Source organism: Micromonospora sp. NPDC005163 (genome assembly GCF_053599835.1).
Map to the genome: position 1 here is coordinate 1 of NZ_JBSFYP010000012.1, position 57,133 is coordinate 57,133.

52 protein-coding genes and 4 pseudogenes (1 of these 56 cut by a window edge) are annotated in these 57,133 nt (G+C 70.4%); 24 read left to right on the top strand and 32 right to left on the bottom strand.

Annotated features, from left to right (window positions below; genetic code table 11):
• Nucleotides 1-89: 89 nt before the first annotated feature.
• From arsB to ACWD6N_RS11150, 4 genes are all read right to left on the bottom strand, one after another.
• Nucleotides 90-1,166 carry an ACR3 family arsenite efflux transporter gene (gene arsB, locus ACWD6N_RS11135; RefSeq protein WP_449939436.1) on the bottom strand — a complete coding sequence of 359 codons (1,077 nt, stop codon included), beginning with the start codon at nt 1,164-1,166 and terminating at the stop codon, nt 90-92.
• A gap of 175 nt (nt 1,167-1,341) precedes the next feature.
• The gene (locus ACWD6N_RS11140; protein WP_354966892.1) at nt 1,342-1,749 is read right to left on the bottom strand and encodes an arsenate reductase ArsC; all 408 of its coding nucleotides are present in this window, start codon (nt 1,747-1,749) and stop codon (nt 1,342-1,344) included.
• A gap of 237 nt (nt 1,750-1,986) precedes the next feature.
• Nucleotides 1,987-2,688: an arsenate reductase/protein-tyrosine-phosphatase family protein gene (locus ACWD6N_RS11145; RefSeq protein WP_449939439.1), complete on the bottom strand. Its 702-nt coding sequence runs from the start codon at nt 2,686-2,688 to the stop codon at nt 1,987-1,989.
• 206 nt (nt 2,689-2,894) lie between these two features.
• Nucleotides 2,895-3,224, bottom strand: a complete 330-nt coding sequence (locus ACWD6N_RS11150; RefSeq protein ID WP_354966890.1) for an ArsR/SmtB family transcription factor — start codon at nt 3,222-3,224, stop codon at nt 2,895-2,897.
• A gap of 62 nt (nt 3,225-3,286) precedes the next feature.
• Between ACWD6N_RS11150 and ACWD6N_RS11155 the strand changes: the two genes are divergently transcribed.
• Complete coding sequence (locus tag ACWD6N_RS11155; protein ID WP_449939442.1) at nt 3,287-4,399, top strand: flavin-containing monooxygenase; 1,113 nt, start codon at nt 3,287-3,289, stop codon at nt 4,397-4,399.
• Here the strand turns inward: ACWD6N_RS11155 and ACWD6N_RS11160 are convergent.
• On the bottom strand, nt 4,371-4,748 hold the full coding sequence (locus tag ACWD6N_RS11160) for an ArsR/SmtB family transcription factor (RefSeq protein ID WP_354966888.1): 378 nt from the start codon (nt 4,746-4,748) through the stop codon (nt 4,371-4,373). The genes ACWD6N_RS11155 and ACWD6N_RS11160 overlap by 29 nt on opposite strands.
• Before the next feature lie 508 nt (nt 4,749-5,256).
• Between ACWD6N_RS11160 and ACWD6N_RS11165 the strand changes: the two genes are divergently transcribed.
• The 5 genes from ACWD6N_RS11165 (at nt 5,257) to ACWD6N_RS11185 (ending at nt 10,106) form a co-directional block, all read left to right on the top strand.
• On the top strand, nt 5,257-6,507 hold the full coding sequence (locus ACWD6N_RS11165; RefSeq protein WP_449939445.1) for a M28 family metallopeptidase: 1,251 nt from the start codon (nt 5,257-5,259) through the stop codon (nt 6,505-6,507).
• A 10-nt stretch (nt 6,508-6,517) separates the two neighbouring features.
• Nucleotides 6,518-6,847 (top strand): ArsR/SmtB family transcription factor, encoded by a 330-nt coding sequence (locus ACWD6N_RS11170; RefSeq protein WP_387326298.1) that lies wholly within the window; start codon nt 6,518-6,520, stop codon nt 6,845-6,847.
• Entirely contained in the window at nt 6,847-7,344 is a 498-nt protein-coding gene (locus tag ACWD6N_RS11175; protein ID WP_449939448.1) for an N-acetyltransferase family protein, read from the top strand. Before ACWD6N_RS11170 ends, ACWD6N_RS11175 begins: the two co-directional genes overlap by 1 nt.
• 75 nt (nt 7,345-7,419) lie before the next feature.
• Entirely contained in the window at nt 7,420-8,838 is a 1,419-nt protein-coding gene (locus tag ACWD6N_RS11180) for an FAD-dependent oxidoreductase (protein WP_449939450.1), read from the top strand.
• Nucleotides 8,838-10,106, top strand: coding sequence for an MFS transporter (locus ACWD6N_RS11185; protein WP_449939453.1), 1,269 nt, complete (start codon nt 8,838-8,840; stop codon nt 10,104-10,106). The genes ACWD6N_RS11180 and ACWD6N_RS11185 overlap by 1 nt, the downstream gene beginning before the upstream one ends.
• Before the next feature lie 67 nt (nt 10,107-10,173).
• Here the strand turns inward: ACWD6N_RS11185 and ACWD6N_RS11190 are convergent, their stop codons facing one another.
• The 8 genes and pseudogenes from ACWD6N_RS11190 to ACWD6N_RS11225 form a co-directional block, all read right to left on the bottom strand.
• On the bottom strand, nt 10,174-10,371 hold the full coding sequence (locus ACWD6N_RS11190; protein WP_354966882.1) for a hypothetical protein: 198 nt from the start codon (nt 10,369-10,371) through the stop codon (nt 10,174-10,176).
• 395 nt (nt 10,372-10,766) lie between these two features.
• Nucleotides 10,767-11,099, bottom strand: coding sequence for a YnfA family protein (locus ACWD6N_RS11195; protein WP_354966881.1), 333 nt, complete (start codon nt 11,097-11,099; stop codon nt 10,767-10,769).
• A gap of 291 nt (nt 11,100-11,390) precedes the next feature.
• The gene (locus tag ACWD6N_RS11200) at nt 11,391-11,834 is read right to left on the bottom strand and encodes a MerR family transcriptional regulator (RefSeq protein WP_449941848.1); all 444 of its coding nucleotides are present in this window, start codon (nt 11,832-11,834) and stop codon (nt 11,391-11,393) included.
• 100 nt (nt 11,835-11,934) lie between these two features.
• Nucleotides 11,935-12,171 (bottom strand): hypothetical protein, encoded by a 237-nt coding sequence (locus tag ACWD6N_RS11205; protein WP_450004680.1) that lies wholly within the window; start codon nt 12,169-12,171, stop codon nt 11,935-11,937.
• Nucleotides 12,172-12,275: 104 nt separating this feature from the next.
• Nucleotides 12,276-12,356: pseudogene (locus ACWD6N_RS11210) on the bottom strand (transposase); the annotation flags it as partial.
• Between the two features lie 129 nt (nt 12,357-12,485).
• Entirely contained in the window at nt 12,486-13,541 is a 1,056-nt protein-coding gene (locus ACWD6N_RS11215; protein ID WP_450004681.1) for a CapA family protein, read from the bottom strand.
• Nucleotides 13,542-14,021: 480 nt separating this feature from the next.
• On the bottom strand, nt 14,022-16,499 hold the full coding sequence (locus tag ACWD6N_RS11220; RefSeq protein ID WP_449936970.1) for a M14 family metallopeptidase: 2,478 nt from the start codon (nt 16,497-16,499) through the stop codon (nt 14,022-14,024).
• A gap of 642 nt (nt 16,500-17,141) precedes the next feature.
• Nucleotides 17,142-17,429 (bottom strand): serine hydrolase, encoded by a 288-nt coding sequence (locus ACWD6N_RS11225; RefSeq protein ID WP_449937005.1) that lies wholly within the window; start codon nt 17,427-17,429, stop codon nt 17,142-17,144.
• 198 nt (nt 17,430-17,627) lie between these two features.
• Here ACWD6N_RS11225 and ACWD6N_RS11230 point away from each other — a divergent pair.
• The 3 genes and pseudogenes from ACWD6N_RS11230 to ACWD6N_RS11240 all read left to right on the top strand — a co-directional run.
• Nucleotides 17,628-17,810 (top strand): annotated as a pseudogene (locus tag ACWD6N_RS11230) (alpha/beta hydrolase); the annotation flags it as partial.
• 302 nt (nt 17,811-18,112) lie between these two features.
• Complete coding sequence (locus ACWD6N_RS11235; RefSeq protein ID WP_450004682.1) at nt 18,113-18,418, top strand: DUF302 domain-containing protein; 306 nt, start codon at nt 18,113-18,115, stop codon at nt 18,416-18,418.
• Between the two features lie 115 nt (nt 18,419-18,533).
• The gene (locus ACWD6N_RS11240; protein ID WP_449936973.1) at nt 18,534-19,508 is read left to right on the top strand and encodes an SLAC1 family transporter; all 975 of its coding nucleotides are present in this window, start codon (nt 18,534-18,536) and stop codon (nt 19,506-19,508) included.
• A 21-nt stretch (nt 19,509-19,529) separates the two neighbouring features.
• On the opposite strand, the gene ACWD6N_RS11245 is transcribed toward ACWD6N_RS11240, so the two are convergent.
• Nucleotides 19,530-20,003: a hypothetical protein gene (locus ACWD6N_RS11245; protein ID WP_387326335.1), complete on the bottom strand. Its 474-nt coding sequence runs from the start codon at nt 20,001-20,003 to the stop codon at nt 19,530-19,532.
• Between the two features lie 433 nt (nt 20,004-20,436).
• Entirely contained in the window at nt 20,437-21,147 is a 711-nt protein-coding gene (locus tag ACWD6N_RS11250; RefSeq protein ID WP_449936976.1) for a VOC family protein, read from the bottom strand.
• A 98-nt stretch (nt 21,148-21,245) separates the two neighbouring features.
• Between ACWD6N_RS11250 and ACWD6N_RS11255 the strand changes: the two genes are divergently transcribed.
• On the top strand, nt 21,246-21,389 hold the full coding sequence (locus ACWD6N_RS11255) for a hypothetical protein (protein ID WP_354966870.1): 144 nt from the start codon (nt 21,246-21,248) through the stop codon (nt 21,387-21,389).
• A gap of 46 nt (nt 21,390-21,435) precedes the next feature.
• On the opposite strand, the gene ACWD6N_RS11260 is transcribed toward ACWD6N_RS11255, so the two are convergent.
• Both ACWD6N_RS11260 and ACWD6N_RS11265 read right to left on the bottom strand, forming a co-directional pair.
• Nucleotides 21,436-21,705 carry a helix-turn-helix domain-containing protein gene (locus ACWD6N_RS11260; RefSeq protein WP_387326709.1) on the bottom strand — a complete coding sequence of 90 codons (270 nt, stop codon included), beginning with the start codon at nt 21,703-21,705 and terminating at the stop codon, nt 21,436-21,438.
• Between the two features lie 31 nt (nt 21,706-21,736).
• Nucleotides 21,737-22,918, bottom strand: coding sequence for a low temperature requirement protein A (locus ACWD6N_RS11265; protein WP_449936978.1), 1,182 nt, complete (start codon nt 22,916-22,918; stop codon nt 21,737-21,739).
• A gap of 579 nt (nt 22,919-23,497) precedes the next feature.
• Here ACWD6N_RS11265 and ACWD6N_RS11270 point away from each other — a divergent pair.
• Nucleotides 23,498-23,842 carry a DUF1801 domain-containing protein gene (locus tag ACWD6N_RS11270; RefSeq protein WP_387326347.1) on the top strand — a complete coding sequence of 115 codons (345 nt, stop codon included), beginning with the start codon at nt 23,498-23,500 and terminating at the stop codon, nt 23,840-23,842.
• Nucleotides 23,843-23,998: 156 nt separating this feature from the next.
• Here ACWD6N_RS11270 and ACWD6N_RS11275 read toward each other — a convergent pair whose 3' ends face one another.
• On the bottom strand, nt 23,999-25,240 hold the full coding sequence (locus ACWD6N_RS11275; protein ID WP_387326350.1) for an FAD-dependent oxidoreductase: 1,242 nt from the start codon (nt 25,238-25,240) through the stop codon (nt 23,999-24,001).
• A gap of 426 nt (nt 25,241-25,666) precedes the next feature.
• Between ACWD6N_RS11275 and ACWD6N_RS11280 the strand changes: the two genes are divergently transcribed.
• Nucleotides 25,667-26,098, top strand: a complete 432-nt coding sequence (locus ACWD6N_RS11280; RefSeq protein ID WP_387326353.1) for a YciI family protein — start codon at nt 25,667-25,669, stop codon at nt 26,096-26,098.
• Between the two features lie 100 nt (nt 26,099-26,198).
• Nucleotides 26,199-27,476 carry an RNA polymerase sigma factor gene (locus ACWD6N_RS11285; protein ID WP_387326356.1) on the top strand — a complete coding sequence of 426 codons (1,278 nt, stop codon included), beginning with the start codon at nt 26,199-26,201 and terminating at the stop codon, nt 27,474-27,476.
• A gap of 158 nt (nt 27,477-27,634) precedes the next feature.
• Here ACWD6N_RS11285 and ACWD6N_RS11290 read toward each other — a convergent pair whose 3' ends face one another.
• On the bottom strand, nt 27,635-28,003 hold the full coding sequence (locus ACWD6N_RS11290; protein WP_387326359.1) for a YciI family protein: 369 nt from the start codon (nt 28,001-28,003) through the stop codon (nt 27,635-27,637).
• 221 nt (nt 28,004-28,224) lie between these two features.
• On the opposite strand from ACWD6N_RS11290, the gene ACWD6N_RS11295 reads away from it, so the two are divergent.
• Both ACWD6N_RS11295 and ACWD6N_RS11300 read left to right on the top strand, forming a co-directional pair.
• Nucleotides 28,225-28,722 carry a YcxB family protein gene (locus ACWD6N_RS11295; protein WP_387326362.1) on the top strand — a complete coding sequence of 166 codons (498 nt, stop codon included), beginning with the start codon at nt 28,225-28,227 and terminating at the stop codon, nt 28,720-28,722.
• Nucleotides 28,723-28,867: 145 nt separating this feature from the next.
• Complete coding sequence (locus tag ACWD6N_RS11300) at nt 28,868-29,359, top strand: DUF2231 domain-containing protein (protein ID WP_354966861.1); 492 nt, start codon at nt 28,868-28,870, stop codon at nt 29,357-29,359.
• A gap of 65 nt (nt 29,360-29,424) precedes the next feature.
• Here the strand turns inward: ACWD6N_RS11300 and ACWD6N_RS11305 are convergent, their stop codons facing one another.
• Together ACWD6N_RS11305 and ACWD6N_RS11310 are read right to left on the bottom strand one after the other, a co-directional pair.
• Complete coding sequence (locus tag ACWD6N_RS11305; protein ID WP_387326365.1) at nt 29,425-30,612, bottom strand: zinc metalloprotease; 1,188 nt, start codon at nt 30,610-30,612, stop codon at nt 29,425-29,427.
• Nucleotides 30,609-34,121, bottom strand: a complete 3,513-nt coding sequence (locus ACWD6N_RS11310) for an ATP-binding protein (RefSeq protein ID WP_450004687.1) — start codon at nt 34,119-34,121, stop codon at nt 30,609-30,611. Before ACWD6N_RS11310 ends, ACWD6N_RS11305 begins: the two co-directional genes overlap by 4 nt.
• A gap of 99 nt (nt 34,122-34,220) precedes the next feature.
• On the opposite strand from ACWD6N_RS11310, the gene ACWD6N_RS11315 reads away from it, so the two are divergent.
• The 4 genes from ACWD6N_RS11315 to ACWD6N_RS11330 all read left to right on the top strand — a co-directional run bounded on the left by ACWD6N_RS11315 (nt 34,221) and on the right by ACWD6N_RS11330 (nt 41,276).
• Nucleotides 34,221-35,924 (top strand): AMP-binding protein, encoded by a 1,704-nt coding sequence (locus ACWD6N_RS11315; protein ID WP_387326368.1) that lies wholly within the window; start codon nt 34,221-34,223, stop codon nt 35,922-35,924.
• Entirely contained in the window at nt 35,921-36,415 is a 495-nt protein-coding gene (locus tag ACWD6N_RS11320) for a pyruvoyl-dependent arginine decarboxylase (protein WP_387326370.1), read from the top strand. Before ACWD6N_RS11315 ends, ACWD6N_RS11320 begins: the two co-directional genes overlap by 4 nt.
• A 95-nt stretch (nt 36,416-36,510) precedes the next feature.
• Nucleotides 36,511-38,013: a guanitoxin biosynthesis pre-guanitoxin forming N-methyltransferase GntF gene (gene gntF / locus ACWD6N_RS11325; RefSeq protein WP_449936986.1), complete on the top strand. Its 1,503-nt coding sequence runs from the start codon at nt 36,511-36,513 to the stop codon at nt 38,011-38,013.
• 305 nt (nt 38,014-38,318) lie between these two features.
• Nucleotides 38,319-41,276: a M4 family metallopeptidase gene (locus ACWD6N_RS11330; RefSeq protein ID WP_449936988.1), complete on the top strand. Its 2,958-nt coding sequence runs from the start codon at nt 38,319-38,321 to the stop codon at nt 41,274-41,276.
• Between the two features lie 88 nt (nt 41,277-41,364).
• Here the strand turns inward: ACWD6N_RS11330 and ACWD6N_RS11335 are convergent, their stop codons facing one another.
• The 3 genes from ACWD6N_RS11335 to ACWD6N_RS11345 all read right to left on the bottom strand — a co-directional run bounded on the left by ACWD6N_RS11335 (nt 41,365) and on the right by ACWD6N_RS11345 (nt 43,287).
• Complete coding sequence (locus ACWD6N_RS11335) at nt 41,365-42,381, bottom strand: helix-turn-helix transcriptional regulator (protein WP_387326377.1); 1,017 nt, start codon at nt 42,379-42,381, stop codon at nt 41,365-41,367.
• A 161-nt stretch (nt 42,382-42,542) separates the two neighbouring features.
• Entirely contained in the window at nt 42,543-42,923 is a 381-nt protein-coding gene (locus ACWD6N_RS11340; RefSeq protein ID WP_354966854.1) for a VOC family protein, read from the bottom strand.
• 31 nt (nt 42,924-42,954) lie between these two features.
• Complete coding sequence (locus ACWD6N_RS11345; protein ID WP_354966853.1) at nt 42,955-43,287, bottom strand: GNAT family N-acetyltransferase; 333 nt, start codon at nt 43,285-43,287, stop codon at nt 42,955-42,957.
• Between the two features lie 119 nt (nt 43,288-43,406).
• On the opposite strand from ACWD6N_RS11345, the pseudogene ACWD6N_RS11350 reads away from it, so the two are divergent.
• Nucleotides 43,407-43,817, top strand: a pseudogene (locus ACWD6N_RS11350) (copper homeostasis protein CutC); the annotation flags it as partial.
• A 295-nt stretch (nt 43,818-44,112) separates the two neighbouring features.
• Here the strand turns inward: ACWD6N_RS11350 and ACWD6N_RS11355 are convergent.
• From ACWD6N_RS11355 to ACWD6N_RS11390, 8 genes are read right to left on the bottom strand one after another with little or no spacing between them, the layout of a single operon-like run.
• A complete protein-coding gene (locus tag ACWD6N_RS11355; protein WP_354966852.1) occupies nt 44,113-45,753 on the bottom strand; it encodes a DUF4127 family protein in 1,641 nt (546 codons plus the stop codon).
• 2 nt (nt 45,754-45,755) lie between these two features.
• Complete coding sequence (locus ACWD6N_RS11360) at nt 45,756-46,463, bottom strand: N-acetylmannosamine-6-phosphate 2-epimerase (protein WP_387326382.1); 708 nt, start codon at nt 46,461-46,463, stop codon at nt 45,756-45,758.
• 47 nt (nt 46,464-46,510) lie between these two features.
• A complete protein-coding gene (locus ACWD6N_RS11365) occupies nt 46,511-47,407 on the bottom strand; it encodes an ROK family protein (protein ID WP_387326385.1) in 897 nt (298 codons plus the stop codon).
• Complete coding sequence (locus ACWD6N_RS11370) at nt 47,404-48,246, bottom strand: carbohydrate ABC transporter permease (RefSeq protein WP_354966849.1); 843 nt, start codon at nt 48,244-48,246, stop codon at nt 47,404-47,406. Before ACWD6N_RS11370 ends, ACWD6N_RS11365 begins: the two co-directional genes overlap by 4 nt.
• Complete coding sequence (locus tag ACWD6N_RS11375; RefSeq protein ID WP_387326388.1) at nt 48,236-49,183, bottom strand: carbohydrate ABC transporter permease; 948 nt, start codon at nt 49,181-49,183, stop codon at nt 48,236-48,238. Before ACWD6N_RS11375 ends, ACWD6N_RS11370 begins: the two co-directional genes overlap by 11 nt.
• A gap of 11 nt (nt 49,184-49,194) precedes the next feature.
• Nucleotides 49,195-50,478, bottom strand: a complete 1,284-nt coding sequence (locus tag ACWD6N_RS11380) for an ABC transporter substrate-binding protein (RefSeq protein WP_387326391.1) — start codon at nt 50,476-50,478, stop codon at nt 49,195-49,197.
• Nucleotides 50,479-50,503: 25 nt separating this feature from the next.
• Nucleotides 50,504-52,099: an FAD-dependent oxidoreductase gene (locus ACWD6N_RS11385; RefSeq protein WP_387326394.1), complete on the bottom strand. Its 1,596-nt coding sequence runs from the start codon at nt 52,097-52,099 to the stop codon at nt 50,504-50,506.
• A gap of 39 nt (nt 52,100-52,138) precedes the next feature.
• Nucleotides 52,139-53,185: a LacI family DNA-binding transcriptional regulator gene (locus ACWD6N_RS11390; RefSeq protein WP_387326397.1), complete on the bottom strand. Its 1,047-nt coding sequence runs from the start codon at nt 53,183-53,185 to the stop codon at nt 52,139-52,141.
• Nucleotides 53,186-53,558: 373 nt separating this feature from the next.
• Here ACWD6N_RS11390 and ACWD6N_RS11395 point away from each other — a divergent pair, with 373 nt between their 5' ends.
• The 4 genes and pseudogenes from ACWD6N_RS11395 to ACWD6N_RS11410 all read left to right on the top strand — a co-directional run.
• Nucleotides 53,559-54,917, top strand: coding sequence for a hypothetical protein (locus ACWD6N_RS11395; protein ID WP_450004683.1), 1,359 nt, complete (start codon nt 53,559-53,561; stop codon nt 54,915-54,917).
• A gap of 110 nt (nt 54,918-55,027) precedes the next feature.
• A pseudogene (locus tag ACWD6N_RS11400) lies at nt 55,028-55,714 on the top strand (helix-turn-helix domain-containing protein); the annotation flags it as partial.
• 622 nt (nt 55,715-56,336) lie between these two features.
• Nucleotides 56,337-56,585, top strand: coding sequence for a hypothetical protein (locus ACWD6N_RS11405; RefSeq protein WP_354966843.1), 249 nt, complete (start codon nt 56,337-56,339; stop codon nt 56,583-56,585).
• 478 nt (nt 56,586-57,063) lie between these two features.
• Nucleotides 57,064-57,133: the 5' end (the start) of a response regulator transcription factor gene (locus ACWD6N_RS11410; protein ID WP_354966842.1), read on the top strand. Its footprint extends 599 nt past the window's final position; the window shows 70 of its 669 coding nt (coding positions 1-70); it begins with the start codon at nt 57,064-57,066; the stop codon falls past the right edge of the window.

Consider the following 57,133-nt stretch of genomic DNA (forward strand, 5'->3'; position numbering starts at 1 on the left):
GACGTCACTCATGGCCACACTCTCGCAGGCCGGTCTGGCCGGAGCGAAACCACCTTACGAGCGCGCGGCGACCCCTTGGAATTGATCATCTAGGCATTGGTGACTCCGGTGGGGAAGAACCGGCGGCGGGCGGCAAGGCTGACGTAGACGAGAGCGACCAGGACCGGCACCTCGATCAGTGGCCCGACGACTCCGGCGAGGGCCTGGCCGCTGGTGACGCCGAACACGCCGATCGCCACGGCGATAGCGAGTTCAAAGTTGTTGCCGGCCGCGGTGAAGGCGAGCGTGGTGGTGCGTTCGTAGTTCAGGCCGATTACTCGACCGATAGCGAACGAGCCGAACCACATGATCGCGAAATACGCGAGGAGGGGGAGCGCGATGCGGGCGACGTCCCAGGGCTGGGCGGTGATCGCGTCGCCCTGCAGGGCGAAGAGCAACACGATGGTGAACAGCAGCCCGTACAGGGCGACCGGTCCGATCCGGGGCAGGAACTTCGCCTCGTACCAGTCGCGGCCCTTGGCGCGTTCGCCGAATGTGCGGGTGAGGTAGCCCGCGGCCAGCGGGATGCCGAGGAAGACCAGGACGCTGCCGGCGATGTCCCATCCGGAAACCGACAGTCCGGCCTGCTCCAGGCCGAGCCAGCCGGGCAGGACGGTGAGGTAGAACCAGCCGAGCAGGCCGAAGGCGAGGACCTGGAAGACGGAGTTGAGCGCGACCAGGACGGCGGCGGCCTCCCGGTCGCCGCAGGCGAGGTCGTTCCAGATAATGACCATGGCGATGCAGCGGGCGAGGCCGACGATGATCAGGCCGGTGCGGTACGCGGGCTGGTCGGGTAGGAGCAGCCAGGCCAGGGCGAACATGACTGCGGGGCCGATCAGCCAGTTGATGACCAGCGAGGAGATCAGTAGGCGCCGGTCGGAGGTGACGGTGTCGAGGCGGTCGTAGCGGACCTTGGCCAGGACCGGGTACATCATGACCAGCAGACCGAGGGCGATGGGTACGGAGATCCCGCCGATCTTGACGTGGTCGAGGGCATCGTCGAGACCGGGGATCAGCCGGCCGAGGAGCAGCCCGGCGGCCATGGCGGCGCCGATCCATACCGGCAGGAGCCGATCCAGCGTCGAGAGCCGGGGGGTGGTGCGCGCCGGTGTGGCCAATGTCGTCATGTGGTCGGTTCCTCTGTTGGTTCCGGGGTGGGTGCGTCCGGTCCACTGGGCCGTCTGCCCTCGGCGCCGGTGGCGCTTGGTAGGCGAGGGCGGCGAGGCCCTGGCCGAGTGCGTGGACCGCTGCCGGCCGCAGCCGGTGGTAGGTCCAGTGGCCGGGCGGGCGGTGCGGTCAGGGTCAGAGGACGGGGCGCAACTCGGTGAGGAGCTTCTCCACCCGGCTGCGGATCTCGTCGCGGATGGGGCGTACGGACTCGACGCCCTTGCCGGCGGGGTCGTCGAGTTTCCAGTCCTCGTAGCGCTTGCCGGGGAAGACCGGGCAGGTGTCGCCGCAGCCCATGGTCACGATGACGTCCGAGGACTCGGCCGTGGCGTACTCGAGGAGCTTCGGGGTCTGGGCGGTGATGTCGATTCCGACCTCCCGCATGGCCTGCACGGCGGCGGGGTTGACCGTCGCGGCGGGGGCGGAGCCGGCGGAGCGGACCTCGACGGTGTCGCCGGCGAGGTGGCGTAGCCAGCCGGCGGCCATCTGGGAGCGGCCGGCGTTGTGCACACAGACGAACAGAACGCTGGGCTTGGTGGACATCAGGAGCCTTCCTTGCAGCACGGGGCGCCGGGCCGGTTGATTAGTGCCTGGTCGGGAATCGCCGCCAGGGCGCGGGCGGGGTCGCTGTTGCGGTCGAGCCGCTGGTAACGGCTGGCGGAACGCGAGGTATTCACCAGGCTCCGATACGTTTCCGCCTCACCGTGCTGCGACTTGGTTCTTGCGGGGTGCGGTTGGGCGCCGGGTTGCGCTCGTTCATCGCGCACGTACGGGCTGGTGTCAGTCATCGCGGCTGGCCGAACTCGCGGCGGGGGCGACGATGGGGGCGACGCGTTCGACACGGGCGGCGAGGTCGGCGAACGCGGCCTCGAACGCGGCGTCGGTGTCGACACGGACCGGGTCGGGCACCGACCAGTGCAGCCGGGGCGCGGCGGGGCCGGTGAGTTCCTCATGGGCGTTGTCGCAGACCGCGATGACGAGGTCGCCGTCGCGCACGATGTCCGCTACGTGCGCCGTGCCGGTCGGGTTCAGCCGCAGCCCGTGCCGGTGGGCCACGGCGACAGCGCGCGGATGAACCCGCTCGGCGGGCTTCGTTCCGGCGGACGCCGCTGGGGTGTGGGTGCGGTCGGACCAGAGGGCGGCGGCGAGCTGCGAGCGGGCGGAGTTGTGGGTGCAGACGAACACCACCCGACCCGCCTCGGGCAACGGCGCCGGCATCAACATGGCTAGGGCCTCGGGCCGCAGCCGCAGATAGGTGCGACGGCGGTCTCCCTCGGAACGGCCGCGAACAACGAGCCCGGCTTCGGTGAGGACTTTGACGTGGTGGGCGACCAGATTCGTCGGCATCCCCAGCTCCTGGGCGATCTCACCAGGGGAGGCATCGCCCAGGGTGAGCGCGTCGACGACCGCCAGGCGCGCCGGATCCCCGAGCGCGGCATGGACGCGGGCCCGCTCCTGCAGGGAATCTAGCTCAGTAGTCATTGAGTCAATTAATACTGAGCTACTGTGGCGTTGTCAAATGACGACGAGGCAGTGGTCGATGGGGGCACGCTGAGAGCGCCGGGCCGGGTGGAGGTTGGGCCGGGGCAGGCTGACTCCTGGATCTGGCAGGGCCTGCTTCCGTGGGTGGTTCGCGCCGATGGGCGACCAGCTGGGGGAGTGGTGTCGTTGGCGTCTCCGCCTTCGGGTCAGCAGCAGGTCATGAGATAGGACTGCAGCTCGGCCAGCGCCGCGACGGCGCCGTTGCGGTCGGCGCGGTAGTACACGGTCTTCCCCTCGCGCCGTGAGGTCACGATCCGCCCCCGGCGCAGCAGCGTCAGCTGCTGCGACGCCGTCGCTTGGCTGATGCCCGTGCGTTCGGCGACCTCCCCGACCGACAGCTCGGCGCCTTGGGAGAACAGCATCATGATCCGCTGTCGCGTTGGGCTGCCCAGCGCCTTGAGGAACTCCTGCGTGTCCGGCGCCAGCCCGGTTGGTCCGGCGCCGGGCGCCACCGCTGCGGGCTCTGGCTGATCCATGGCCCCACCTTCTCGCATCATCATCATATTGTCATTCAACAAAACGACGATATGATGTTGGAGTGACCACCTCTTCAGAACCCGTCGTCATCGTCGGTGGCGGCCAGTCCGGTCTCGTCGCCGCTCGCGCAGCCCTCTCCGCTGGCCTGCGTCCCGTCGTCCTGGAGGCAGGCGCCGCGCCGGTGGGGTCCTGGCCCGACTACTACGACAGCCTCACCCTGTTCTCCCCGGCCCGATACAGCTCGCTGCCCGGCATGGCGTTCGACGGCGCAGACCCCGACCGCTACCCGGCCCGCGACGAGGTCGTCGCCTATCTGCGCCGCTATTCCGGGAGCATCGACGCCGAGATCCGCACCGGCACCCGGGTCACCGCTGTGCACCCACGCCCAGGCGGTGGCTACCTCGTCCAGACCGACAGCGGCGACGAGATCGCCGCGGCGGGCGTCGTCGCCGCGAGCGGCTCCTTCAGCAACCCGTACCTGCCGGTGCTGCCCGGCCGAGACACCTACGTCGGCGAGGTGCGACATGTCGCGCACTACCGAGGACCCGAGCCCTACGCCGGAAAGCGGGTCCTCGTCGTGGGCGCCGGGAACTCTGCCATCCAGGTCGCCTACGAGCTCGCGCCACATGCGAAGGTCACCCTCACCACCCGGGCGCCGATCCAGTTCATGCCCCAGCGCATCCGCGGCCGGGACCTGCACCACTGGATCCACGTCACCGGCGCGGACCTCCTGCCCCGGGCGGTGCTCACCCGACTCGTCCGCCACGCCGCAGTGCTCGACACCGGCGTCTACCGCGCCGCCATCGCCTCGGGCCTGCTCGCCCGCCGGGAGATGTTCACCGCCTTCACCGCCGACGGCGTCATCTGGCCTGACGGTACTGACGAGGCGGTCGACACGGTGATCTTCGCGACCGGCTACCGTCCGAACCTCGGATACCTCGCTGCACTCGGGACCCTGGAGCGCGACGGTCTGCCCCGGCATGCGGGCGGTGTCTCCACCACCCACCCCGGGCTGGTCTACCTCGGTTTGGAGTTCCAGCGGTCGTTCTCGTCCAACACTCTGCGCGGCGTTGGCCGCGACGCCATCCACGTCGTCACCGCCCTCACCCGCGCCCTGCACGGAGGGCTGCGGCGCCGGACGCGCCTTACGCAGCGGGGGTCGGTTCGACCGTGAGCAGCGCGGCGAGCTGGCGCAGGATGGCCGGGCGGGCCCGGTAGTAGACCCACGTCCCGCGTCGCTCGGCGTCGACAAGGCCGGCCTCGCGCAGCGTCTTGAGGTGATGCGAGATGGTCGGCCCGGTGAGGTCGAAGGCGGGAGTGAGGTCGCAGACGCACGCCTCCCCGCCCTCCGCCGAGGCGATCATCGACATCAGCTGCAGCCGCACCGGGTCGCCCAGGGCCTTGAAGGCCGGAGCAAGCACTGCTGCGGTTTCGGCCGGCACCCGCCGCTGAGCCAGTGGTGGGCAGCATGGCGTGTCAGCGGTCAGATCCACGAGAGCGAGGGGCGCGCCTTGCTTTGACATGCCTCTAGGTTGACATCCTTCTAATCAACGTGCAACTCTCTGCTTAGACGGACGTCAAGACAGACGTCGCGGGAAGGGACTGTCATGTTCTCCAGAGGTCGGCGCTCAGCGGTGGATCGAGCGGGAGCGCGGTTTTGTGACTCCTGCGCCACGGCGACCACCGCTGCGCAGCGCGCGCAGCGTAGCTACGACCACCTCCGCACCAGCTACTACACCCTGACCGGCTCACGGTAACCAGGAAGGGAAGGGACGTCATGATGAGCGAGAACACCCAGAGGGCAGCCGGCGGTTTCACCGGCGACCCGGCCGCCGCCTTGGCCGTGACCGGGTCGGGTTCCTGTTGCGGAAGCCCCGCGCAGGGGGTTGGCTCGATCCTCCCGCCCGCTGGCGAGACAGCGGCGACCGGCGGCCCGTGTTGCGGCACCCAACGGGCCGCCGAGGCGGCCGACTCATGCTGCGGCACCACGGCGAAGGCTGACGCCGTGCGCACTGGACAGGGGTGCTGCGGATGACCACGGCAGCCGGCCCGCCCGCGGCCATGGCGGCGCGGCTCGCGGCCGTGTCCGCCAGGCGGATGACCACGAGCGTCGCCGCCCTGGCCGGAGACGACTTCGCCGGACGGCGGGTCGGCACACCGGGCGGGGCCGCGGCCCGCGCCTGGCTCGCCGACCACCTCACCGCGCTCGGCGCGAGGGTCGACACCGACGATTTCCCGGTCCGAGCCGTGCCGGACATCTACGCGGCACCGACCGTCACATGGGGTGTCGGCGCCGGGTCGGCGGATCTGACCTTCGGTCGTGAGGTGTCGATCCACCCGGCTTCCGCCGACACCATCGAGGTCAGGCGCGGCCTGCTGGGCGTGGCTGGTAGCGATGACCCCACCGGCCGCTGGCTGGTGGTGCCAGCGGGGATGAGCCTGTTCGACGCCTACCGGGACACCCGAGGGGCCGCCGGTCTGCTCCTGAGCCGCGCCGTCGACGCCGACGGATGGCAGTACACAACCCTCGCGGGCCCGGACCCGGGACCCCTGCCGGTCCTGACGCTGGACCCGCGCACGCACCCTGTCGTCCTGGACGCCGCCGGTGAGGGCTGGATGAGCGCAAACACCCCGCTGCGCCGCGCCGACGCCACCGGTGTCAACATCTACGCCACCTTCGGCCCACCCTCGCCCCGCACGGTGGAGCTGCTGTTGACCGCTCACTATGACGGGGTGGGGGACCACCCCGGCCTGCGCCAGCCCGGCGCGTCCGACAACGCCAGCGGCGTCGCCGTGGTCCTGGAGGCCGCCCGGGTCCTGTCCGCCGTACTCCCCGACGACCTCGGACTGTCCGTCGCGCTGCTCGACGCCGAGGAAATCGGGGCGTTGGGATCCGCCCACCACAGTTTCCAACTGCGTGCCGGCGGCGGCAATCCGCTGGTCATCAACGTCGACGGCGCCGGCCGCCTCGACCAGGCCGCCGCGGTCGAGGCCGGCGGGCCCGCCCACCGACTGCTCGCCCTGCTCGACCAAGCCGGTCGACACACCGGCCTTGCCCTCACTGCCGGGCCGGTGGCGTCGGACAACCGCCGCTACGGCGCCGCCGGGCTCGCGGCCGTGGGCATCGGTGCGGGAATGGCCGGTTACCACAGCCCGACCGACACCCCGGATCGCGTCGACCCGCACACCCTGACGGCCATCGCCCGCCTGGTTGTCGCGACCGTGTCCCTCGCCGCGCCCGCACCCGCTACACTTTCATCGTCAATCGGCGATAAACGATGAAGGGGGTGGTGTGGTGGCCGAGCTGCTCGACCGAGCCACCGCGCAGACGTACGCGTCGTGGTTCCGGGCACTGGCCGACCCGACCCGGGTGCAGATCGTGGAGTACCTCGCCCGGCACGCCCGGCCGATGAGCGTGGGGGAGATCGTGGCCGCCGTCGGCCTGGCGCAGTCCACCGTCTCGCAGCACCTGAAGATCCTCACCGAGGTGCGGTTCGTCCTCGTCGAGCCGGCCGGCACCGCCCGCCACTACCGGATCAACGACGCCTGCGTCGACTGCTTCCCCTCCGCCGCGGACGTGGTCATGGGCCGACCCGCCCCCCACCCGAACGGAGCCTGCTGATGGCCGACATCTCGGTGCGCCCCCTGCGGGACGCCGACGCCGACCGGGTTTTGGCCATCTACCAGTCCGGACTCGACGCCGGCAACGCCAGCTTCGAGACGACCGCACCCACCTGGGCGGCCTTCAACGCGGCGAAGCTGCCCGAGCATCGCTTCGTGGCGACCGACGGAAACGACACGGTGATCGGTTGGATCGCTGTCGCACCCTTCTCGGGCCGCGCGGTCTACGCCGGTGTGGTCGAGCACTCCGTCTACGTCGACCCCGCCGCGCAGGGCCGCGGCGTCGCCCGACTGCTGCTGGACACTCTGATCGCCTCCACCGAAGCCGCCGGCATCTGGACCATCCAGTCCGGAGTCTTCCCCGAAAACGCCGCGAGCCTCACCCTGCACGAGCGGGCCGGCTTCCGGGTCATCGGTGTGCGCGAGCGGGTCGGTCGCCACCACGGCCGCTGGCGCGACGTCGTTCTGCTCGAGCGGCGCAGCCCCGCCGTCACCTGACCAACCCTCGCCCCTGCAAGCGGGGCCCGTCTACCTACTTGATTCGACAGTTATCAACACAGAGGAGTTTGACTGATGAGCGCCCTGAACGAGCTGCCCGTCGTGGTCATCGGCGCCGGCCCGGTAGGCCTGGCCGCCGCCGCGCACCTACACGAGCGGCGCATCGCCTTCACCGTCCTCGAAGCCGGGGACACCCCGGGTGCCGCCGTGCGGCAGTGGGGCCACGTGCGGGTCTTCTCCCCGTGGCGCTACAACATCGACCCGGCCGCCCGCCGGATCCTCGACGAGGCCGGCTGGCTCGCCCCCGACCCGGAAGCCCTGCCCACCGGAGCGGAGCTCGTCGGCGACTACCTCCAACCCCTCGCGGAGCTGCCACAGCTCAAGCCGCACCTGCGCTACGGCGCCCGGGTCGAGGCCATCAGCCGCCTGGGCCTGGACCGGCTGCGCACCGCCGGCCGTGAGTCCACGCCGTATCTGATCCGCCTCGCCGACGGCGAGGAACTACTCGCCCGCGCCGTCATCGACGCCTCCGGCACCTGGGGCACGCCGAACGTCCTCGGCGCGTCCGGCCTCCCCGCCCGCGGCGAGACCACTGGCGCTTCGTTCCTGGAGCACGCGCTGCCCGATGTTCTCGGCGCGGCCCGGGACCGCTTCGCCGGTCGGCACACCCTCGTGGTCGGGGCCGGCCACTCCGCCGCGAACACGCTGCTGTCCCTGGCCGAGCTGGCCGAATCCACGCCGGACACCGAGGTGACCTGGGCGATCCGGACGACCTCGCCGACGCGGACCTACGGCGGCGGGGACGCCGACGCGCTGCCCGCCCGCGGTGCCCTGGGCTCGCGGCTGCGCGCGCACGTCGACGCCGGCCGGATCCGGCTGCTCACCGGCTTCTCCGTGCACGCGCTCACCCCGACGAACGGGCGGGTCAGTGTGGTGGTGCGGCACGCCGACGGCGGCGAGGAGTCGGTCACCGTGGACTGGATCGTCGCGGCCACCGGCTTCCGATCGGACCACTCGATCGCCGCCGAGCTGCGCCTGGACCTCGACCCGGTGCTGGGCGCCACCCGCGCCCTCGCGCCGCTGATCGACCCGAACGAGCACTCCTGCGGCACGGTGCCACCGCACGGCGTGAACGAGCTTGCCCACCCGGAGACCGGCTACTACGCCGTCGGCATGAAGTCCTACGGCCGCGCGCCGACGTTCCTGATGGCCACCGGCTACGAGCAGGTCCGCTCCGTCGTCGCGGCCCTCGCCGGCGACTGGACCGCCGCCCGCGACGTCCAGCTCGACCTGCCCGAAACCGGGGTGTGCAACAGCAACCCCGCCGACTCCGCCACCGGCGACAGCTGCTGTGGGCCGGCGCCCGCCGCCGAGCCGGCAGCGCGCGGGCTGGCCACCGGCATTTCCGGGGGTCTGCTGTCCGCACCGTTGAACCTGGTCACCCTCGACGCCGCGCCCGCTGGCGGTCAGGCCGGCGGCTGCTGCGGCAGCTGATGCCCACCACCACGAGGGTGCCCGCCGACCCCACAGTCGGCGGGCACCACGGCCACGGCTGGCGAATCGTCGCCGCCCTCGCCATCACCTCCACCGTCGGCTACGGCACCCTCTACTACGCCTACCCGGTCCTGCTCCGTCCCATGGCCGCCACCCTCGGCGCCTCCACCATCGCCGTGACCGGCGCGCTCACCGTTTCCGTCCTCGCGGGCGCCGTCATGGCCATCCCGGTCGGCCGGTGGCTTGATCACCGCGGCGGGCGCGAGCTGATGACCATCGGGTCGATCGCCGCGACCGCCCTGCTCGTCGCCTGGTCCCAGGTGCAGACCATCGGCCAGCTTTACGCCGTCATGATCGGCATCGGAGTCACCGGCGCGATGGTTCTCTACGAGCCAGCCTTCGCCGTCATCATCGCCTGGTTCACCCCGGACCGACGCGCCACGGCCCTGCTGGCCGTCACCATCGTGGCCGGCTTCGCCAGCACCATCTTCATGCCGCTGACCGGCCTCCTGGCCGCACACCTCGGCTGGCGCGACGCGCTCCTCGTCCTCGCCGTCATCCACGGCCTGGTCACCGTGCCCCTGCACGCATTCACCATCCGCCGACCCCGGTCGACAGCGACGACGGCACCTGGCGACCCCGCACCGTCGGCCGACGCCCAGCGGCGCGCGATCGTCAAGGCGGCGATGCGCGACGCCCGGCTCTGGGTCCTGGCCGCAACCTTCATCGCCCAGGGCGCGGCCACCAGCACCATGACCGTCCACCTCGTCGGCTACCTGATCAGCCGCGGCCAACCCGCCACTTTCGCCGCCACCGCCACCGGTCTGCTCGGCGTCCTGTCGGTCACCGGCCGACTCGTCCTGACCGCCGCCCGCCGACACCTACACGTCACCACGATCGTGGCCGCCGTCTTCGCCACCCAGGCCGCCGCCGTCCTCACGATGCCCCTCCTCGCCGACACCCGCGCCGGCGCTGTCATCACCGTCGTCGGCTTCGGACTCGGCTTCGGCATCACCAGCCTCGCCACCCCAGCCCTACTCGCCGACCGCTACGGCACCACCGCCTACGCCACCATCGCCGGACGCCTCGCCGCCCCCGTCACCATCGCCAAAGCAACCGCACCCCTGGCAGCCGCCGTCCTCCTGCATACCGCTGGCGGATACACACTGCTGCTCACCGCCGTCGCCACCTGCTGCGCACTCGCCGCCATCGGCATGACCACCCGAGCGAGAACCCCTGCGCCACAACCCTTCACCGCCCAGACCTGAGGCGATCAACCCATACGCGCCCGGGCCGAACCGCTACACGGCCACACGGGCGTCGGGTCTAACAGCGTCACTCACACTTGTCCTCGGAGCCTCGCCCGTGCGGCTCGCAGCAATCGGGGCGGTGTCGGTACACCCGCAGATCACGTCCGCGACGGAGAGCTACCTCGGACGTGATCTCGTACAGGCACGCCTGCCACAGGACGTTCTCCCCGCCGCCGCGGACCACTTGGCCGTCACCCGGCCCGCCGCGCAGCAACACGTCCACCCAAGCGACGGTACGTCGTTCCTAGGCGCCTGGTGATACGACCGGTCCGGCTGCCCTGCGGCGTGCGGATGCAGCGGCGGGTCGCCGCGCCGGGCCCCACGGTTGACGGTCGAGCGTTGGTACGTCGGCAGGAGTCAGGTCGAGGCGAGGGCTTGCAGGTGAGCTGTATTCGCTACCTGCTGTATTCGTCCCGACCGACGGGATGCCCGACCATGGTCCCACTCCTGCTGGCTGACTAGAACGGGACGCCGCGTCTGGCCCGGGCCGTCCGGGCTATCGGCTGACGCGAACGTTGCTGGAGCTGCCGAAGCTCTGTTCGCCAGGTCGGCAATTCCGGCGCGGCCTGAAGCTGGTCCGTCGGCTGGCAAGCAGTTGGCAGCGGGTTCGTGGCGGTGTCAGCCGCGCGGCGCGTACATGATCACGGCGACGCCGATCAGGCAGATCACCGCGCCGGTGATGTCCCACCGGTCTGGGCGGAACTTGTCCACGACGACGCCCCAGGCCAGGGAGCCGGCGACGAAGATTCCGCCGTAGGCGGCCAGGATCCGGCCGAAGTTCGGGTCCGGCTGCAACGACGCCGCGAAACCGTACGCACCGAGAGCCACGATCCCGGCAGCGATCCACAGCAACCCGCGATGCTCCCGCCAGCCCTGCCAGATCAGCCAGGCCCCGCCAATCTCGGCCAGCGCAGCCAGGACGAACAAGACGAGGGAACGCGCGAGGGTCACGACGAGGAACCTACCGAGGTCTCCTCCGGCGACCGATGTGTAGACGGTTCGGCGCAGGCACAGCTCCCACCAGCACATCCGATGCGGTGCCGGCCCCGCCGGGCCGCCCACCACCAGGCGACGCCCGCCGCGACTGCCAAACCGACCGCGACGCCGGGCATCGCCCGGGTGGCGGCGGCCCAGCCGGCACCGCCGAGGAGCCCGGCCGCCAGCAGCAGCGGCAGCACGCAGCATGCCGCGCATGCGACGCTGGCCAGCCCGGTCAACCCGGACGGCAACAAACGACGTGGATCAACCCTCGACAAGACCAGCTCCCTTGGCTAGTTCCACGAACGGAAGCGGACAGCATGGGCTGTCCGCGCACGCGACCAGGTCGTCGCAGCCAGCGGCGACCGCCTCGCGCAGCGTGTCCCGGATCACCGACAGGTCGGCGATCTTCTGCTCCACCTCGACCAGCTTCGCCTGAGCGCGGGCCCGCAACCCGGCCTCGGGCCGTCGACCATGCCGGTGAACACCCGCGTCCAGCAGGTCGGCGACCTCATCCAGGGTGAATCCCAGCCGCTGCGCGGTCTTGATCACCCGCAGGACCGTGACCGTCTCCGGCGGGTAGAGCCGATGCCCACCCAACGTCCGATCCGGCTCGGCCACCAGACCTCGCCGCTCGTAGTAGCGCAGCGTCTGCTGGTTCACCCCCGCCGCCTCCGCTACCTGACCCGACCGCAACCCCGGCTTCACGCGCCGTCCTGGAGCCCGGCGCGTGTGGCGAGAGCGTCGAGTACGTCGACGTGACCCGCCGGCACCGCGACGTCCAAGGCGAGCTGCCCGCCGGTCGCGGTCAAGGTGAAGGTGAAGAACGAGCAGCACCCGGTTTCCCTTGTAACCAGGTCCCGGCTACCGTCGGCTCGGGCCGCAGCTCCAGCCGCACCCGCAACCGGTCAACCCGCTCCACTCCGACCACCGCTGAGGCGAACAGCTCATCGAACTCGGCCAGCCGCAACGGCCGCTCCACCGTCGGCAGCGTGCACGCCTGCGGCACCCACGGATCCTCACCCAGCGCCTTCATCTCGGTCATGACCCGACGGTAGACCTGTACCTAGGTACAAGATGCAAGCTGCTCGCGCGAGCTTCGGTTTCGGGCGGCCCGGCAAGGTCGACTGGCAGCGAGGAAATCCGAGCAAAGCTGCCACCGCGGTCCCGGGGCACGTCGATCTCGACCGGGCCGACAAACGTGAGCACCGTCTTGGACCGCGCACCGTTGTGGGGTGCGATCAGGTCCGCGTCGACACCGTCCGCCGGCTATCCCAGCCCGTTCTTCGCCACTGCGGGAGTATCCACGACAGCCATCGATCCTTAGACATCAGGTTTGCCCGGCCGTGCTTGGCCCGACTATGGGGTGGGGCTCGCGGCGAGTCCGGTGCAGGCGTGCAGGCCCGCGTACTCCCGGCGGATCCGGGCCGCGTCCTCCCCGCTGGCGAGTTGTGGTCGACCGGTGCCTCGGGAGATCGTCGCGGGTACCAGTTCCGTCTTCGAGATCGCCGAACCGTCGAGGGTCACCCGCAGCACCCCCGTGTCGTTGCTGTACGCGTCGTCACGCCACCACAGGAAGTTGCCGAGTCCGTACTGGACGAAGGTCTTGCCGAGCCACCCGTCGCCGAGCAGTAGGTGGGCGTGGGTGCCGACCACGATCGTGGCACCCGCCTCGGCCATCTCAGCAGCGAACGCGCGAGCCTCGGCGGGCGGACACGCGTCGCCCTCCGTCCCCCAATGGACGTAGACGACGACCACGCTGGCCTGGCGCCGGGCGGCGCGCACCGCCGCGACGGCGCGCGGCAGGTCCCGGGTCATCGCGATGCCGGCCCCGCTGTCGGTGGCTTTCCACTCCGACCACAGCTCGGAGACCTGGCTGAAGCCGAGGACAGCGATTCTGGTACCGCGTATCTCGCTGATCCACGGCGCGTACGCCGCCGCCGCGTCGGCGCCCGCCCCGACGGTCGGCATCCCAACGGCCCTGGCTGCGTCCACGGTGTCGGCCAGCCCCGTGCGCCCGTAGTCCAACGCGTGGTTGTTGGCGATCGACACGACGTCGATGCCGGCGGCCTTCACCGCGTCATACGCGGTTGCTGGCGCCTGGAAATGGAACTCCTTCGGCTCGGGAGCGCCGCGCGTGGTGACCGCAGTTTCCAGGTTGACCATCGTCAGGTCTGCGGCCGACAGGGTCGACGAGATCGAACCGAACGCGGTCGCCGGGTCGCCCAACAGGTTGGCCGTACGGCCGGCGAAGTGCACGTCGCCCGCGAAGGCCAAGGTGATCTCGGCGGGGTGCGACGGGGAGGCCGAAAGGGCGGCGCGGGTCGGCGCACCGGCCGGCGGGGTCCGGACGGCATCGCACGCCGCAACAGTCAAGGTCGCCGCCAGCGCGACGAAGGAACGTGCCCATTTCACTCAGCGCAGCGTACAGAAACCCGCTCGATCCTAGGCCGACTTGGCCAACATTGCCGTCGGCCTGACCTGCCTGGAAAGCGAGTCGGCGGCGCGCAACGCGTCCCACTGTTCCCCGACGGGCCAGTCGGCCACGCCGAGTCGCTCGGCCAGTGTGGGGACGTCGCCGTGCTAACGGTCGAGCCGGGTCGCCGTCACCGTACGGCCGGCGGCGCCTCGACGGCCAGCCGGATCTGCCGGGCGAGCGCGAGGCCGCCGTCGCGGTTGGACTGGTCGAGGGGGACGGAGGCCCAGACCAGAGCGGCGACACTGCCGTCCGCCGGCGGCGTGGACCGGGGGAGCGACGACGGCGGATACGCTACCGGGTCCCTGGAGGGAGGTCCGCCGGTACAGGTCTTCGAGGTGAACCTGTACCGGCGGACCAATCTCATCCAACCGGGTTTACATGACTGACCCGCGACCCCGCTCGGACCAGATGGGCGCTTACTTGCGGATCGTGATGGTCGCCTTACGGTAGTTGTTGCGCTTGTCGCTCTTCGTCGGGTCGTAGTTCTGCTCGATGTTGCCCGCCGCATCGACCGAGAACCAGTGGAACGTCGTCGTCTCGGTCACGTGGAACACCTCGCCCGGCTCTCGGAATTCGGTCGCTTCGTAGCGTGGCGACTGGAGTGTGGGCCGGCTGCCGTCCGTCGTGTAGTAAATGGTGGCCGGTTCGCTCGTCTCGAAGCGCACGTCGACGGGCTTGGAGTACTTTCCGCCGCCGGGAACGAGCTTGGACGTCGGGTCCTTCTTGTCCTTGCCCCAGTCCGCCGCGACCCGGAACATCTCCATGATTCCGTTGGCGTACTCCATCGTCTCGGCGTGGCCGCTGACGAGGTTCGGATCGCCCTCCCACACCGGCTGGAACGAGCCGCCCTGCCAGTTGCCGGTGGCCGGGTTGTAGACCGAGCCGCCGACCTCCCAGCCGAAGGCGTAGATCCCATAGGTGTGGTAAAGGTCCTCGCGCACGTTGCCCGCGGAGGAGTAGAGGACGTCCGACGAGCCGCCGACGTTCTCCGGCGTGACGACGGTCTCCCGGTGTGCCTTGACCTGCGACAGGATCCTGCCGGCCGACTGCCAGTAGAACGCCTCGTCACCCAGCGGCGGGCGCGGCGTGGTGATCCGCCCGTCCGCGATGTAGGCACCGGGCTGCCAGAACAGCTGGCCGCCGTTGGAGTGCACCGACATCATGAACTTGATGTTCGAGTACTTCTCGACCAGCCAGATGATGTTCTCCGACTCAGGTTCGGACAGCTTCTCCGGTCCCTGGTAGGTGTCGCTGACGCAGCTGGTCGACGCACCCGAGTAGCCGTCGTGACCCGACCCGACCCGGTAGTTCCGGTTCAGGTCGACGCCCCAGGAGTTACGCCGGGCCGGATCTGCGTTCTCATCCGGACAGTGGTTCGTCATGTTCCGGCGCTGCGAGGCGAAGTTGTAGAAGCTGTAGTTCGCCCCATCGGGGTTGTTGGACAGGATGAAGAAGATGTCGGTGCTCTCGACGATCTTCTTTGTTTCCCTGTCCGACTTGTAGTTGTGCACCAGACGCTCGGCCGACTCCAGCGAGGTCGTCGCGGGCACCCACTCGCGGGCGTGGTCCTGCGCCTGGATCAGTACACCGGGGTTCCTGCCGTCGCGGTGCTTACCGATCCGCAGGACGGGGATCGTGGCCGGGCCACGCGGCACCTCGCCCTCCGGTGCGCCGACGCGCTTCTGGTCGAGGAAGTCGGTCAGCGCGACCGGGCCGGACGTCGGCGCGACGATGCCGGTGCCCGCGTTGGTTCGGTACGGGTGCGCCCGGTCGATGAGGCCCTGGGACTGGGCCTCCAGCGCCGCCGCCACCTCGGTAGCCGTACTCGCGCCCCCGGCGGAGGCGTCCTTCGCGAGGAGGACGCGAACCGCCTTGCCCGCCACCTCGACGGTGAGCGGAAGGTTCGCCCCCGGGCGCTCCACGAACTCGACGGTGATGTCGTTGCCACCCTCGTGGCCCCACGCCGTCGAGCTGACGACGACCGCAGACTGCCCGGTACCGCCGATCGTGGCCTGCGCCTTGCGCTGGTAGCCATTCGTCTGGTTCGGCAGGTAGACGATCTCGGCGATGTCCGGGTACTGCCGGGCGATCTCCTTGGCGCGGCTGTAGAGCTGCTGCGGGTTCCGGTAGCCGTCGACGAAGTCTGACTTGTAGCCCCGATTTTCCGTCAGCGGCGGCGGAGCGTCCTCGAGCCAGTCGGAGACGTCGCCGGTGGTGACGCCACCGGTCGAGCTCGTGACCCGGATCTGGTTCGGGCGCACGTCGAGCTTGAACAGGTTCCGGTGGAACATGTACTGCCCGGAGTCGACGAACCGGCTCATCGTCCGGGCGAAGCCGAACGAGGTGCGCCGGCCTGAGTCGTTCTCGAGCTGCATGGTGACGATCGGGTCCGCCTGCTGCCCTTCGGTGGTCCGCGCCTCGACGTAGAGGAAACCCTGGCCCTTCGTGGTGAACCAGTCAGCACGGACGATCCGTACCGTCTCCTCGTGGCTGAGCGGCTGGGCAGCCTGCATACGGGAGGCTTGGATGCCCCCGTCGGCCTCTTCGCTCCAGGCGAACCCTTCGTCGTCACCGAGGATCTCGACGCCCATCGCCTCGAGTTCGGCGATCTGCTCGGCGGTTACCACCGCCTCGCCTTCGATGCCGCTGGGCACGCGCCTGAGGCCGTGCTCGAGGTCGAAGCCGGCGGCGACCACCTTGTCCAGCATGTCGGCACCGGTCAGCTGGATGCGTACGAGGCGTACCGACTCCTGGTCCTCGAGGTGGGACCGCCCCGAACCCGTCGTGGCTGTGGACGCCGCGGGATCCGCGCCTACGGGCGCGGGCACGATGAGGACGCTCGCCACCAGGGCGGGCAGCGCGAGAAGCGCGATGCGCAGTCGTCTGCGGTGCATGCTTCCCTCCTTCTGTTTCGGCCTGTGGTTGATGCCGTGGCCGGCCCACGAGCGGGCCGGACCGAACCATTCGGATGGATATGCTGAGGTCGCCCACGGTGAGCCTCTTACGACGACGGTCGTCGTCGTAGGAGGCGCATGCGGGCTGTGAGCGACCTGGGCGCGGTGAGTGTATGCAAATTCTTCGCATCGACGGCCCGCGTGAGCCCGATCTTGAGCATTGCTTGAGTTAGTCGTTCAAGCTCGGCTACTGACGTCCGGAGCAGTCCTGCGTGGACTTCGGCGGGTGGTGCTCAGCGTGAGGTGGCCACCGTCTGACGATTCTCCAGATCCGCGCAGATCACGATGATCAAGGCGGTGGCTGTGGCCGCGATCTTGGAGTACCTGGGCGGACCCGTTTGAACTGGAATGGCAAGTCGTGGTCAGACCGTCAGGCACGGCGGGCCCGACGTCGCCCTCGGGTGCCTGGACGGCGGCCCGCTGGCGGCCGACGCAGTCAGACGTGGGGAGGCTCCGAGACCGGAACTTGGTTCCGGCTGTCCGTCGGGTGACTTCTAGCCGAATGGGATGACGCCGGATAGGCGTAGTCCGCGCTGGGAATCGGTTCGTGTCGATCGACCGATACAGCCCCCACGTCTACGGCTAGTGCGCGCCGACGGGTGAGTGCAAAGTTGGTCGCCTTGGTGACGCGCCTCCCCGGTGGCGGGGCCGGGCGGTGTGACGCTTGGAACGTCCTGGCGGTGTGTGGTGCAGCCCGAGCGGACAGACGATCCGATTGGTGTCCTCCTGTTGCAGAGACCGGCCGACGCCACGCTCGATTATCCTGCCGACCAGGACGAAACCGGTGTTGGAGTAGGCCCAGCTCTCTTCGGGTTCGAGGTCCGGCCGGTGGTTCATCGCCCGCGCCACGAGTTGCTCGCGGGTGTACATGTCGTATCGCTGCGACTGTGCAGAAAGAGACCTCAAACTGACCCGCGCCACGGCACCTCACCCTGCGGGCCTCACCGCTGGCCGTCCGCTTCACCGCGATCTGCCTGGGCTGGACGGCGATTAACCCGCAACATCAGCTGCGGGTACGGACGAGCGCCCCGCTGCTGGTGCTCAACGGTCGTTTAGGACCCGGCAACCCCGTACGACGGCGCGCTCCGGGTCGTGCGAGAGATCGGCAGGCAAGCCCACCTCCTCACCTATGAGGGGTCGGGGCACGGCAGCTGCCCACGGACGGAGTGCGTCCGGAGTCATGTCGAGCGGTACCTCATCGAAAGAGCCACACCCCCAACCGGCGCGAGCTGTCCGGCCGCCCCGGCCTGACGCAACGAAGTCGTCGCGGCGACGCCCCGGCTCACACGGTAGGTAGCTCGCTCGGGCCGACGAAGGTCGGACCGGCCTCCTACTCGACAGCTGGGGCGTCGCCGACGGCGAAGGTACGAGCAGTTCCCACAGCCGTTTTACGGCAAACCTCCCCAGACCGGCCTCCGGTGCGGGCAAGATGAGATGGATTCGCCCAGCGACGCGGTGAGCGGGGGTCGGCCGTGAACGACGGATTGGTGACCAGGCGGAGCGCCTACGATGTCGGAGAGACAATCTCCGCGCTGCGGGCTGAGGCGGAACGCGTGGGCGCTGCGGTGGCGGCGGTGGTCGACCATGCGGCGGCCGCTCGCAAGGCCGGGCTGAGTATGCCCGACACACAGGTAATCATCTTTGGGAACCCGCAGGCGGGCACTCCGCTCATGCAGGCCCGTCCCGAGATCGCCATCGACCTGCCAATGCGACTCATGGTGCGAAACGACGGCCAGCCCGGCTCGCTGGTGACGTGGCAGGACCCCGCGTACCTCGCCCAGCGGTACGGACTGGGCGAGGATCAGCTCGCACCCCTGAACGCCCCAGCCAAGATCGCGTCCGTGGTCGACGGCCGCTGAGCACGGCCCGAATCGGCCGCCCAAACAGTCCGCAACAGGCCACCCCGGCACCGCTCGTCGCTGGCGGCGGTGAGCGTCGGCAGCGTGGACCCAAGGCGCGAGGAGAGAGGTGCCGATGGCCGCCGTCCGTGTCCCGCCGACCGTCTTCGGCATTCCCTTCGGGCTGGCCGGCCTGGCGGGCAGTTGGGCCGTCGCGGCGGGCGGCGGCAGCGCGCCGACCTGGGTCGGCGACGCCCTGCTCGTGCTCGCGGCGGCGGTCTGGCTGGCCACCACGGCGGGCTACGCGGCCTACACCCTGTCGGTCCGCCGCGCGCTCGTCGCTGACCTGCTCGATCCGGTGCTCGCCCCATTCGTCTCGCTCGCGGTGATCACGCCGATGCTGCTCGCCGCCCAGGGCCTCGCGCCGCACCACCTCGGTGCCGCCCGGATCGTCGTCGACGTGTTCGTCGTCCTCACTGTGCTGTTCGGTGCATGGATAACCGGCCAATGGATGTACGGCCCGCTCGACGTCGACCGCATGCACCCCGGCTACTTCCTGCCCACCGTGGCCGGTGGACTCGTCGCCTCCGCCAGCACCGCCGTCGTCGGGCAGCGCCCGCTCTCACTGCTCATGCTGGGACTCGGGCTCGTCTGCTGGCTCGTCATCGGCTCGCTGACGCTCAACCGGCTGTTCTTCCGGCCGCCGCTGCCGCCAGCGCTGATTCCGACGTTGGCTATCGAGGTGGCGCCCCCTGCGCTGGCCGCCGTGGCGCTGTTTGCTCTCAACGGGGCGCGGATCGACTTTGTCGTCTCGCTAATTTCCGGTTACGGGCTGTTGATGGTCCTCACTCAGGTCCGGCTCCTCCCCGCGTACCTGGGCTTGTCGTTCGCCCCCACGTTCTGGGCGTTCACGTTCCCGTTCGCGGCGGTGGCGACGACCACGTTGCACTGGATCGCCGACACCCGGCCGTCCGGGCACCGGGTCTACGCGTACCTGGTGCTGGCCGCGATCACCGTGCTGATCGGAGGCATCGCCGTCCGGACGGTTGTCGCCGCGGCCCGCGGGCAACTGCTGCCAACGGCTCCGGCACCCGCTCGACCGGACCGCTGAACACCGGTGCGCCGGGCCGCGTCAGCCGCACCGGTCCAGCCGCTTGAGCGTCGCGGCGGCGACCAGGCCGTACGCGACGTACGGTAGGGCATCCTCGAGCCAGCCCTCGGCGCCCCAGCGGCGCGGGTCCGTCACCCCGAGCGCGGCCATCGACCCGTCGGCCACCAGCATGCCGCCGATCCCGATCACCCCCGCCGCCACCGGCAGTGGTGGCCGCCGCCGCCCGGTGAGCGCCGCGAAGAGCGACACGGCCAACACTCCGTTGACGAACCCGAACACCGGCCCGAACCCGGCACGCCGCTTCGCCGCCCGGTCTGCCGGCCCCAGGTTCACGTGGGCCAGATCCACCATCCGCTGCACGGCGCGCTCGTGCGTGTCGCTCATCGGGCGAGCCCGGACGCCCACGTCGAGATTGCTGAACAGTTCGCGGGCGAGCGTGCCGGCGGCACCGGCCACGATCCCGTTCGTCAGACTGGCCAGCCAGTTCCTTGCCATGAGATCACCTCGGCTTTGTCAGTTATCGCCCGCGTCCCGCCGACCTCTGGCCGCGATGTCCGGCATACCCACCCCGTGCCACGTCATTTCTGCCGCGACCCGCGCGTGCCAAACGCCGTCGGCAACCGGGACGCTGCCTTCCAGCTCTCCACCACACGAAGCCGTGCCGCAGCTCGCGGGGAGTCCTGTCACGCGGGCCAAGGCGGCCGCAACGGGCCGCACGCGCCGCCGCCAGGGCGCTCGCCGGCCGCTGCCGCTCTGCGGCCGTCACGCCTGAGGCCCGGCAGCTGGCGCGGACAGCGGGACGTCCGGAGGACCGCCGCAGAACGACAGCCCGTTGGGTGGGCAGCTGGTGGGTCGGCAGCCGCCCGGGGCGCGGCGGCCGTCGCACGTCCGCGCCGTTGCCGTAGTGAGCGGGTGAAGAGGGTTTTGCTCAGCCTGGGGCGAGGAGGCAGAACTCGTTGCCTTCGGGGTCGGCGAGGACCGTCCACGGGACTTCGTTCTGGCCTAGGTCGATGGCGGTGGCGCCGAGAGTGCGCAGCCTGGCCGCCTCGACCTCCAGGTCGTCACCCGGGTACGGGCGGACGTCGAGATGGACGCGGTTCCACACGGTCTTCACGTCGGGTGTGCGGAGGAACTGCAGATATGGGCCGACACCCTTGGCGGAGCGCAGTACCGCTTTGTGGTCGGTCACCTCGTGCAGGGTCCAGTCCATGGCCTTGCCCCAGAAGCGGGCCATGGCACGCGGATCCGCGCAGTCGACCACTACCGTGGCGATCGGTCCGGTGTCTCGGATCGGGTCGTGCCAGTCCAGCACGCAGAACTCGTTGCCCTCTGGATCGGCCATGACCGTCCATGGGACGTCGCCCTGGCCGACGTCGGCGGGTGTTGCGCCGAGATCCTTCAGGCGCGTGATCAACTCCGCGTGATGGGCCGCCGAGGTGGTGGCGAGGTCGACGTGCACGCGGTTCTTCACCGTCTTGGGTTCCGGGGAGACGACGAGGTCGATGCAGACAGCGACGGGGTCGGGGTAGACGAAGCCCTCGGGTTCGAGGTTGGTCACGCCGGGGCCCTCGCTGGAGACTTCCCAGCCGAGCGCCTGCGCCCAGAAGCCGCCCAGCGCGGAGTCGTCCCGAGCCTTCATGTTGATTTGAACCAGCCGCGTTGCTACGCCGACGATGCTAAAGGAAATCAGGTCGATCCGGGGGGACGGAGACGTGGCCTCGCAGGGCGGAGGACTGGGTGACGATCGGAAAGCACCAGGCGGGACACCGCTGCACGTCGGTGGACGAGTCGGCCACGAAGCAGATCGCCGCGCGACTCGTGCTGCCGCCGCGTACCGTCTCGACCCACCTGTACAAGGCCTTTTCCCCAAGCTGGGCGTGAGTTCGCGCGCGGGTCTCCTTGCCAGATATCGCGAGACCGCTGCTGATTACGTCGGCGGCGGTTGCGAAGGGGAGAGCAATGTGCGGAGTTGCCTGCGTGACCTGACGCCGAGCTTGCTGAACACGTTGCCGAGGTGCCACTCCACCGTGCGTGGGCTGATGAACATCTGGGCGGCGATCTCAGGGTTGGTGTGCCCGTCTCTGGCCAGTCTGGAGATCTGGGCTTCCTGGCTGGTGAGTTCTGTGCCAGTTCCGGCCGTCCGCTTGCGTACGGTTTCCCCGGTTGCCAGTAGCTCTTTGCGGGACGTGCGTAACAGATCAGTCTCGAGACATGGGTGAAACTTCTGGCTAGCCGGGTGGTGACGGTGGCTCGGGCGGCCGTCCGCGGGCGCGGGCTGCGTCGGATATGGCGATGCCGGTCAGGACGAGGGCAGCGGCGGTGGCGACGACGACTGGTGGCAGGGGGAGCATCGCCGGTGTCAGGGCGGCCAGTGTAAGGACGCCGATTGGTCGGGACCGGGATACGCGGCCGAATACCGCGTGCTCGAAGCGGGCGCGCCCGGCCAGGTACAGCGCGGGTCCGCCGAGGATGACGGCGATCCAGGCCGGTGGGGTGTGCCCGAGTGGATTTGCGATGACAAGTTCGTCGCCGACGGCTGTAGCGACCACGCCGGCCACCATGGCCAGGTGGGCGTATGACGCCGTTCCGGCGAGGCGGACCGGGTCGCCAGACAGGGCAATCGCTTCGGCCAGGACCTGCCCAGCGCGGTATATGTAGATCCGCCACAGCAGCACGGTGGTCGCGATCGACACTGCGAACGCGGCGACCCTGTCCGGCGCGAAGCCGCTGCTGCTCAGGGCCAGTCCGGTAACGAAGATCAGCTCGCCGAGCGCGATGATGAAGAACTGCCGGTAGCGCTCGGACAGGTGCTCGCCCGAGATCACAAGATCTTCGCTGGGCGTACGGCCCGCCCCCGGGGTGGGGAAGCCGATTCTGCCTGCCGTGTGGTCAAGGACCACCGCGAGTGCCCACAACGCGCCACGCGCCGTACCGTGCACGAGCGCCCCCGCGAACCACGGCAGCGCCGACAGGCCGTACCAGAACAGCCCGCGCACGCCGGTGCGCTGCAGTTCGTGGCCACGCAGAACGACCACGAGGACGAGCCCGCGGCCGAGCTGGATGGCGACGTAGGCGCCCGCGAAGATCAGGCCCGTGTCGCCGAATGCCTCGGGCACCGCGGCCGCCATCACCAGGCTGCCGACCATGGTCGCGATGACCAGCGCCTGGATTACCGTTCGTTGCGGGTCCGTCCGGTCGGTCAGCCACGCGGTGCTGGACCAGACCCACCACAGGGCCCCCAACAGCACCAGCGTCCGGAAGGCGCTGCCCCACCCGAGATCCTCGGCCAGGCCGCGCGAGAGCTGAGCGAGCGCGAGGACGAACACCAGGTCGAAGAAGAGTTCCAGGAACGTGGCCCGCTGTGGATCCTCGGCTTTCCGCACCAGCTCGGACGCCCTGCCCGTCGTCATCGGCTCGCCCGTTCTGCCGGCTCTGCTCCACGTTTGGGAGCATTCTGACATGCGGCAGCGGCGATGATCGCGGACGTGCCGCCATGGACTGGATCGAGCGACCCGCGTTACACGGACGGGCGACAGTCGACGCCGGTGAGTTCCTTATACCGATATGTCACGCAGGTCCTGAGAACCGGACAGCCGGCTTCCGGCGATGTCGGGCTCCACTTGATGCGTTACGGATCGCTGTCATTTGATTCGTGACACGTCCGACTAGATGATCTTGGTTGTTCCTTGTCTCAGGCTACTGGTCTTCAGTCCCAGTGGTTGAACAGCAGCTCGCCGAGGGTGGTTGGCTTCCAGTAGCGGATCTGGTCGTGCTCGCCGGGGTCGAGAGCGCTCAAATCAACCTGTGACGGGTCACGCCGGTGACGGTTGCGCCGATGGCGCGGGCGGCGTGGTGACACGCGTGTCGGTGACGGGTAAACGGGGCGGTGCACCGGCACGATCCGGATCTACGATGAGACCCAGCTGGTCGTCGTGCATCGGTCTGGATATGGACCGTCATTTCTGGCAACGACAATGAAGGAGAAGACCTTGAGTGACGATGTCACCCAGTACATCAACAAGGCGCAGCCGTGGCAGATCGATGTGTGCGAGAAACTACGTGCGATGGTCGGCCAGACCATTCCAGATGTCGAGGAGCGGCTCCAGTACGGCAAGCCGCACTACCTCAAGAACGGGCACTACGCGGCCGTCATCGCGGTGGCCAAGGACAAGGTCTCGTTCATGATGTTCAACGCAACGGACGTTCCTGAGGTCAAGGGGTTTCTTCGGGCTCTGGGCAACGGTGAACGCAAAGCCGTTGACATCAGAGATGGGCAAACCGTCGACTACGGCGCACTTGGCAGCATCCTGGAGAAGACCGCGACTGCCCTGTAGCTGCCCGGGTGTGTGCCGGGCAAGGCCTGGTCCTGGCATCGCGAGCCCAGGCCGCGGCCGTCCGATGTCCGGCACCTACACCGAGGTCGTACCGAGTGCGCATCGCGGCGTCGGTCCTACGGGCCCTGCCCGGTGGCGGACACCCGCGCCCGGCCGTCACGTGCGGGAGCGTGGCTTCGGCAGATGGTTGAAGATCCAGAGCCACACCGAGTTCCCCCAGCGAGCGGTACGCGTCTCTGCCTGCCGGGACGCCTCGACTGCGGTGAAGCCGTAGTCGCGCATCTTCTCCTCGTAGGCACCGATCGCTGCGACGATGTCGGTGCCGCCACCGGTGAGCGCACCGCACAGGTTCGACGCGTCCAGTAGGGCCGTATTCGCGCCGGAGCCACGGGCCGGGCTCATCGCGTGGATCGCGTCGCCGAGCAGGGTCACCCGGCTCGGCGTCCACGGCTGGACGCGTTCGGCGCTGCGGACCCGGACGAGGAACGTCTCGTCGACCGCGGCTTTGGCGAGCAGCGCGCGCAGGTCGGGGTGCCACGTACGGATCGCCGTGGACGCGACGACATGCAGCGCCACCGCGTCCATCCCGGTCATCGTCGCGTCTGACTCTGGGAACCGGTCATGCTGCGCGGACACGCCCCACATCAGGTAGTCGCCGGTCGGGCTCAACCTCACCCTCGGGGCGATTGCGGCGGCCGCCTCCGGCGGCGGCTGGCGTAACTCGACGAGTCCGGTCGCCAAGCCGATGTGGCCGCCGATGATCGCGGTGAACCCGTCACGTAGCGCCGCCGGGACGAGCCGTCGCGTCTCGTCGTCGAGCGGCGTCTTGCCGTAGATGATGCGCGACCCGGTGTCCACGACCGTCGCGTCGGGCAGCATCGTGCGGCGGACCGCCGAGTGCACGCCGTCCGCGCCGACGAGCACGTCGGCGCGCTCGGTCGAACCGTCCGCGAAGTGCATTGTCACACCGGCCGTGTCCTGCTCGTACTCGTCGAGCTCGCGGCCGAAGTGGATCCGATCGTCGAGGCCTGCGCCGAGAATCTCGCGAAGCGTCCCGCGGTTGACCGACGTGCTGAGCGTCTCGGGCTGGTACGGGTCGCGGTTCGGGTCGGTGAGTGTCTCGTGCAGGACGCGCAGTTGGGCGGAGAGAACGGTAAACTTCCTGCTCGGCTGGCTCGCCGTCGCGAGAAACAGCCGGAACAGCTTCGGCGGCAGGCACTTGTCGAGTGCCAGGCTGGCGCGTGCGTCGACGTGCAGCCGGTAGCCCTGCCGGCGGACGTCGGGCGCGGCGTCGCGTTCGTAGACCTGGACGTCGACGCCGGCCCGCACGAGCCCCTGGGCGAGGCACAACCCACCGAGGCCGGCACCGGCCACCGCCACGCGCAGATCGCTGCTCAACCCTGTCGCCTTCCAGCTTTGCCGGCGTACCGTCCCGGGTTGGATTGACTCGCGGGGTTGAGTAGTTCAGGCCGCGTGTGCGGGTCCTTGGCGATCGGCGCCTCACCCGCGCGGGCGACCGCGACCGCATCACGACGCGACTCCGGCGGGAACGCCTTCGGCATACAGACATCCTTCCAGTGAGGAACACATCCGCACAGGTCAGGAGTCAACCGAACCGGGCGGAGGGTCGTCCCGCCAGCGCTGGCCGCCGTCGGGCGCCCGCTAGGCCGGACCGGCCGCCTTCGCCTGGTGGGCAGCGGACCCGCCGACCCGCCGAGCGCGGCGTTGCCAAGCGCGGCGGAAAAAACTTCTGGCAGGGTGTCGAGCGGGCCGACCGCCGTTCGACGCGTAGGTGAGATGGCACCCTGACATGAGGAGACAGCGATGCGGTTCATGGTGATCACCAAGGCCACCGCGGCGAGCGAGGCCGGCGTGCTGCCCGCCACCGAGGATTTCGACACGATGGGCAAGTTCATTCAGGAGATGGTCGACGCCGGCGTGCTGCTGGACGCCGGCGGCCTTCAGTCCAGCGCCAAGGGTGCCCGGATCTACTTCGACGGCGACAAGAAGACCGTGGTGGACGGGCCGTTCACCGAGACCAAGGAGCTCATCGCCGGTTACTACCTGGTCGAAATGAAGTCGCTCGAGGAGTGTGTCGAGTGGTTCAAGCGCTGCCCGATCCAGCACCCGGGCGTGGGGGCGCAGACCAACATCGAGATCCGGCGGGTCTTCCACGCCGAGGACTTCGGCGAGGAATTCACCGCCGAGCAGCAGGCGGCCGTGGAGAGGCGGCGCGCGACGGTCGCCGGGAACTGATCACCGCAACCTGGGAGACGCGGGTTCGGCTCAGGACCGAACCCGCCCGCGTGGCATGAGCGTGCTTGCGTCCGATCGCGCGGTGGGGTAGACGGGGGCCGTGGCCACTGACACCCACCGCGCGATCGAGGCTGCCTGGCGGATCGAGGCGCCCCGGCTCATCGCCGGACTGACCAGGCTCGTCCGCGACATCGGCGTGGCCGAGGAGTTGGCGCAGGACGCGCTGGTCGCGGCGCTGGAGCAGTGGCCGGCGGAGGGCGTGCCGCGCAATCCGGGCGCGTGGCTGATGACCACCGCCAAGCGTCGGGCCATCGACCAGATCCGGCGCAACGAGACCTTCAAGCGCAAGGTCGAGGAGGTCGGCCGGGAACTCGAGGAATCCACCCCGGACATCGGCGCGATGGTCGCCGAGGACGACGGCATCGGCGACGACCTGCTGCGGCTGGTGTTCGTGGCCTGCCATCCGGTGCTGTCCACGGAGGCCCGCGCCGCACTGACCCTGCGGCTGCTCGGCGGCCTGACCACCGACGAGATCGCCCGGGCCTTCCTGGTGCCGGAACCGACCGTGGCGCAACGGATCGTGCGGGCCAAGAAGACCCTGGCCAACGCCCAGGTGCCGTTCGAGGTACCGCAGGGCGACGAGCTGGCGGCCCGGTTCTCCTCGGTGCTCGAGGTCGTCTACCTGATCTTCAACGAGGGCTACTCGGCCACCACCGGCGACGAGTGGATGCGGCCGGCGCTGTGCGAGGAGGCCCTGCGGCTGGGCCGGGTCCTGGCCCGGCTGGCCCCGCGCGAGCCCGAGGTGCACGGCCTGGTGGCGCTGATGGAGATCCAGGCCTCCCGGGCGGTCGCTCGCACCGGCCCCGGGGGCGAGCCGATCCTGCTGGGCGACCAGAACCGGGCCCGCTGGGACCAGCTGCTGATCCGCCGCGGCTTGGCCGCGCTGGAGCGTGCCGAGGCCCTGATCGATGGCAAGCCCGGCCCGTACGTGCTGCAGGCGGCCATCACCGCGTGCCACGCCCGGGCACGCCGCTTCGAGGACACCGACTGGGAGCGCATCGCCTGGTTCTACGAGAATCTGGCCGAGGCGATGCCGTCCCCGGTGGTCGAGCTGAACCGCGCGGTGGCGCTGTCCATGGCGTTCGGGCCGGCGACCGGGCTGGCGCTGCTGGATCAGCTGATGGCCTTCCCGGCCATGCAGAACTACCACCTGCTGCCCAGTGCACGCGGTGACTTCCTGGTCAAGCTGGGCCGGCACGCCGAGGCGCGGGCGGAGTTCGAGCGGGCGGCGTCGCTGACCCGCAACGAGCGGGAGCGGAGCCTGCTACTGGATCGTGCCGCCGCCTGCGATCAGCCGCTGCGAACGGACCATTCCTGACCTCTTGAGCCTCTCACCGCCGCGGTGACCGGCGGGGCGCACGCCAGATGAGAGCCACACCAACCTACGGTGCGCAGCCGCGATGAGAGCGACTCCGACGCAAGTCTTGCTCTGACGTGGCGAGTCTTCCTCGATCCGACACCGTCGGAACGTCACCATCACATGTCAGCCCGGCGAAGCATCGCGTCTGTTTCGGGATCGGGCATGAGCTCCCGAACCTCTTGCGCGCAGCGGCAAGCGCCGGCAATCTTGGCAGCCCACGTCAGCGCCTCCTCGCGTGAGGCCACGTCGACGACCACGAACCCGCCAATGACCTCCTTGGTCTCCGGGTAAGGGCCATCGGTGACCATCCCGTCCGTTGCCACGACGCTCGCCCTCTGGCGTTCGGGTCCAGCGCCGAACACAAACACGCCGGCGTTCACGGCCTCCTGGACTACCGCGTGCGATGCCTTGCCCACGTCGGGCCAATCCTCGTCGGGGATGTGGTCCATCGAGCCGTCATTGAACGAGATCAAGTATCGCGTCATCCCATGGCTCCCTTGTCCCGGCGACCTCGTCCAGCTGCCTCTCGCCTGCTCTACGAACGACTCGCCCTGGATCCGACGCTATGCCAGAAGAATTCTCGCGGGACCGCCGATGAGCAGAGGCTCCTGCCGCGTGCCGCTGACAACGGCGGCGCTCGACGGTCCGGCCCGGCGGCGGGAGTCAGGCGCTGCCAGGGGGCGGGTGGGGGCACTATCGTTCTGGCGTGCACATCCGTTTTGACGTCCCAGCCGATCCCGCCTACCCAGGCCGCGTGGCCGCTGCGCTCGGCAGGGTCCGGCTGCGCAGGTTCGGCTACATCGGTGCGGTGCTGGCGGCGGTCGGGGCGATCGGTTTGGCCGTCTCGCGGGGGTCCGGGTGGGGTGAACAGACTTCGCCGCTGTGGATGGCGATGATCGTGGGCGGCCTGCTGTCGATGCTGTACTGGCCGTGGGTGCGGTGGCGCGCCCGGCGTCGCTCCAGTCGCTACGCCGTCGAGGGCGCCTACGACATCACCGATGACAACATCATGATGCGCAGCGGCTCGGAGTCCGGTGGCATAGCCTGGGACGGGGTCGCCGAGGTGAGGGATACCCCGGAGTTCTGGATCGTGTACGTCGGCCGGATGCCGGCGACCGTGATCCCACGCTGGTTGATGTCGGCCGAGGATGCCGAGACGTTGCGAGCCTTCATAACCAAACGAGGGCTGCTCCGACGTCGGTGAACCCGCCCTGGCCGCGGTCATACGCGACGCCATTCACCTGAACGCTCGGTCCGCCGGCGGCCGTTGAAACCGAACTGTCCCGCCGGGTGTATCGGCGTCCGGTCCGGGTATGCGGGCGCGGTTGTCGCCCCGACAGGAGGTAGTGGTGGAAAGTCGAGCCAAGGCGATGGGTCACGCGATCCATCCCATGCTGATCGTGTTCCCGCTCGGGCTCCTCGCCACGTCGGTCATCTTCGACATCCTCTATCTGATCACCGACCGCACCGGATTCCAGATCTCCGCCGCGTACACCATCGCGGCGGGTGTCATCGGCGGCGTGGTCGCCGCCCTGTTCGGCCTCATCGACTGGAGTGCCATCCCGGCCGGCACCCGGGCCAAGCGGATCGGCGCGGCGCACGGCGTCGGCAACCTGGTGGTCGTGATCCTGTTCGCGGTGAGCTGGCTGGTGCGTCTGTCCCGGGAGAACTGGGAGCCGAACGCCGCCGCGCTGGTCCTGAGCTTCGCGGGCATCATCCTGGCCCTGGGGACTGCCTGGCTGGGCGGGGAACTGGTCGAGCGGCTGGGCATCGGGGTGAGTGACAAGGCCGGGGTGAACGCGACCAGCTCGCTGCGCCGCGCGCCGTCGCGCGGGGCCTGACCCCGGCGCCACGCCGACCGGCCGGTCTGTCGAGCCGAACCGGTGCCGCGGACATGCCCTCGCGGTCAGGTGTCCGCCATCGGTGCCGGGGCGAACAGGGGCGGCACCGGATCCGCAGCCTGGATCGCGGCAACGACCTGCGTCAGTTGCGGGTGGTCGCGGCCGGCCGCCCTGGTGAGGGCGTCCGCATCGGCGTGGTTGCCGAGGTAACACTCGGCGATGGCCCGCAGGAGTAACGCGACGCTGCACAGGTTCGGCGGGTCGACACTCGGCCGAATGTCGAGAAGCAGCGAACGCGCCTGCTCCGGCCGCTGGTTGAGCAGGTGAGCCAGGCTCATGGCGACACGGGCGGACAACATGTGCGGCTGTACGTGGAAGGCGAGCTGGGCCAGTTCCGCGATCTCCACCACCTCCGGGTGTTGGACCGGCGATTCGTTCACCACCGCGGCGTACAGGTACCACAACCCGAACTGCACGGTGAGCACCTGTCCGATTGCGGCGGCGGTCATGGGATCGGTGCGGTCGGCGCGCGCCAGCGCCGCGAGCCGCTCAGCGTCGGCGATGAGGTCCGCCGTCGACTGCGTGTGGCCCGTGCTCCAGCGCCGGTGGACGGCGGCGAGCGCGAGTCGCGGGTCGTTGCCGTCGCGAGCTGGATCTCCGAGACGATCGTCGTCGACCTGCCCTCGGGCGATCGTCCGCAACGTGCTGCTCACCTCCTCCTGGTAGTAGCCAGCCCGTAGCGCGGCAAGGGTGGCTGTTGGCGCGAGGAGCCAGCGCAGCAGGTTGCGGCCGTCACTGCGGGGCGAAGTCCCGGGAATGAGGTTGACCACCCCGAGCAGCGCCGCGAAAAGCGCTGCGCCGAACAGCGCGAGGCGTGTCAACGCCGTGCTCGTCAACGCCGCTGCGGCACAGAGCACCGCCGCACTGCACAGGTTCGCCATCGGGCCACCGAGGTAGAACAGCACCATCCGCAGCGGCAGCGCGGTCGCCGACGGCGCTGGCCGGACCGACACTTCGTTCCGCCACCCGCCGAAGGGTGCGATACGGACCGCGATGACCGGCAGACGCAGCAGCTTCGCCATGACAAGGTGCCCGCACTCGTGCAGGACGAGGTGCACCCACAACGACACGCAGGTGATGGCAACGGCGGCGATCGCACCGGTCACGGACTCGGTCACGACGAGCCCGAACGCCACCGCCTCCAACACCAGGAGAATGGACGCGGCGGCCAGCCGTCGGCGGGGGGAGATCACCGGGAGATGGTACGGCCGGACAAGTAACCGGCGAGCGCCTGAACTCGGCGCAGATCGGCGCCACACCCGGCGGCGTCGAATCCGGCGATCGCCCGATCCAGGTGCTCGGCCCTGGTGAGCCCGAGGGTGGACCGCTGCCCCGAGGCGAGGTGACGGCCGAGTTCGTGGTGGGCGCGCGCCAGTTCGTAGGGCATCCCACGGCGCTCGGCTTCGCGTACCGCCCGGACCCACGCCCGGCGGGCGGCCCCGGCGCGGCCGTCGAGCCAGCGGTGCCAGCCCAGGCAGATGAGCGCCCTCGGACGGGCCATGGGAAACGTGCGGGCGTAGCGATGCAGCCGGCGCAGGGCGACCGCTGTGGTCGCGCGTAGGTGGGCGGGGTCCGGCTCGTCCGCTCCGCCAGCCGGATTTTCCCGAGAGCCGGCCTGTTCGAGCAGCGTCAGACAGACCTCGGGGACGCCGGCGTGCGCCTCGATGGCGTACTGCTCGAATGACTGATGTAGGCCCATCAGGTGGTCGGCGGTGCGGATCGCCTGCCACGCGTCCGCCCGCCGCCCGGCGGCGAGGTGTTGGCGGGCGGTGGCGACGTGGAGGCGGGCGGCGTCGATCCGGGCTGCTGCCGGCAGGAGCTGTGCGGCCTCTTCGGACCAGCCCGCCAGAGCCGCGTCGTCGGGGTTGGCGCGCAGGGCCGTCTCGATCAGGACGAGCAGCCCCCACAGGTGCACGATGGGATCGCGGCGGTCGCGGCCGGAAGCCATCGCCTCGACGGCCGCCGCGGCCGCCTGCGAATAGCGGGCGGTGAGGTACCGGGTGACCGCGGTGATCAGCAGCACCTCGTCGGCCCACCGGTGCATCGGTGTCCGGCGTCGGAGTTTCAGGACCCTGTCGGCACCGGCCTCGACCGCCGCCCAGTCGCCGACGCCGGTCCAGTGCAGCCCGCCCACGATGCCGACCCAGCAGGCGGTGAGCGGGTCGTCGGTGCGCTCGACGGCGGCGCTCGCGGCGCGGAGGTGTCGGCCCGCGAGCTGGCGCAACCCCAGGGTGCCGACGGTCATCCCGAGACCGGCCTGCGCCCGGACGATGAGGTCGAGGTCCCCGGCGCGTTCGGCATCGTTCAACGACGAGATCGACGCCGCGAGGATCGGGAAGTGCTCATTGAGCACCCAGTAGACCTCGGCGATCGTGAAGCAGGTGGCGGCGCGTTCCCGGGCCGCCTCGCGCCGTTCCGCACGACGGGCGACGGCACCACCCGGCCGCAGGCCCCGGAGTGTCCGGCGTGCCACCTGTGACGTGAGCATCCCCAGCCGGCCCGTCGTCGACGCCGGCACGCGGGCGCCGAGCAGATCCAACGCCCGTTCCAGGTGGTACCGCGCGGCGTTCGCCTCGCCGAGCTGCTGGTGCGTCTCGCCGAGCATGCGGTGCCAGCGTGCCCGCTGCAGGGTCGTGATCCCATGGCGTTCCAGGGCGGCGCCGAAGAAGACCTGAGCCTCCCGGAACCAGCCCAGGCGCCGGTACAGCGCCCACAGCCGCAGCAGGTGGGCGTCGAGCGCGGTCGGGTCGGCGTCCAGGATGAGCCAGTCGGTGGCGGCGCGCAGGTTCTCCTGCTCGACTTCCAGACTCGGCCGGCCCTCGGCGCGGGCCTCATCCGGTGGGGGGAGCAGCGCGACATAGTGCTCGGCGTGGCGCCACCGCGCCCGCGCCTCCTCCGCCGGGTCCGTGGCCAGACTCTCGGCGGCGTACTGCCGGAGCAGCTCGTGCATCTCGTAGCGGCCATCCCCACCGACGGCGACCAGCGACTGGTCGACCAGGCTGGCCAGCATCGGCAGTCCGGCGTCCGCCACGGCGCCGGCGGCCGCGAGGTCGAAGCTGCGGCGCAGCACCGACAACCGACGCAGGGTCCGTCGTTCCTCGTCGGTCAGCAGCCGCCACGACCAGTCGATCACCGAGCGGAGGCTGCGGTGCCGCCGCTCCACGTCAGGTGCGGTCGTCTCGAGCAGTTCGAGCCCGTCGGCGAGCCGGTCGGCGATGGCGGCCGGGCTGGCGGACCGTACCCAGCGGGCGGCCAGCTCGATGGCCAGCGGCACACCGGCGACCAGCCGGCACACCCGACCGACGCCCTCGGCGTCGACGACGGCGGGGAAGCCGGGGCGCAGCGGCCGCGCCCGCTCCTGGAAGAGCTGCACCGCCTCGTAGCCGGCGGCGTCCGCGTCGGCGCCCGGCGGCGGGTACGGCAGGCCGGGCACCTCGACCAGCCACTCCACGCCCAGCCCCAGCTGCCGCCGGGAGGTCACCAGCAGCTGCGTACCCGGTGCTCGTCGCAGCAGTTCGGCGAGGACCCCCGCGGCGTCCCGGAGGTGCTCCAGGTTGTCGAGCACCAGCAGCAGTTTGCGGCCGGCGAGCTGGTCGGTGAGCAGGTCCAGTGGCTCGCGGGGCACGGCCAGCTCTACCTCCAGCGCGCGGGCGAGGCCGGCGACGACCAGGTCGGCGGCCTCGTCCGGGCGGGCCGCGCTGGTCCCCACGAACGACACGAACACCGTCCCGCCACGATGCCGCGTCCGCCGACTCGCGGTGACCTCCACCGCCAGCCGGGTCTTACCGATTCCGCCGGGGCCTACGAGGGTCACGAGCCGGCACGCCGGATCGTCGAGGAGCTCATGCAGACGCGCGAGCTCCCGGTCCCGACCGATCAGCGCGGTGAGTGGGCGAGGCAGGTCGGACGTCGGCGACCCGGCCGACCGGGCCGGGTTCGCCGTGGCCGGGAGGACACCCAGCGCGGTGAACCCACCGGTGCTGGCGATCTCGTCCCGCAGAGCGAGCGTGGCCGGCGCTGGCTCGACGCCCAGCTCCTCTCGGAGGAGGTAGCGGCAGGTCTCGTACTGGGCGAGAGCGGCGCTGCGCTGACCGCCCACGGCCAGGAACCACATCAACGCGCGGTGCGCCTCCTCGTGGAGCCGCTCCAGCTGCAGCAGACGAAGGGTCACCTCGATGCCGCCGGCAGCATCCCGCCGGTCTCTGGCCCGCCGCACGGCACGGTCCATGAGCGCGAGCATGTCCGCTCGGACCGCGGCGCGCCGGTCGGCCAACCACTCGTCGAACAGCGGGGCTCCGGGGACGCCGAAACCCTCGAGAAAATCGCCTCGGCAGAGCCGGACGGCCTCCAGCAGCTCGTCGTCGTCCTGATCGGAGGCGGCCACCCGGCCCACCTCCACAGCGTCGACCCACACCTGCCGGCTGTCCGCGAGCGCAATGGTCTGCCTGCTCACTGCCACATGCTCCGGGACGACCCGACGCAGCTTGGTCAGCACCAGCCGCAGATTTGCCCGGGCCGTCGGCTCCGGAAGGTCGCTCCAGAGCAACCCGGCCAGCGCCGAGCGTGAGTGGGCGGTGCCGGTGACCGCCAGGTAGAACAGGAGCGCCGTCGCCTTGGCAGAGGCCAGCTCGACCAGTGGACGGCCGCCGACCGTCAGCTCGGCCCCGCCGAGCACCCGGACACGCAACTCCTGGTCCCGCATCGCCACCGCCGTCGTCGTCCGCGAAGAACTCTATCGCGATCCACGCTGCGAAAACGGTCGGGAAACGGTCTGCACACGACGGCTCCCTACGGTCGGGTCATGAGGGGCGAAACCCGGTCCACCAGCGGCATCCCGCCGGCTGGTGTGGTCGCACACGGCAGGGGAGTCACCATGGCAGTCGTCCACCCGTTCCGCAGCGAACTGCCCGAGGTGCAGGTCGGCGGTACCACCGTGCAATCGCTCGTGCTGCGGCACGCCGCCCGCCTCGGCGAGAAGCCGGCCCTGATCGACGGCGTAACCGGCCGCACGATCAGCTACCGCCAGCTGGCCACCGGTGTGGAGCGGGTCGCGGCCGGCCTGGTCGCCCGAGGCTTCGCGGCGGGTGACGTCCTGGCCCTCTACAGCCCCAATCTGCCCGAGTACGCCCTGGCGGCCTACGGGACGATGGCGGCCGGCGGGATCGTCACCGGCGCCAACCCGATGCTCACCGTCGAGGAGTTGGCCGGCCAGCTCACCGACGCCGCGGCGCGGATGCTGGTCACCGTCCCGCCGTTCCTGGACCGCGCGTTGGCGGCCGCCGAGCTGGCCGGCGTCCAGGAGGTGCTGGTCTTCGGGGAGGCGGCGGGCGCGACGTCGTTCCGCGAGCTGATCGCCCACCACCATCCGCCGGCGGAGGTGACGAGCGACCTCGACAACGAGCTGGCCGCCCTGCCCTACTCGAGCGGCACCACCGGCCTGCCCAAGGGAGTGGAGCTGACCCACTCGAACCTGGTGACGAACGTCCGCCAGAGCCAGGCGGTGATCGATTTCCGCGAGGACGACGTGGTCCTCGCCGCAGCGCCGTTCTTCCACGTCATGGGGTTCAACTTCCTGCTGCCCTGCAGCCTGGCGGCGGGCGCCACCGTCGTGACCCTGGCTGGCTACGACCTCGAGGTCTTCCTTCGGGCCATTGCGGAACACCGGGCGACGGTCAGCGTCGTGTCACCGCCGCTGGCGACGGCGTTGGCCGACCATCCGCTGGTGGACAGGCACGACCTGTCGTCGCTGAGAAGCCTCGGCGTGGGTGCGGCACCTCTCGGCGCCGATGTGGAACAGCGGTGCGCCGAGCGGCTCGGCTGTGTGGTCAGTCAGGGCCTCGGCATGACGGAGGCCAGCGCCATGGTCACCGTCGGCCCACTCGACGAGCCGCGGCGCGGGTCGGTCGGCCGGCTGGTACCCAACACCGAGGCGCGCGTCGTCGACCCGGACGGCGGCGGCGGCGACCTCGGTGCCGGACGCGCCGGCGAGCTGTGGATCCGTGGCCCGCAGCTCATGCGGGGCTACCGCGACCGACCGGAGGCCACGGCCGCCACCATCGACGCCGACGGCTGGCTGCACACCGGCGATCTCTGCTACTTCGACGAGGACGGCTACCTGTACGTGGTCGACCGGCTGAAGGAATTGATCAAGTACCAGGGGTACCAGGTCGCGCCGGCCGAGCTGGAGCACCTGCTCCGCACCCACCTGGCGGTCGCCGACGCGGCCGTGGTGCCCCGGCCCGACGCGGACGCCGGCGAGGTGCCGGTCGCGCACGTGGTGCTGCGGGGACCGGCGACGGCCGACGAGCTGCTGGCCTACGTGGCTGAGCGGGTCGCCCCCTACAAGCGGCTCCACGCCGTTCGGTTCACCCCATCGGTGCCGAGGGCGCCGTCGGGCAAGCTCTCGCGCCGGGTACTGGTCGAGGCCGAGCGCGTCCGGTCGGAACGGACGCGGACCGCGCAGGCATCCCCGGCCGAACTCCGCTCGGCTGGCGGGAACCGATGAACATCCTGGTGGCCGGGGCCGTCGGCCGTGGTCCGACCCAGCTGGCAGCGTTCGACGCCGCGCTGGTGGCGGCCGGCGTCGCCGACCGTAACCTGATCTACCTCAGCTCGGTGTTGCCACCCGCCAGCTCGGTACGACAGGTCGACCGGATCGGCTGTACCTCGGGCAGTTGGGGCGACCGGCTGTACTGCGTGGCGGCACAGGCGCGAACAGCGGTGCCACAAGCAGAGGCCTGGGCCGGTGTCGGCTGGGCGCAGGACGGGTGCGGACGCGGACTGCTGGTGGAACACGAGGCCAGCGACGAGGCGAGCCTGCGGAGGCTGGTGACCACCTCTCTGGACGCGTTGTGCCGCAACCGGGGTACGAGCTTCCCGCGGCGTGGCATCGAGGTCGCGGGCGCTCGGTGCACCGGGCAACCGGTCTGCGCGCTGGTGGTCGCGGTATTTCAGGCGGTGGCCTGGGAACCGGCCCGAGCGGCGGCACCGGTATGAACGGGATTCCCGTGGCGCAGGCGGTTCGGCCACCGCGGCGCCCGCCGACGGAGCACCCAGGGCTCAGGAAGTGGACCGTCAGCCTTGCCGCCACCGTGGCGTCGGCCTACGCGCTGGAGGCGAGCGTGGTGGCCGCGGGCACGTGCCTGGTCGCCTCCGGTCTGTTCAGCGGCCTCGACCGCCAGTGGGTGGTGGCGTTTCTCGTCGCGAGCTACGCGGTCTGGGGGATCGGCCTCACCGCCACTGTGCGAGCGAACTGGATGCTCCTGGCCACGACCGGAACCAGCACCAACGTGCTGTCCAAAGCGGCGTACGACGTGATCCGGCGGATGACGAACAGCGCCCGCGCACCGCGCGTGGCGGCGGCCATCGGGTACGCCGGTACGGAGGTCGCCAAGGAGGTGCCCTACTACGCGGGTGCCTTCGGGGTCGCCGCGCTCAGCGACTCGATCAGCTCGAACGACGCACTCGTGTTCCTCGGCGGCGCGAACCTCGGTGCCGCGCTGTACGAGTACGGGCTCGCCCGTCTCACCCGAGCATTCCTCCGGCGCCGCCGCCACCGGTACGCCTCGTTCGACACGGACTGGGTACCGGCCGAGTACCTCGCCAGCTACTACCGGGCCGTCGAACCGGACGAGATCGCCACCATCGCGTTCTTCGTCGAGGCGATGCGCCACGCGGAGCGCGGTCAACCCGTGTTGTTCTTCGGGGTCGGGCCCACCCTGCACCACGTGTTCGCGGCAGCCGAGGTGGCATCGGAGATTCACCTGGGCGACTATCTGCCGGCCAACCTCCGCGAGATCCAGCGGTGGATCGACCGCGAACCCGACGCCCACGACTGGCGACCGTTCGTCCGCCACACCCTGCGGTGCGAGGGGATCAGCTGCCCGACCGACGAGGACGTGGCCGCCCGCGAGGACCTCGTCAGGGGAAAGATCACCGCGCTGATCCGGGTGGATGGCCGGCACGCCCGCCCGGTGGACCGCCGGTACGCGACGGTGGTCAGCGCCTACTGCGCGGACTCCGCCACCGACGACCGGCCCACCTGGCAGCTCCTCATGCGACACATCACGGGCCTGGTCCAGCCCGGGGGTCTCTTCGTCACCGCGGCCCTGCGCCGATGTCGCGGCTACCTCGTCGCGGGAAGGACCTTTCCCAGTGCTGATGTCGACGAACACGACCTCAGGGCGGTGCTGCGGCCGGAGTTCGGGCCGCTGGACGGGTCGATCGAGGTCCGGCAGGTCGCCCAGGAGAGCTCACACGGCTATTCGGCCATCGTCCTGTGCTGGGCCCGCAAGCGCGTCCGGCCCCGAGCGAACGGTGCGCCGGGACTGGCACTGGTCGGCGCCGGGCTTCTCACCGCGCCAACCCTTTCCACGGTGGCCGACGCGGTGAGCCGGCTTGCGCCGGCCAGCGTGCGGGGTGAGGCGACAGGTCTGCAATCCTCGGCGCTGAGCGCGGGTTTCGCGCTCGGATCCCCGGTCGTCGGGCTGGCGATCGACGTCTCCGTCCCAGCGGGCGGCTTCGCGGCAGCCGGGCTGGCCGGCCTCGCCGCGGCGCTGACTGGATGCCTGCTGTCCCGCCGCCCGCCCATCTGAACGGAGTCTCCGCGCAGCGAACTCGGTCGCGCCGGGGCACCGGGCCTTGAGCCACGCGGGGAAACGAGCCCTTGCCAACGGCCGCTCCTCGTCGCCATGAACCGGTGCGGGGTGCAGGGATGACACTGCGCCCACCATCGGCCCCGACCAGGTGTGCCGTTCGGATCGGCTCTCCCTCGACGGGCTTCTGACTTGTGCAGATGCGCAAAGTCGTCCTTGTGTCGATGGCGACACCGCGGTGAGGGTGAGCGAACCCCGTGCCGCAAGGAGTCGGCCGGGCGCTGGACCACCTTGCAGGAGCACAGATGCGCAGACTCAAGGCACCACCCGCCCTCGCCGTCCTGGCGACGGCCGCCCTCCTCGGAACCACCGCCCAGGCCGCGACCGCGGCGACCCCGTCGCCGACGGGCACGACTACCGCCGCGGAGGCTTCAGTTCCGGCCACCGTGGCACCCGCTACGGACGCCCCCGCGCTCGTCGATGACCTGGCCGACCAGGTCGACGCCACGATCGCACCGGACAAGGCCGCCAAGGCCCACCTCGCGGGCCACAAGGACCGCTACCGGATCGCCGACCCGGCCGGCACGCTCACCACCGCGAACATCGACACGCAGGGCGCGCGGGAGACGGTCCGGCTGAACCAGAAGTACAAGGGCCTGCCCGTGTTCGGCGCCCAGTACGTGGTGCGGATGGAGAAGAAGGCCGGCAAGCGGGCGGTGACCGGCACGTCGGGCACCTACTTCACAGACCTCGACGTCGACACGACCAGCACCCCGATGCCCGCGCACATCGCGGTCTCCCGAGCGGTCGAGGACGTGCGCAAGAGCCTGCACCCCGGTGCGGCCGTCGTGGCCGGCGCCCCGCGGCCCGGCACGACGCCCGACGCCGCCCACGCCGATCTCAGCGGCACCGACCAGGGTCTCGTGGTCATGCCGACTGGCACCGGCGTGCTCGCCCGGCGCGTGCTCGTCAAGGGCAAGGACGTCGTCACGGGCCAGCCCGTGCTCCGCGACGTGTACGTGGGTGCGACGAACGGCGTGACGCTGCTCAGCGTCAGCCGGATCAAGCCCTTCGCCACCGCGCAGCAGGCCGCCGCCCTGGCCGCCGGCGGGACCGCCGTCGCGCCGCGGGCCGTTACGAAGGCGCTCCCGTCGCGCAAGGGCACGACGCCGGTCGTCGGCGAGGGCAGGAGCCTGCACGGCGCCACGGTGCCGGTCCCGCTCGTCCGGACCGACGACGCGAGCTCCTACCTCATGATCGATCAGACCCACACCCTCCCGGACGGCCGGACGGTGCCGATCACCACCTGGGACGCTCGGGGCCGGGACTACTACGAGCTGCTCGACGGCCAGTTGCCCGAGGGCGTGGGGCCGTTCGCGTCGCCGTCGAGCACACTCGGCGCGGACCTGACCGACGCCGGCGCCGTGGACGCGGCCTGGGACGCCGCGAAGGTGTTCGAGTGGTTCCAGACGAATCTCGGGCGCAACAGCCTGGACGATGACGGCATGCCGATCAACTCGATCGTGGGCATTACCTACGGCGGCTACCCGTTCGTCAACGCGTACTGGGACGGCACCCGCATGGTGTACGGCAGCGGCGACGACGAGTACCTGCCGCTGGCCGCCGACCCGGACGTCGTGGGCCACGAGATGACGCACGGTGTGGTGGAGAACTCCGCCAACCTCGTCTATGCCGGCCAGCCCGGCGCGCTCAATGAGGCGATCGCCGACTACTTCGGCAACGCCATCGACCTCGACGCGGCCGGCACGCCCATGTCCGACCCCGAGGCGAGCCTGATCGGCGGCGACCTCTGCCGCACCCTGGCGCCCACCAAGTGCGCCCTGCGCAACCTCGACGACGGCGCCACCACGGCGAACTTCCAGCACCTCATGGACACGCCGCAGATGGACGACGGCGGCGTGCACCTCAACTCGACGATCGTGTCCGGGGCGCTGTGGGACCTGCGTCAGGCATTCGGTGGCGCGGTCGCCGACAAGATCGTCTACCGGGCGCTCACCGACTACCTCACGCCGATGTCCGACTTCGTCGACGCCCGCGAGGCGGTGCTCGCCTCCGCCAAGTCCTCCGGCCTGAGTCAGAAGGACCTCAAGGTGGTGCGGGCGGCGTTCGATTCGCGCGGGATCACCGCGCGATGGAAGGCGAACCTCTACGGCAAGAAGACCGACCTCCTCGTCGACCGGCTCAACACCGGGATGTACGTCGACATGACTGCGAGCATGGCCGGCGGCTGGTTCACCGTGCCGCGCTCGGACGCGAACCACACCCAGCCGCCGTCGATCTGGATGGGCCGCATTGACGGCAAGGTCGCGCCGTACCGGATCTCCCCGGACGACGGGAACATGCACAGCTTCCCGCACACCGATGGCAAGCGGGTCGTGTGGCTGTCGATCGAGGCGGACCCCGACTCCCCGACGTGGGAGGTCGACCACATCCTGTCGGCGCCAGTCGGCGGCGGCCAGGTCGAGGAGCTCTACAGCTCCCCGTACCGGATCGACGGCCTGAGCTTCGACGGCACCGTCGTCACGTGGAGCCAGTACGACCCGGAGCAGGGCTACCGCGACGTCGTGCGCTACCTGCAGGGCAGCTCGCGGACCGTCCACACCCTCGCCCACCCCGACTGGCTCGGGAACGCGACGGCGCCGAGCGTCAAGAACGGGAAGATCTCCTACGTCCGGTACGAGGACTACCCGCAGCCCGACGCCAACGGCAACTGGTGGTCGCTGGGCGTCGAGGTGTACGACATCGCGACGGGGAAGACGACCTTCGCCGGCGGTGACCCTGGTGCCGAGACGATGAGTTACCCCCAGGTGTCCGCCACCGGCGTCGCCTGGGTGATCAACCGCGACTACGGCAGGTACGTCGACGGCGAGTGGAGCCAGGGGACGTTCAACGACTCCGTGCGGCTGTTCGACTTCGCCACCGGCACCAGCCACCTGCTCTTCGAGGAGAACTCCCCGCAGGCGATCCGCGCCGACGTCCTCACGCTGTCCGACACGACCCTCACGGTTACCGAGGAGGCCCCCGCGGACCTCTGGCTCTCGACCGGCGGCTACCCGGACAACTCGCTCAATCCGAAGCTCAAGCAGTACACGCTCAACGGAAAGTACGTCGGCCCGGCGTCGTGCAGCCCGGGCGCCCAGATGTTCGCGACGGCGGGCACGGGGCGCGAGGTGATCTTCATGGACTCGTCGGCCGGCGGTTTCGGCCTGGCGTACGCGAAGGGAGCCAAGTCCTGCAAGTGAGCCCCTACTAGGAGGCGCGCTCCACGACGAAGCGCCGGGACCCCTCAGGGCGGTCCCGGCGCGGCGTCGCGTTCAGGACATGGCCTGGTCAATTCCCCACCGGGCCCTTGAGCCACCCCCGCTCCGCCGCCAGCAGCGCGATCTGGAACCGGGTCCGGGCGCCGAGCAGGGAACCCGCCTCGCTGACATGTTTCTGCACCGTACGGCGGCTCACCTGGAGCACGCGGGCGATCGCCTCGTCCTTCATCCCGGTCGCCATCATGTGCAGGATCTCCCGTGTTCGCCCGTCCGGCCCCTCGGTCGCCGGACCGCCCTTCGGAGCCGGCCCGTCATGTCGGCTCGCCAGCGACACCGGCTCGGCGCGCTCCCACACGCTCTCGAACAGCGCCACCAGCGCCACCACCAGCGCGGGGGGGTGCACCACCAAGGAACCCGCCGCCGGGCGGTCCCCGCGCACCGGCAGCAGAGCCGCCGCCCGGTCGAACACCACCAACTTCACCGGCAGCCGTGCCGCCAGCCGCAGTTCCCCGCCCTGACCCGTCCCGCGCAGCGCCGTCGTGAGCGACACCGCGTCGGTGAAGCCCTCCGTCTCGTACACCGACCGCATCCGCACCCCGGGCGCCACGCCCGACTCCCCGACGGACGGCTGCGCGGCCGTCACATACGGCGGCTTGGCCAGATGCAGTACCTCGACCGAACTCCCCTTCAGCAGCTGACCGTAGCGCGCCGGCACCTCGTCCTCGCGCTCCAGCACCTCCACCAGGTGCGCAGCGCGCGGCCCGGACACCGCCTCGTACACCTCGTGAAGCCGCTCCACGATGCCGTCAACACGGGCCAGTTCGGCCCGCCGCCGGGCCAGCAGGGCGCTGAGCGATGACCGTGGGGGGCCGGCCGCCCATCGCGGTGTCGTGCCGTCGATCTGCAGCGCCAGTGCGGAGTCCGCCAGGTGCCGCAGTGCTCGTTCCGCCTCCGCCGAGGACACCCCGACAGCGGCCGCCACCTCGGTGGCGTCCGCCGACGGCACGGATACCAGGTGCTCCAACACCAGTCCGGCCAGTGGATCCAGACCGGTTACCGCCCACGGGCTGCCTGCGGTTCCGTCCATACGTTGTGACACTCCTGTGGTCTGACTCGTTCCGCTGCGGCGGACACCACCGGTGTGGTGGTCAGGCCGCCAGGGCGGCCTCGTTGTCGGCGGGACTGCGGTGGCCCAGGCTGCCGTGCAGCCGGTGCAAGTTCTACCAGCCGTAACAGCCAGGGCTGAGCTCAGTTCACGGGCGGCGCCCAGGTGGGGCGTCTGATCAGGCAGAACGGGTGGCCGGCCGGATCGGCGTACACGTGCTCGCCGGGCAACCGCCGCGCACCCAGCGCGAGCACTGCCTCGCCTGCCGCGGCCTGATCGTCAACCATCACGTCGAGGTGCATCTGCTGCGGCACCGCCGGCTCCGGCCACGTCGGCTGCGTCAGGTCGGCGGCGCGCTGAAACGCCAGCCCGGACGCCGACGTGCTGGCCGACACGACGGCGAAGTCCTCGTCCGCGTAGGTGATCGGGTCGCCGAGGACCGCGCTCCAGAAACGCGCCTCGACCGTCGGATCCAGGCAGTCGACGATCAGATGGTGGAGCCGACCGATCGGCACAGCGGTCACCTCCTTCGTGGTCGGGCCCCGGCCCGCACGGTCAGTATGGCCGCCCGCGCGAGGGAAGCGTCATGTCCGTACCGTGTCCCTTCCTCGTCGGCCACTCTCGCCTGATCAGCCCGTAGACCCACGAGTCCGAGACCTCGCCGTTCACGACGCAGTCTTCGCGCAACGTCCCTTCACGCACGAACCCGAGCTTCTCCAGCACGCGGGCAGATGCCACGTTGCGTGTATCGGTCTCCGCCTGCACGCGGTTCAGGTCTAGCGTCTGAAGGTGGTCCAGCCGTCCCGCGTCTCCTTCGAGAGGAGTGTCGTGTAGATCCTGTCCCTTGGACGGCCGCGGCTTCGCTGCCCGCCGGCCGTGTACGCCCAATCCACTCGCGCCGGACGGGCATCGTCAAGGTGTCGAGGCCACTCCACCCTCGTCGTGGTCGTGGTCACCGAGGGCCGGTGCGCCCCAGCCGTCGGGAACGGACAGGCCGGCGAGCCGTTGCCCTCACCGCCGCGGGCGGCCTCGACCTGGCCGTGCTGCGGCGCCTGATCGAGGCTGCGGGACCGCTGCCGGTGACGGTGCACAAGGCCTTCGACGAGGTCGGCGACCAGCTGAGGGCGATCGAGGAACTCATCGACCTCGGGGCCGACGCGGTGCTCACCTCGGGCGGGGCGCCGAGCGCGCTGGCCGGTGCCCCACGGATCGCCGCGCTGCGGCATCGGGCCGTCGACCGGTTGCGGGTCATCGCCGGCGGCGGCATCCGGTCGCACAACGTCCGGCAGGTGCTCGCGGAGACCGGCGCGCGGGAGGTGCACCTGCGGGCACCGGTGCGGCGCGACGGGCGCGAGGCCACGGACGGCGACGAGGTACGCCGGGTCCTCGACGCCACACGGGCTGCTGTGCCCTCCTGAGCGCAAAGCGGCGTCAGCGTCGGCGCGGCGCTCGCCGCCCACGAGACACCCGCCTACCAGGAGGCGCTGCGGGCGCTCGGCGACGGCGCCGACCCCGACCTGCGCATCATCGAAGCGACGCCCTGACGCCGGCCGACGGGCACACCCGGGCGGCCGGGACGGACGGCACGGGGGACGGCGACGGACCCGAACCGCCCGCACCACTAGGCGCGCCAGCACCGCGAGCGCGCGGGCTGACGACGGCACCGGACCGGTCGCGCCGGCGGGTCAACCCCCGGCGCGACCGGCCGTCCGGTCAGGACAGTCGCAGCCGAGGCTCGAGGATCACCTCGAAGAGTCGGTCCCACGGCAGCTCGACACGCGCCGACTCGAAGCGAGCCAGGGTCGCCGTGAACGTCTTCGCGCCTCGCTGGCCCAGCACGATGCGGTGCCCGGCGAAGTGGTCGGCGAAGTACCGCTCGGTCAGCGGCACCAGCCGTTCGCTCACCCAGCCGTCGAAGTAGGTCTTCTGCTCGGGGGTGAGCGCGAGCGGGTCCCAGCCCTGCGCCCGTGCGTGCGCGTACGCCTCGACCTGCACGATGTTCTTCCACGGGTCGTCCTTGACGAGCCGGTAGAGCAGGTACTCGGCGTGCGCCTGGCCGGGCCCGCGCAGTTCGGGCACACCGAATCCGCTGCCGGAGGAGCGAAGGTACGCCCACCGGGCGGTGCCGTGGCCGAGCGCCAGGCCGAGTGCGTTGCCGCCGGTGTTCCATCCCGAGTACGACAGCAGCGCCGCGAGATCCAGGCCGCTCTCCATCCGCGCGACCAGTTCGTGGTCCGCCTTGTTCACGATGAGCGGGTCCACCACGATGACCGGGGTGCCGGCAGCCAGCAGCTTGCCGATCCGCGCGACGAAGGCGTCCAGGTCAGCGGCCCGCTGCCCGGGTGCCGACGAGGGGGTGTTCACGGCGAGCACGATGTCCGTGTCGCCGCTGACGACCCGTCCCCCCACGGCGGCCACGTGCCGGCGGATGTTCTCCGCGAACGGGATGCCCTCCAGTTGAGCGGTCCAGTCCTCGCCGGAGACGCCGGCGTACTCCACGCGGTAGGTGGGCGCCGTGCCGGCCGCGATCACCCGCGCGACCAGCAACGCGTCGACCTCGTCGGCGCCGGGGAAGATCTCCACCCGGTCGTCGACGCCGAGTTGAGCGACAAGCGCCTCCAGTTCCACCCGCTCGGCTCGGGCCAGGCCGACCGGCGCGGTGTCGTCCTCGGAGAGCACGAGGTGGCTGATGGTGCCGTCGGCGACCCACTCGACCATCAGCCGGTTGACCTGGTGGTTGCGGGCCCGAGCGGCGAGATAGTCCTCAACGACCTGGTCGGGGATTCGCGCCCGGACGGCGTCGAGCTGGGCCCGCAGCTCCTCCTGCCCGAGGTTCACCACCTGGTCGTAGAGCTTCGCCCAGCTGACCAGCAGGTCGCGGTACTGGTCCAGCTCGGTGCCCGTGCTGGTGATGGCGAGGCGCTGGATGGTGTCGTGCACCTCGATCACCGCCCCCGGCCGGGTCGAGCGCAGGTTTCGGATCGCGGCCAGGTTCTCCAGGGCGGCCGCCAGGGTTGGGGCGGCGGTGCGGGAGGCGATCAGGCCGCCGTAGGCGAGCATGCTGACCGAGATCACGTACCCGTCGACGCCGTTGGTGGTGCCGAGCCAGCGGGCGATGGCGGCCCCGTCGCCCGGGTTGAAGAAGCGGCCCAGCAGTTCCCGTGGCGGCAGCTGCACCTGGGCGCCGGCGCTCGCCGCGGTCATCTGCGGGGCGTAGGTGTTGACCGGCCGGTCGTCCAGCGGGACCAGTGCCACGGTCAGCCGCCGGTTGGCGGGCCCGGCGAATGCGGGTCGGCCGATGGCCACGGTGGTCAGCCCGGCCACGCCGGTGGCCAGCAGGGTACGTCTTCTCATGGTCACTCCTTCTTTCTCGGGGCGCTCGCCGCGCGGGGGACGGCCGGCACGAGCCGGCGGGTGATCCACAGCGGTGAGGTGACGGCGTTGCCCATCACCACCGCGTGCGCACCCGCCTCGAAGGCCCGGCGGATCTGTTCCGTGGTGCGGTACCGCCCTTCGGCGATCACCGGCACGGACAGCAGTGCGACGAGTCGCTCCACGAGCCCGAGGTCGGGCCCGTCAGTCGGTGGGCTGGCCGGGGTGTAGCCGGACAGCGTGGTGGCGACGGCGTCCGCGCCGGCCTCGACGGCGGCGACGCCCTCAGCCGTGGTGGAGACGTCGGCCAGGACCAGTGCGTCGGTCCGTTCGCGGATCACCCGGACCGTGTCGGCGAAGGGGCATCCGTCCGGTCGGGGGCGGTCGGTGGCGTCGATCGCGATGATGTCCGCCCCGCTCAGCGCCACCTCGAGCGCGTGGGCCGCGGTCGGGGTGATGAAGACGTCCTCGGTGCCGTGCTTGTACAACCCGATCACCGGAACGTCGACGGCGGCGCGTACCGCTCTGACGTCGTCCGGTCCGTTGACCCGGACCGCCACCGCGCCGCCGCGTACCACCGCGGCCGCCACCCGGGCCTGGACGTACGGGTCCCGCATCGGGTCGTCAGGATCGTCGGGCAGCGGTTGGCAGGACACCACCAGCCCGCCGGCCAGGTCGTCAAGCACGCTCACCCGCTGGTCCTTTCACTGATCCGAGTGCCGGCGTGTGTCAGCACCGCTCACTCCTGTGTGTCGATGGCCAGTCGGGCCGCGCCGACCACGACCGCGTCAGCGCCCAACGTGGCGGACAGCAGCGGAACGTCGGCCCAGCCCGCGGGCAACTCGGCCGAGTAGGCGGCCGACGCGGTGGGCAGCAGGGGACCGGCCGCTCCGCCGGCCACCAGGACAGCTTCCGGATCGAGCAGGGCCACCAACCCCGCCAGGGCCGCGCCGAGGGCCGTTCCGGCCCGCTCCACGACCCGCTGGGCGACCCCGTCCCCGGCTGCGGCGCGGTCCGCCACGGCCCGCCCGGTGACGTGGGTGCCGGTCTCGATGGCGTACGCGGCGGCCAGCCCGCTGCCGGAGGCGATCGCCTCCAGATGCCCGTACCGGCCACACCCGCACCGCAGTAGGTCGGCGCCCGGGGCCGGCAGATGTCCGACCTCGCCGGCGGCGCCGCGCGCACCGGCCTCGACGTGGCCGTTGCGGACGACCGCCCCGCCCAGCCCGGTGCCGACGGCCACCAGCAGCACATGAGCGCGGTCCCGTCCGGCGCCGGCCCAGCACTCGCCCAGCGCGGCGGCGTTCACGTCGTTGGTGACCCGCACGGGTCGACCCAGCCGGGCGGCCAGCGCGTCGGCGACCGGGGTGCCTGCCCAGCCGGGCAGGCTGTCGGTGGCGTACCGGATGCCGCCGGTTGCGGGGTCGACCGTGCCGGCGGTGCCCACCCCCACCGGCCCGGCGGCCGCGCCGAGCAGGTCGGTGGCCAGCCGGGCGGCGGCGTCCAGCACGGCCCCCGGCCCGGACCGGGCGGGCGTGGGCACCTCGCGGCGCTCCAGCACTCGTCCGGCCCGGTCGACCAGCGCGGCCGCCGTCTTGGTGCCGCCGATGTCGATGCCGACGATCGGTGTCGTCATCCCTTGAGGCCGGTGTGCGCGAGGCCCTCGACGAATTGCTTCTGTGCGATGACGAAGACCACCAGGACGGGCAGCGCCGTCATCGACGCCGCGGCCATCTGGACGTCCCACATGGGGCCGCCGTACGCGTCGACGAACTGGGTGAGCGCCTGGGGCAGGGTGAACTTCTCCGGAGAGGAGAGGAACACGATCGGTTCCAGGTAGAGGTTCCAGCTGTGCAGGAAGGTGAAGATGGCCACCGCGCCCAGTGCCGGCCGCGACAGCGGCAGGGCGATCCGCCAGAAGGTGGCGAAGCGGCCCAGCCCGTCGACCCGGGCCGCCTCCTCCAGCTCACCGGGGAGGCTGATGAAGAACTGCCGCATGATGAACGTCGCCAGGACGCTCGGCGCGCCGAAGATCGGCACCAGGATCAGCGGCCAGTGGGTGTTGACCAGGCCGAGTTTGAAGAACATCTGGAACAGCGGCACGATCGTCACCTCGCTCGGAATGAGCAGGCCCGCGAGGACGACGAGGAACAGCACGTTCTGGCCGCGGAACCGGATGCGCGCGAAGGCGTACCCGGCCAGCGCCGCAACGGCCATGGTGCCGACCGTGACGACCAGCGCGATGTAGAGGCTGTTCAGGTACTGCTGCCCGAACGGCTGCAACTCGAACACCCGCTGGTAGGCGTCGAACCGCGGGTTGGTCGGCAGGAGCTGCGGCGGGAAGGCGAAGATGTCCGCCACCGGCTTCAGCGACGAGGTGACCATCCACCAGGTCGGGAAGACGAACGGGATCGCCAGGACCAGCAGCACACCGTAGAGCACCAGCTTGGTCCGCCGGGACAGGTCACGATTCATGGAAGACCCACCTCTTGCGCATCTGCCACTGCAGCACAGTGAGGGCGAGCACGATGGCGAACAGCACGATCGACAGCGTGGCGCCGTAGCCGAAGTGATGGAACTGGAAGGCCTGCTGGTACAGGTAGTAGACGAGCACCGTCGTCGATGTGCCGGGTCCGCCCTGGGTGAGCACCGCGATCTGCGCGAAGACCTGCAGCGACCCGACCACGGTGATGATCGAGGTCAGCAGGATCGTCGGGCTGATCAGCGGTACGGTGATCAGCCAGAACTGGCGCATCCGGCTCGCCCCGTCGACTTCCGCGGCCTCGTACAGCTCGGCCGGCACGCCCTGCAGGGCGGCCAGGAACAGCACCATGTTCAGGCCGACGTTCTTGAACACCTGCACGACGATCACGGACACCATCGCGGTGCCCTCGCCGCGCAGCCAGTTCGGCCCGTCCACGCCGACGGTGTCGAGCAGCCCGTTGATCCCGCCGTTGTCCTGAAGCAGGAAGCCCCAGACGATGGTCCAGGCCACCAGCGAGACCACCACCGGGGAGAAGAACAGCGTGCGGAACACGATCGTGCCCCGCAGCCTCTGGTTCAGCAGGACGGCCAGCAGCAGTGCCAGGCTGAGGTTGAGCACCACCAGGCCGACCGAGAAGAGCCCGGTGGCGCGCAGCACCGCGCCGAGGTTGGGATCATCGGCGAGAGCCGTGTAGTTGTCGGTGCCGACGAAGTCGAAGGTCCCGGCGAGCACGTTCCACTCGTGCAGGCTGTACCAGAGCACGAGAATCAGCGGCAGGATCACGAAGACGGCGCTGCCGAGCAGTTGCGGGGCGATGAACAGGTAACCGGTGAGCTGGTCCCGGCGGCGGCTGGTCCAGAACGGCCGGGCCGGGCCCGGGGCGGGCCCGGCAACAGCCGAGCCCACCCTGGTGTCCGTCTGGGTCATGATCGTTGGCCTTACTTCGCCAGCAGCGGCTGGATCTTGGCGCAGACGCCGTCGAGTACGGCCTTGACGTCCGCGTTCGGCTGCCACAGCGGGTCGAGGCCGGCGCGGACCTGCTGGCTCAGCTCGGCCTGTCCGGAGTGGCTGGGCTTGACCACGCCGTTGGTGATGCCGTCGATGACGACCTTCTGCAGCTGCTCCGGCTTGAGCTTCGGGTTCGTCTTGGCGAGCGTCTCGGCGGTCAGCTGCGACTGTCGGGGCGCCGGGAAGAACTGGGCGAGCTTGGCCGAGTTCGTGGGGTTGGTGAAGAAGGCCAGGAAGTCAGCCGCCTGCTTGGCGTGCGGGCTCTTCTTCATCACCCCGAGGCCGGCCTGGCCGACCACCGCGTAGTTCCCCTTCGGCCCGGCCGGCAGCGGCACCAGGTCCCACCCGAAGCCGCCGTCCTTCAGCAGCGAAGCGCGGGAGATCTGGGTGATCGTCATGGCCGAGTCACCGGCGAAGAAGTCGGCGGTCGTGCCCGGGCCGGGCAGCGCCTTCTGGGTGAAGGTGGCCTTGTGCAGGGAGGTCATCGCGTCGACCATCTCCGGGCTGTTGAAGCCGCAGGCCTTGCCGTCCTCGCTCCATGCCTGGGCTCCCCACCCGGTCCAGAAGGTGGACAGGTTGTCCCAGCCCTTGTAGTCGAAGTCCCGAATGACCAGGCCGGCTTTGCCGGAATTCGCCGCGGTCGCCGCGGCGGTGGCCAGAGCGTTGTCCCAGGTCCACTGACCGGCCGCGATCAGCTCGGCCGGGGTCTTCTGCTTGGCCTTCGTGAGCAGGTCGGTGTTGACGAAGACCCCGAACGGCGAGGTGGAGAAGGGGTACGCGTACAGCTTCCCGTCGTTCTGCCAGAGCTTGAGGGTGGCGGGGGAGATGTCCTCGTACTGGTAACCCTCGGCCTTCTTGAGCGTGTCGTCGAGGGGCAGCAACGCGCCCGAGGAGACGAAGTCGGGGGCGGAGTTCTCGAACACCCACGCGAGGTCGGGCGCGTTCCCGCCCGCGATCTGGGTGGTCAGGGTCGTGGTGTAGGTGTCGAACGGCAGCGGGTCGAACTTGATCTCGGCCACGTCCGGGTGGCTCTTGCGGTACTCGTCGGCGATCTCGTTGAACAGCTTGAGGTGCGCCTCGTTGGCCGACCAGACGGTCATCCGCAGCTTCGCCGGACCGCTGTCGTCGGCCTCGCCACCGCCGCCGCAGGCGGTCAGGGCGAGCGCACCGGTCAATGCGACGGCGACGCCGCGCAGGGCCTTTCCTGCTCTCACAATCTTCTCCTCACCGGGGGTGTTTTCAGTAGCCCGCGATCTGCGGCCAGCGCTGTTCCACGCCGGCCGCGGTCAGGCGGTCCTGGAAGTCGGCCAGCAGACGGGGGGTGTTGCGGACCGCACGCGGGGACTCGCCCCGCGCCAGACAGAAGTCGGCGAGCAGGCCGGCGACCTCGCCGACGTTCCACTCGACCGGGTGCAGCCGGTAGCTGCCGTTGGTGACGTGGGTGGTGCCGATGTTCTTGCCGGCCGGCAGCAGGTTCTCCATCCGGCTCGGGATCAGCGCGCCGAGCGGGATCTCGAACGGGCAGGAGCCGACGTCGATGTAGTTGTCACCACCGGTCGACGGGTGCAGGTCGATCCGGTACATGCCGACGCCCACCGCGTCCGGGTAGCTGACCGCGCCGTGGTCGCCCCGGACCGCCAGGGACAGGTCCTGCTCGACCACGGTGTACTCGGCCCGGATCCGGCGGGACTCGCGGATGTACGGGGCCTGGGCCAGGCCGTCCGAGCTGCCGGTCACGTCGCCGCGCAGCCGCAGGCCCGGGAAGCCGGTGCCGCCGTCCGGCCGGGGCGCCTCCGTCTGCAGCCAGTAGAGCACCGAGTACGACAGCTCGCGGGCCTTGGTCAGGTGCCACGACGCGTTCGGCACGTCGATGACCGGACCCTCGAAGTAGTCGATCATTGGCCAGTTGACCAGGGTGATGTCGCTGCCGTACGCGCCGTCGGTGAAGTTGCGCCGTGCGGCGATCCGCCGAAACGTCCACAGGTTGCCATCGCCCGGGTTGACGCGTTGATCGGCGTTGACGCTCAGCGGGTCGTCGTCCGGGTTGGGGGTGAAGCTGCGCTCGACGATCTCCAACGTGCGCGGGTGCGGCGACTTCCAGGACAGCAGGCGGTCACCCCAGAAGTCGGGCTTGTAGTCGCGCCAGAAGTCGTACCCCGCGGGACGGTCGATGGTGTGGTCGCCGTCGACGTGGTCGAGGGCGAAGCAGACGGACACCGCCTGCATGTTCATCGGCTGGGCCTCGGCCGGGGCGCTCGGCTCACCGGTGTCCGCCTGCGACTCGAACCCGGTGACGTACTCGGTGCCCGTCAGCGGCAGCAACTCGCCGGTCTCGGTGGCGTCCAGGACGTACGGCGCGACCACGTCGATCCGCTCGTCCCGGTCGCGGTGCGCCAGCGTCACGCCGGTCACCCGGTCCCCGTCGGTCTCCGCAGCGACCGGCCGGTACGGCTGCAGCACACGCAGCCGGCCCGAACCGAGGTACGGGGCGAGCATCTGTTCGAGGACGGCGACGGCTACCCGCGGCTCGTGGCAGAGCCGGCTCACCCAACCCGCACCGGGGTTGAGGTCGGTCCAGGCCCGGGTCCGTTCGGTCAACGGGTAGTGGCGACGGTAGTAGTCGCGGATGCCGTTGCGCAGCGCCCGGTAGCTGGCGGTGGCGCCGAACTGCTCGATCCAGGAGTGTTCGTCCGGCGGGACGGCCTGGCTGGTGAGTTGCCCGCCGAGCCAGTCGAACTCCTCGGTCAGGATGACGGACCGGCCGGCCCGGGCCGCGGCGAGCGCCGCGGCGACGCCGCCCAGTCCGCCCCCGACGACGAGGACGTCCGTACGCATGAGTACCACGTGTTTCCTTCCAGTTGCGCGGCCGACCGCTCAGCGCCGGTCGACCGCCGGATCGGGGGTGCCGAGGGTGACGCCCTCGACGAGTTCGCAGGGGAGAAGTCGCTGCTGGACGCCGGCCGCGCTGCCATCGATGACGCCCGTCAGCACCTCGACCGACTGTCGGCCCATCTCCTCGCGGGGGATGCGGAACCCGGTGAACGCGATGTCGGTGGGGACCGGGGCCGTCGGGTCGCCGAGGGTCACGATCGACAGGTCGCCGGGCACGGTCAGGCCACGCCGACGGGTGGCCGACTCCAGCGCGACCGCCGTGGCGAAGTCCTCCACGAAGACGACGGTGGTCCCGTCGGCCAGCAGGGTGTCGACGGTTGCTTCGGCCTCCGCGGCCACTGCCGACATCTGCCCGGCGCTCTCCGCGGTCGCGGCGGCGGCGTGGAACCCACGGAGCCGGTCTTCGGAGGATTCCGCGGTGGTGCCCATGCTGACGTACGTCAGGCGGCGGTGACCGTGCCGCAGCGCCGTCTCGACGAGCTGGGCCACCGCCGAGGCGTAGTCGGCGCCGACGTAGGGGACCGGCCCGCCGGCGTCGTCGCGGCGCCCGACGGCGACGTACGGATATCCGTCACGGTTGAGCCGGTGCAGCTCCGCGCCGTCGATCTCGCGCCCGAGCAGGATGCACCCGTCGGCCAGGCGTAGCCGGTTGTCCTGGTGGAAGATGCGTCGCCGGCCGTCCATCACCGGTGCGCTGGTGAGCAGCAGCAGGTCGCAGCCGACCCGCTCGGCGTACTCCTCGATGCCGAGCAGGAACGGGTGGAAGAAGTCCCGGCTGCCGCTGGGAAATGCGGGCTCGTACGTGAAGACGCCGATGATCCGGTTGAACCGCGAGGCGAGGCGGCGGGCCACGGGGTCGGCGGCGTAGCCGGTCTCGGCGATGACCCGCAACACGCGGTCCCGGGTCTCCGGGGCGATGCGGACGTCGGCGTCGGTCCGATTGTTGAGCACCAGCGACACCGTCGCCTGACTGACGCCGGCCATCCGCGCGATGTCACGCTGGGTGACACGTCTGGGGGGAGCGGTCACGTCGGGTCCTTCCGGTGTTGCTAATGCGTATTAGCGGTCGGCGTTGGGAAGGAGCTTGGCCGGTGGCCCGGCGTGTGTCAAGGGGTGGACGCAAGATTTCGGCACGGTGAACTTGCTGGAGTAATGCGCATTAGCCGTCCAGGTTCGCGGCGGGTCGCTGTCTGGCCCGGGCCGCGAGCCGGCTCTTGACAGAGTCGCCGCCGGGCGCGCAATATTCGAGAAACATAGATGCTAATACGTATTAGCTCGGGTGGTGCCAAGGGCTGCCAGCCGATCGGTGTCCCCTGTGTTCTTACTGAGCGTCACACCGCGCCGCGCCGCGCCGCGCCGCGCCGTTCGTGCCGCCGATCCGACCGACCGAAGAGGAAGCCGCATGACGAGACCATCCGCCCCGTCGTCCCGACGCGCTGTCCTGGCGGCCGCCAGTGCCGGCCTGCTCGTCGCCGCAGTAGCCGGCGCCCGGCCGGCAGCCGCCGAACCCCAGTTCGACTTCCCCCAGTTCACCTACCAGGGCACCGCGTTCGACAAGGGAACCCTCGCCTACAACCCGACGAACGAGTTCATCTTCCCGAGCGTCATCCGGGCCGCCGACTACTTCCCCAACCCACTCGGCGCCTACTACCTGTACTACGCGCCGCACGAGCGTCCCGGCGGGATCGCCCTCGCGTACTCCGACTCGATCAACGGTCCGTGGACGGAGTACGTCGCCAACCCCCTGATCAGCAACACCTGGCTGCCGTACTACGCGACGGTCAGCCACATCTCCTCGCCGCACGCGGTGTGGATCGAGGGCGAGGGCAAGCTCTTCCTCTACTTCCACGGCGAGAACTCCATCACCCGGTACGCCACCTCCGACGACGGCATCCACTTCAGCTACGGCGGGACGGCGGTCAGCCGGAACGACACGACCGGTGGCGAGACCGCCTACGCCCGGGTGTTCGAGCAGTCCGTGCCCCGCCTGGGCACCCGGTACCTGATGCTCTTCATGGACAATCCGACCGCTGCACTGCCCGGACCGACCGGGCCCGTGTCGCGGCGGATCCGCTGGGCGGTCTCCAACGACGCGCGGACCTGGACCATGCAACCCGAACCGATCGTGACCCCGCAGGGCATCGAAGGCCCGAACGCCTCGGGGCCGTTCTTCCTGCGCTGGAACGACCGCAACCTGGTGATCTACCACGCCGCCGACGGCAACATGCACGCGGTGGACGTCGGGCAGGACTTCGACCAGGAGATCCACCTCGGCACCGTGCACGACTCGATGACCGCCGCGCCCGACCTCGGCCGCTCGGCCGCGCCGACGTTCTACTTCGACGGGCAGACCGCGCACATGTACTACGAAGCTGGCGGCCGGCTCACCGCGACCATCGGACACGCCACCGCCACCCTGGCGAACCCGTTGCCGGTACGGCAGCTCGACTGTGCCGTGGACCGGCCGGTCCTGTGGCCGCCGAACCATGAGCTGGTCGACGTCAACGTCACAGTCGACCTGCACGACGGCGTCCTCGGCCCGAACGCGTTCACCCTGACCGGCGTGACCGGTGGTGAGGCCGCGGACGTGAGTGGCTTCGCCGTCGGCACGCCGGACGCGAGTGGCAAGCTACGGGCCGAACGCGCCGGGAATGGCGGGGACCGGGTGTACCACCTCACGTATGACGGTCACGACGAGATCGGACGGCCGGTCGGCTGCACGGTCACCGTCACCGTCCCTCACGACCAGGGCAGCAACTAGGTGTTCTGTCCATGGACGTTGGTGACACGGCTGGGATCTTGAAATAGGTGAAGGCCTCCGGTTGTGGAGTGGAGCTGTCTAGGAACCGCTCCGCCAACCAGGAGGCCTTCGTGTCCCACGCTAACGCTGCCCTGACCCCTCGCGCACGTGTGCGCCTGGCGCGTCTGATCGTGGATGAGGGCTGGTCGGTCGCCCGAGCAGCCGAACGCTATGACGTGTCCTGGCCGACCGCGAACCGCTGGGCGCAGCGATACCGGCAGCAGGGCGCCGAGGGCATGCAGGACCTTTGTGGCGGCCGCACCGCAGCCCGGCCCGGACCACGCGTCCGCTGGTACGCAAGATCGTGCACCTGCGGTGGAAACAGCGCCTCGGACCCGTGCAGATCGGCGGCCGCCTGGGCATGCCGGCCTCGACCGTGCACGCGGTGCTGACGCGTTGCCGACTCCACCGGCTGTCACACATCGACCGGGTCACCGGGGAACCGATCCGCCGCTACGAACACCCGCATCCGGGCGCGATGCTGCAGGTGGATGTCACCAAGTACGGCAACATCCCCGACGGCGGCGGGTGGCGTTTCGTCGGCCGCCAGCAAGGGCGGGCGCAACCGCCAGGCCACCGCACGGCGGACCGGGGCACGTAACGGCGTCTACGAACCTCAGATGGGTACGGCGTTCGTGCACACCGTCGTCGATGATCACTCCCGGGTCGCCTACGCCGAGATCCGTGACGACGAGAAAGCCGCCACGGCTATCGAGGTGTTACGCAACGCCGTCGGCTGGTTCGCCGCCCGCGGCGTCGACTCGGGCCGCGAGGTGACGGTGGCCCACCCGGACACCGCCCCTGGGTTGGAGTTCGATGGCGTCGTCGTGGTCGAACCCGCCGACTTCCCGCAGGACCTCGGCCGTCAGGGGCCGCTCTACACGGCACTCACCCGGCAGAACCGTGAGCTGGCCGTCGTGCACACGAGGCCGTTGCCTGAGCGGTTACGGAAGAGGTAGGGAGCCTCGCGCCACCACTTCGCCGTCGTTCGGCCGCCCCTGCAGCTCCCCGCTTGCCGATGGTTGTCTCGGCAATGACGTTGCACTACGCAGCGTTAGCGTGACGTACGGTTCGAGCTCGCACGGCCGGGTCACCAAGGTGGCCAGGCTATTCGACGCCAGGACTTAGTAGCTGTCCGTGAGCAGTTCGGCGACACTCGTCGGCTACGCGTGACCTCTGTCGTGCCGCGGCGCGACGGACCGCATCTCCACCACCACGGCGTGGTGGTCCCGAGGCGATGGGCGTGGCCCGTCCCCTTGCGCTTCACCCCAAACTCGGCATAACCCCGATACACAACGTAGTGAACCCATAACTTATAGCTGCTGCCCAGGCTTCCCTGGGCCGACCAGGCCCGGCCGAAGGCAGCAGAACGGGGGAACCATGCGGAGACTTGCAGCCGCGTTGGCGGCGGGCGGGATTGCCGTAATCGGCTTCGCGGCACCCGCCCAGGCCAGCCCCGGCCTCAACTACGGGCATGACTGCGTCCGCACGGGCCAGGTAGAACCTCATCTTGGCAAGTTTGGGCCGGCCAAGATCAACCCGCAGAACAAGCCCACGGGCGCCCTTAACGCCCGTGACGCCAGCGGCGGCAAGAGCCACTTCGACGACGGGGGTGTCTGCTACCCCTGAGTAGCGCTGATCGCACTACCCGACCCCGCTCTCGTGGCCCGCGCATCGCCCCGTGCCGACCCGGGAGCGGGGCCTCGGTGCGTTCAACGCAGGTCAGCGTCTACAGGCGCGCAAGCCTTGCGGCACGCCGGCCGCGACGCACGGCGGGCAACTCCACCCCGCTCGCGAGTATCTCCCGGCGGCCCCCGAGGTAACGCGCCGCCCAAGCCGCTGCGACCCAGTAAACGAGGGCACGTGCTCGACCGGGGTGCTTCCGCGTCGACGGCAACCGGTCGATGGCAACGGGGTAATCGTGGGCGGCGTGCCCTTCGGCGCGCCCTGCCGAGATCGCGACCGCGTACCCGCAGCCCACGCCGCCCCTCGGGCGCTGCAGCGGTGGACCGTGCCGGTATTGGCGCAACCCGCGCCTGACTTACGACAGAAGTCTTGGCTACCCAGGGTAGGGCGGTTATGTTGCGAGCGCCGACGGAGGTGTCCGGTGGGGCTGGTACTTGTCGTGGAGGACGACGACCGAATAGCTCGGCTCGTGTCGCGGGCGCTGCGTGACG

Coding starts and splice junctions, on each gene's coding strand:
- arsB (WP_449939436.1), bottom strand. CDS start 1,166: ATGACGACATTGGCCACACCGGCGCGCACCACCCCCCGGCTCTCGACG.
- ACWD6N_RS11140 (WP_354966892.1), bottom strand. CDS start 1,749: ATGTCCACCAAGCCCAGCGTTCTGTTCGTCTGTGTGCACAACGCCGGC.
- ACWD6N_RS11145 (WP_449939439.1), bottom strand. CDS start 2,688: ATGACTACTGAGCTAGATTCCCTGCAGGAGCGGGCCCGCGTCCATGCC.
- ACWD6N_RS11150 (WP_354966890.1), bottom strand. CDS start 3,224: ATGGATCAGCCAGAGCCCGCAGCGGTGGCGCCCGGCGCCGGACCAACC.
- ACWD6N_RS11160 (WP_354966888.1), bottom strand. CDS start 4,748: ATGTCAAAGCAAGGCGCGCCCCTCGCTCTCGTGGATCTGACCGCTGAC.
- ACWD6N_RS11165 (WP_449939445.1), top strand. CDS start 5,257: ATGACCACGGCAGCCGGCCCGCCCGCGGCCATGGCGGCGCGGCTCGCG.
- ACWD6N_RS11175 (WP_449939448.1), top strand. CDS start 6,847: ATGGCCGACATCTCGGTGCGCCCCCTGCGGGACGCCGACGCCGACCGG.
- ACWD6N_RS11180 (WP_449939450.1), top strand. CDS start 7,420: ATGAGCGCCCTGAACGAGCTGCCCGTCGTGGTCATCGGCGCCGGCCCG.
- ACWD6N_RS11185 (WP_449939453.1), top strand. CDS start 8,838: ATGCCCACCACCACGAGGGTGCCCGCCGACCCCACAGTCGGCGGGCAC.
- ACWD6N_RS11205 (WP_450004680.1), bottom strand. CDS start 12,171: ATGACCGAGATGAAGGCGCTGGGTGAGGATCCGTGGGTGCCGCAGGCG.
- ACWD6N_RS11220 (WP_449936970.1), bottom strand. CDS start 16,499: ATGCACCGCAGACGACTGCGCATCGCGCTTCTCGCGCTGCCCGCCCTG.
- ACWD6N_RS11225 (WP_449937005.1), bottom strand. CDS start 17,429: ATGTACACCCGCGAGCAACTCGTGGCGCGGGCGATGAACCACCGGCCG.
- ACWD6N_RS11240 (WP_449936973.1), top strand. CDS start 18,534: ATGGCCGCCGTCCGTGTCCCGCCGACCGTCTTCGGCATTCCCTTCGGG.
- ACWD6N_RS11245 (WP_387326335.1), bottom strand. CDS start 20,003: ATGGCAAGGAACTGGCTGGCCAGTCTGACGAACGGGATCGTGGCCGGT.
- ACWD6N_RS11250 (WP_449936976.1), bottom strand. CDS start 21,147: ATGAAGGCTCGGGACGACTCCGCGCTGGGCGGCTTCTGGGCGCAGGCG.
- ACWD6N_RS11265 (WP_449936978.1), bottom strand. CDS start 22,918: ATGACGACGGGCAGGGCGTCCGAGCTGGTGCGGAAAGCCGAGGATCCA.
- ACWD6N_RS11280 (WP_387326353.1), top strand. CDS start 25,667: ATGCGGTTCATGGTGATCACCAAGGCCACCGCGGCGAGCGAGGCCGGC.
- ACWD6N_RS11290 (WP_387326359.1), bottom strand. CDS start 28,003: ATGACGCGATACTTGATCTCGTTCAATGACGGCTCGATGGACCACATC.
- ACWD6N_RS11310 (WP_450004687.1), bottom strand. CDS start 34,121: ATGCGGGACCAGGAGTTGCGTGTCCGGGTGCTCGGCGGGGCCGAGCTG.
- ACWD6N_RS11315 (WP_387326368.1), top strand. CDS start 34,221: ATGAGGGGCGAAACCCGGTCCACCAGCGGCATCCCGCCGGCTGGTGTG.
- ACWD6N_RS11320 (WP_387326370.1), top strand. CDS start 35,921: ATGAACATCCTGGTGGCCGGGGCCGTCGGCCGTGGTCCGACCCAGCTG.
- ACWD6N_RS11330 (WP_449936988.1), top strand. CDS start 38,319: ATGCGCAGACTCAAGGCACCACCCGCCCTCGCCGTCCTGGCGACGGCC.
- ACWD6N_RS11335 (WP_387326377.1), bottom strand. CDS start 42,381: ATGGACGGAACCGCAGGCAGCCCGTGGGCGGTAACCGGTCTGGATCCA.
- ACWD6N_RS11355 (WP_354966852.1), bottom strand. CDS start 45,753: ATGAGAAGACGTACCCTGCTGGCCACCGGCGTGGCCGGGCTGACCACC.
- ACWD6N_RS11365 (WP_387326385.1), bottom strand. CDS start 47,407: ATGACGACACCGATCGTCGGCATCGACATCGGCGGCACCAAGACGGCG.
- ACWD6N_RS11370 (WP_354966849.1), bottom strand. CDS start 48,246: ATGAATCGTGACCTGTCCCGGCGGACCAAGCTGGTGCTCTACGGTGTG.
- ACWD6N_RS11375 (WP_387326388.1), bottom strand. CDS start 49,183: ATGACCCAGACGGACACCAGGGTGGGCTCGGCTGTTGCCGGGCCCGCC.
- ACWD6N_RS11385 (WP_387326394.1), bottom strand. CDS start 52,099: ATGCGTACGGACGTCCTCGTCGTCGGGGGCGGACTGGGCGGCGTCGCC.
- ACWD6N_RS11395 (WP_450004683.1), top strand. CDS start 53,559: ATGACGAGACCATCCGCCCCGTCGTCCCGACGCGCTGTCCTGGCGGCC.
- ACWD6N_RS11405 (WP_354966843.1), top strand. CDS start 56,337: ATGCGGAGACTTGCAGCCGCGTTGGCGGCGGGCGGGATTGCCGTAATC.